The organism is Arthrobacter sp. Soil_C_49 (genome assembly GCF_057656635.1).
In genome coordinates this window covers 443,352-498,887 of the sequence record NZ_JBDGJZ010000001.1, presented here as the reverse complement: position 1 = coordinate 498,887, position 55,536 = coordinate 443,352, and the positions used below count along the sequence as shown (strand labels likewise).

Here is a 55,536-nt window from a genome sequence, read left to right as displayed (position 1 = left end):
CTTTTCCGGCACAGTAGGTGAGTGCCAGTCAGCAGAAGCCTCCCAGCCCCGGGTTCCGGCCTGCCCGAACGTGCTGACCGGCTGATCCCCGGCCTGGCCACGGCGGCCGTTGCACTGGCTGTTGCCTTCCTGGTCCACCGCCTCGTTCCCGTCCTCCCGGCGATGACCCTGGCCGTCGTTTTGGGCGTCCTGGCCGCCAATCTGCCCGCGGCAGGGGTCTGGACCGCGGGAAGGGCCCGGCCCGGGTTGGACTTTGCCGGGAAACACCTGATGCGCGGCGGGATCATCCTGCTGGGGCTGAAAGTGAGCATCATGGACGTGCTGGAACTGGGCTGGCTTGCCCTGGTCCTGATCGCCGCGGTGGTGGCAGCCAGCTTCGGCGGAACCTACCTGATCTCCCGGCTGTTCCGGCTGCCGCCGGTGACCGCGCTGCTGGTGGCGACAGGCTTTTCGATCTGCGGTGCGTCCGCGATCGGTGCCATGGCCGCAGTCCGGCGCATCCGGCACGTGGACACTGTCCTGCCGGTGGCGCTGGTGACCCTGTGCGGGACGCTTGCCATCGGCGTCCTGCCCTTGTTCGTCCATCCCCTGCAGCTTTCCGCGCCCGCGTTCGGCGCCTGGACAGGCGCCTCAGTGCACGACGTGGGGCAGGTGGTGGCCACGGCGCAGACCGCAGGAACCGCGGCGCTGGGCATCGCCGTCGTGGTTAAGCTCACCCGGGTGCTCCTGCTGGCGCCCGTCGCCGCCATAGCGGGCGCCCATATGCGGCTGGCCGTCCGCAACGGTGAAGGCGACGGCGAAGGCACCGATGGTTCCGGCGTGGCAGGCAATACCCGCGCCAAGCTCCCGCCGGTGGTGCCCTTGTTCGTGCTGGGCTTCATGGCCATGGTGGGCCTGCGGTCCACAGACTGGCTTAGCGCCGGATGGCTGGAGGCAGGGGCGGCGCTGCAGGACATCCTGCTCGGCGCGGCACTGTTCGGTCTGGGCTCGGCGGTACGGATCCGAACCCTGCTGCTCACAGGCGGGCGCGCGCTCCTGGCAGCCCTCGCATCCTGGCTCCTGATCGCCCTCCTGGGGCTGGCCGCCGCCCTGCTGATCACCGCGTGATTTTGGACACCAGCCCCGTGATTAGATAGCTGGGTGTCACATGAGAATCTGCAGCGCAATGAAGCTGCCGCCCGGTCAGCCCTGATCAGTACCACCAGCTACGACGTTTCGCTGGACGTGCGGCAGGCGCCGGACCCGGACGTGGCCGGCTACCCCACCCGCAGCGTGATCAACTTCACCGCCCGGCCGGGCGCCTCAACCTTCCTTGATTTCATCGGCAGCGCGGTGCACAGCGTGCTGCTGAACGGCAACCGGCTTCGCGTGGAGGACGTGGTGGACGGTGCCAGGATCAGGCTGGACAACCTCGAGGCGGAGAACCAGGTGACCGTAACCGGAACGGCCCTCTACAGCCGCTCCGGCGAGGGAATGCACCGGTTCGTGGATCCTGCGGACGGGCGCTGCTACCTCTACACGCAGTACGAGCCGGCAGACGCCCGACGGGTCTTCGCCAATTTTGAGCAACCGGACTTGAAAGCCACCTACACCTTCCAGGTCACGGCACCCAGGGACTGGCATGTCGCCTCCAACGGGGCGGAGGTCACCCGCACCCTGTTGAGCGGCGATCCCGCCGCGGCCCGCTGGGACTTCGCCACCACCGAGCCCATGTCCACGTACATCACCACCGTGCTTGCCGGGCCCTACTTCAAGGCGCAGGACCGCTGGCAGGCAACGCTCGACGACGGAACTTCCCTGGATGTCCCGCTCGCGCTGTACTGCCGCGCTTCTATGGCTGATTCCTTCGACGCGGACGAATTGTTCCGGCTCACCAAAAAGGGCCTGGACTTCTTCAACCGGCTCTTCGATTACCCCTACCCCTGGGGCAAATACGACCAGGCCTTTGTGCCCGAATACAACCTCGGCGCCATGGAGAACCCGGGCCTGGTGACGTTCACCGAAAGCTATGTCTTCACCTCCCGCGCCACGGATGCCCAGTACCAGGCGCGGGCCAATACCCTGATGCACGAGATGGCCCACATGTGGTTCGGCGACCTGGTGACCATGCAGTGGTGGGACGACTTGTGGCTCAAGGAATCCTTCGCCGACTACATGGGCACCCTGGGTGTGGACCGCGCCACGGACTGGGACACCGCCTGGGTCAACTTCGCCAACAAGCGCAAGGCCTGGGCCTACGTCCAGGACCAGCTGCCCACCACCCATCCCATCGTGGCGGACATCCCGGACCTGGAAGCCGCCAAGCAGAACTTCGACGGCATCACCTACGCCAAGGGCGCCTCCGTGCTGAAGCAGCTGGTGGCCTACGTGGGGTTCGAAGCCTTCATCGCCGGCTCCCGCTCATACTTCCGCAAGCACGCGTACGGGAACACGTCCCTGGCGGACCTGCTGGCAGCCCTCAGTACCGCGTCCGGGCGGGACCTCGCCGGCTGGGCGCAGCAGTGGCTCCAGACCTCCGGCATCTCCACCCTGTCACTGGACTTCGAGGCAATGGACGATGACGGCGCCCCGGGCCGGGTGGCCATCGTCCAGGAGGCCACGGACCCGGTGACGGGACGGGAAGAGCTGCGGCCTCACCGGCTTCGAGTGGGCTCCTACGACTTCGACGGCGGCGGCGCGCTGGTCCGTACCGGGAGCTTCGAAACGGACGTGTCCGGTGCACGGACGGAACTCCCCCAGCTCGCCGGCCTGCCCCGCCCCGCGCTCCTGCTCGTTAACGACGACGATCTCACCTACGCCAAGGTCCGGCTGGATCCGGCTTCCGAGGCAACAGTGCGTGCATCGCTGGACCGGATAGCCGATCCCATGGCCCGGGCCCTCTGCTGGACGGCGCTGTGGAACTCCGCCCGGGACGGAGTGGGCCCCGCTTCCCGGTACGTGGACGCTGTTGCCGCGTTCGGTCCGGCTGAAACCGGGATCGGGGTGCTGCTGAACATCCTCGAAAACGCAGGCACCGCCGTCGACCGCTACACTCCGGCCCGGGAGCGCGCTGCCGTTCGGTCCGCCTTCCTGGCCAAGGCCGCCGCTGAACTGGAGCAGGCAAAGCCGGGCTCCGACCAGCAGCTGGCCTGGGCGCGGACCCTTGCCACCCTCAGCAGGCACAACCCCGCCATGCTGCCCAGGCTCAAGGGCCTGCTGGACGGGGCCGGGCCGGTGGAAGGCCTCGCAGTAGACGCCGAGCTGCGCTGGCACATCTGGCATGCCCTCGCGGCGAACGGCGAGGCGACGGTTGCCGAGCTGGACGCCGAGCTGGCACGCGACAATACGGCCTCAGGACGCGCCGGCCACGCCACTGCCGTTGCCGCCCGGCCCGATCCGGACGTCAAAGCCGCGGCATGGAAGGCGGCAGTGCACGGGAACGAACTCTCCAACCAGCTGCTGACCGCCACCATCAGCGGGTTTATGACTGCCCCTGCCGACCTGCTGAAACCCTATGTGGAGCCGTACTTTGAGTGCCTGCGCAGCGCCTGGGACTCGCGGAGCATCGAGATTGCGAGCCGGATAGTTCGTGGCCTCTACCCGCTGGCGCAGGACCTCGCGGATGGCGCGGTCCCGGCGGAGCATCCGGTCATTCAGCGGACGGACCAGTGGCTGGAATCCCAGGCCGACGCTCCCCGGGCATTGCGCAGGATCATCATCGAGCAGCGCAGCCACTTGCTGCGGGCACTCAAGGCGCAGGCCGCCGGTTTACCTGCCCGGTAAGCTCACGGCACCCGGCGCAGCCACTCCTCGGTGCCGAACTTCGTAGCGACGCGTTCGCGGGCCGTGGCCAGCTCAGCCTGGGTCAGCTCCGAGGGCGTGGCGCCGTACCGTTCGGCGAAGACTTCCATCATGGCCGCGATAATGTCCGCGCGGGCCAGGCCGGTCTGGCGGCGGAGCGGGTCCACCCTCTTCTTGGCGCTGCGGGTGCCCTTGTCCGAGAGCTTTTCCTTGCCGATGCGGAGCACTTCCACCATCTTGTCGGCGTCGATGTCGTAGCTCATGGTGACGTGGTGCAGCATGCCGCCGTTGGCCAGGCGTTTCTGCGCAGCCCCGCCGATCTTGCCCTGGTCCGTGGCGATGTCGTTCAGCGGCACGTAGAACGCGGTGATGCCCAGTTTCTCCAGCGCGGCCATCACCCACGCGTCCAGGAACGGGTAGGAGTCGGCGAAGCTGAGGCCGTCCACCAGGGTCTGCGGCAGGTACAGCGAGTAGGTGATGCAGTTGCCTGCCTCCATAAACATCGCTCCCCCGCCGCTGATCCGGCGGACCACCTTGATCCCGTGTTTCGCCACTCCGTCCGGGTCCACCTCATTGCGGTAGGACTGGAAGCTGCCGATCACCGTGGACGGTTCCTGCCAGTCCCAGAACCGGAGCGTCGGATTGCGGCGGCCGGCACCTACTTCCTCGGTCAGTACCTCGTCCAGGGCGACGTTGATTTCCGTGGGCAGGACTGTGGGCGCGATGAGGTTCCAGTGATGGTCGGCCCAGGAGGTGGCCTTCGCCAGGGCGCGGCGGACCGCGATGGCGACGGCGTCGGCAGAGAAGCCGAACAGGGCGGCGCCGGGAGGCAGCGAAGCGGTGACGACGGCGGAAAGCTCGGACGCCGTCGCACCTTCCGGCAGTCCCGTGAGTCCGCGGTTAATGTCCAGGAGTGCCGCGTCCGGCTCCAGGAAAAAATCACCGCTGACGGAGACGTTGGCGAGCAGGCCGTCCGCGACGTCCAGGTCCACCACCACCAGCTTGCCGCCGGGGACTTTGTACTCGCCATGCCGGCGGGAAGCGGAATCAGCTGCTGGAGATGGCGTAGCGGTCATGGCTTCCATCCTGCCCCACAAGCGCGCCCCGGCGCCAAGCGGCCGCAGCTCACGCGTTTGGGCCCTTCAGACGGCGTCGCGCCGTTAACGCGAAAAGCCCGCACCGTTGCCGGTGCGGGCTTCCCTGGAAAGCTTGGGCGAAGTGAATTTACTTCTTGCCGCCGAAGCCCTTGAAGCGAGCGTTGAAGCGCTCGACGCGGCCTGCGGAGTCCATAATGCGCTGCTTGCCCGTGTAGAACGGGTGGGACTCGGAGGAGATTTCGACGTCGATGACCGGGTAGGTGTTGCCGTCTTCCCACTCGATGGTCTTCGAGGAAGACACAGTGGACTTGGTCAGGAACTTGACGCCGGAAGCCAGGTCGTTGAAAACAACAGCTTCGTACTTCGGGTGGATATCAGACTTCATAATGGGACCTTTGTTCACACAACTGGATTTTGCCAGTTGTCAGGTATGAATGGGATGGCCGCGTTCCGCGCCGAAAGACTCGGGACGGCCAGCTATCAATAATAGCGGATAAGCACGGTGCCAGCGAACCGCGCCGGTGCTTAGTTCCGGCGCCCGTCGCGGGGGCGCAGCTCCCAGAACGCCACGGCTGAGGCGGCAGCTACGTTAAGCGAATCCACCCCGTTGCGCATGGGGATTTTGACGGCGAGGTCGACGGCGGCAAGCGTCTCTGCGCTCATGCCGGCGCCTTCGGTGCCAAGCACCAGGGCCAGTTTCTCCGGGTTCTGAGCGGCGACCTTGTCCACGTCCTGCGCATCATCGGTCAGCTCCAGGGCCGCGACGGTAAAGCCGTGGTCCTTGAGCAGGTGCAGGTCCTGCGGCCAGCTGTTGAGCCGTGCCCACGGCACCTGGAAGACGGTGCCCATGCTCACGCGGACACTTCTGCGGTAGAGCGGGTCTCCGCAGCGGGGCGAAACCAGGACTGCGTCGATATCCAGGGCGGCGGCCGACCGGAAGATGGCCCCCACATTGGTGTGGTCCACGATGTCCTCCAGCACGGCCACGCGGCGCGCGCCGGCGAGGAGTTCGGGCAGCGGCACCGGGGCGGGACGCTGCATGGCCGCCATGGCGCCGCGGTGAAGATGGAAGCCGGTAATCTCCTCCAGCAGGGCGGCGCTGCCGATAAAGGCGGGTACATCCGGGTGGGCCCCGAGGACGTCCTGGAGATCGTCGAGCCACTTTTCCGCCAGGAAGAACGAGCGCGGCTGGTGCCCGGCAGCCAGCGCACGGCGCAGCACCCGGGAGGACTCTGCGATGTACATGCCCTCGGCGGGTTCCCGGAGCTTGCGCAGGTGCACGTCCGTGAGCTGGGTGTAGTCGGTCACGCGGGGATCGGCGGCGGACTGGAGATAGTGGATTGTCACCGGGAGATTATTTCAGCAGATTGGCGATCATGAAGCCGAGGGCCACCAGCCCCAGGACGAAGATCACCCCGCGCAGCACTGTGGGGGAAAGCCTGCGGCCCACTTTGGCGCCCAGGAGACCGCCGATGCTTGAGCTGACGGCGATCAGCAGCACCACGAGCCAGTTGATCCGGTCGAACGCGAACAGCAGGTAGGAGATGGCAGCCACCAGGTTCACGCCGAGCACCAGGATGTTTTTCATGGCGTTCGCGTTCTGGATGGTGCCCGTGAGGAAGACGCCCAGGATGCCCACCAGCAGGATCCCCTGCGCAGCCACGAAGTAGCCTCCGTAAACACCGGCAAGGTAGACCAGCACCACCAGGAGGACAGCGTGCCGTTTGTCCCGCACCGCGTGCTCCGGGTTCTCCTCGCGGTTGCGCACCCAGGCCTGCATACGCGGCTGGAATACCACCATCAGCAGGGCCAGTACCAGCAGGACCGGGGCCACGTAGTGGAAGACCTTTTCCGGCAGGTGCAGGAGAAGCCAGGCGCCGGAGATGCCGCCGAGCAGGGACGCCGGCAGCAGCCGCATCAGTTGGCGGCCGCGGCCTTTGAGCTCCCGGCGGTAGCCGAACGCCCCTGCGGCCGTCCCGAAAACGAGGCCCATCGCATTGCTCATCGAGGCAACAACGGGTGTGACTCCCAGGGCGATCAGGACGGGGAACGTCACCAGGGTGCCGGAGCCCACCACGGCGTTGATAGTGCCGGCCCAGAGGCCGGCGATGGACACTAAGATGCTGCTGAGGAGATCCAAGGTGCTGCGGTGGCGCCGTTAGCGGCGGGCGACGGCGGTGTACCGGCCGGCGTTCTCGGTCACATCGAGGTCCAGGCCGAAGGTTTCACTCAGGTTTTCGGCGGTCAGCACCTCAGTGATGGGGCCCGCGGCCACCACGCCGCCGTCGCGCAGCAGCATGGCATGCGTGAAGCCCGGCGGAACTTCCTCAAGGTGGTGGGTCACCAGCACCATGGCGGGCGCGGCCTCGTCACGGGCCAGTTCCCCCAGCTTGTGGACGAGTTCCTCGCGGCCGCCGAGGTCCAGGCCGGCGGCCGGTTCATCCAGCAGCAGCAGTTCAGGATCGGTCATCAGGGCGCGGGCGATCTGGACGCGCTTGCGCTCCCCCTCGGACAACGTTGCGAAGGTGCGGTTCAGGAGGGGGCCCATCCCCCAGTCGTTGAGGAGGCGGAAAGCCCGCCGTTCGTCGTCGCGCTCGTACCCCTCGCGCCAGCGGCCCGTCACGCCATAGGCGGCGGTCACCACCACGTTGAGGACGTTCTCGTGCTCAGGAATCTGGGTGGCGAGGGCGGCTGAGGAAAGCCCGATGCGGGGGCGGAGCTCAAAGACGTCAACCCGGCCCAGGATCTCGTCAAGGATCCCTGCCGTGCCGCTGCTGGGGTGCATCCGGGCGGCAGCAATCTGGAGGAGTGTGGTCTTGCCGGCACCGTTCGGGCCGAGGATCACCCAGCGTTCGCCGTCGTTGACCTGCCAGTCGACTTTGTCCAGCAGGGTCTTTTTGCCTCGGACAACGCTGACGGAGTCCAGTTCCAGAACATCACTCATAGGAGTAGACACTAGGACAAAAAACATGGCGACTGATAACTGGTGTGACCAGCCCGACACCGCAAATTCAGGCCGCCGAAACCGTTGGCCGATCGCGCAGCCGCACTTAGAGTGTTGGCCATGGCTATCGCACGCTTTCCCGTGGTTGTTCTCGATTGTCCTGACCCGAAAATACTGGCGGAATTTTATGCCGCCCTGCTCGACTGGAAGATCGAGGAGGGGGAGGACTGGTGGTCCATTAAGGCCGATCACGGCGATGCCCTGAGCTTCCAGAAGGTGGACTCCTACGCGCCGCCGCAGTGGCCCGGCCAGGATGTACCGCAGCAGATGCACCTCGACGTTGAGGTGGACGACCTCGACACCGCCGAAACAGAGGTGCTCAAACTGGGTGCCACCAAGCACGAATACCAGCCGGGAACAACCTTCCGGGTGTTCCTTGACCCGGCCGGCCACCCGTTCTGCCTCTGCCTGAGCTAGCGTCTTCACTGGCCGGCAGGACGCAATGAATTCAAGGGACCGCACCCCCGCTCGCTAAGATTGCAGGCATGACTTCGAACGTGACTGCGGTCAGCTACGGCCTGAATGTGACCCCTACCGGGCTGGAGCAGCTGCGTTCCGTCCTCACCACCAGCGGCGCCAAGGTGCTCTCGGAAAACAGCCTCGGTGACGAGCGCTACCAGGTCAGCGTGGCCGAACTCGAGCTTTCCGACGCAACGGCGGCCGGCCTGGCCGGGCTGCGCCGTGCGGTGGCCGAGGCCTCGATCGGCGGATTCGATACCGCCCTGGTTCCGAACGGCCTCCGCTCAGCCGGACGCAAGCTCCTGATCATGGACGTCGATTCCACCCTGATCCAGCAGGAGGTCATCGAACTCCTCGCCGCCTACGCCGGCAAGCGCGAGGAGGTGGCCGCTGTGACCGAAGCCGCCATGCGCGGGGAACTGGACTTCACCCAAAGCCTCCACGCACGGGTGCAGGTGCTCGCCGGGCTGCCGGCCGACGTCGTCCATTCCGTCCGCAAGGAAGTGAAACTCAGCGAGGGTGCGGCCGTGCTCGTGGCCGCCTTCAAGGCGGCAGGTCATGTGGTGGCCGTGGTGTCCGGCGGGTTCAACCAGATCCTGGAGCCCATTGCCGGTGAGCTGGGCCTGGACTACTGGCAGGCGAACGAGCTGGAGATCGTGGACGGCGCCCTGACAGGCAAGGTGCTCGGTGCGGTGGTGGACCGCGCGGCGAAGGAGAAGTACCTGCGCGAGTGGGCGGCGGCCGAAGGCATCGCCCTGGAGCACACGGTGGCCGTGGGCGATGGCGCCAACGACCTGGACATGCTCGGCGCGGCCGGGATCGGCGTCGCTTTTAACGCCAAACCTGCCGTGCGCGCCGTGGCCGATGCCGCCGTCAACATGCCATACCTGGACGCCGTCCGCCACGTCGCCGGAGTCTAGCGACTCTTAACTCTTAATAGGGAAAGGGCCCACGTTCGCAGGAATTCCTTGCGGCGTGGGCCCTTCTCGTGTGCGTGGGAAGCCTAGCTGGCGGGCTGGGCGCCCTTGCCGAAGTAGTCGGCGCCGCCGGCATATTCTGTGTGGCCGGACTCGACGTCGGCCGTGACCATGCTTGCCACTACCTCCGCGAACTCCTCCACGGAGTACAGCTTGCCGGCCTCGGCCCGCCGCGCCTCAATGGCACCCGGCGTGGAGCGGTCCAGGAGCGTGGCCGTGACGGTGCCCTCGATCATGTCGCCGGACACCACCACCAGGCTGATGCCCTTTTCGGCCAGGTTAGGGATGAGATCGCGCAGGGCGTCCTCTCCGGCGCGCTTGCTGCGGGCCACGGGCTCGTAGGCCTCCATGGTGGGCACCGTGTTGATGAAGTGGGCCTGGTGGCTGGTGACGAACACCACGCGGGAGCCTTCCTTCATGAGCGGCACGGCTGCGTTGAGCATGTTGACCTGCGCATCGCGGTTCAGCTTGAGCGCGTAGTCCTCCCCCATGCCGGTTTCCATGCCGCCGGACGCGTTGAGGACCAGGATGTCCAACGACCCGAAGTTCTCCATGGCGGCGGAGGCCAGGGCCTGTACGCCTTCCTGGGTGGTGAGGTCAGCACCTACGGCGACGGCGCGGCCGCCGGCGGCTTCGATCCCCTGCACCACCTTGTTGGCGCGCGGAGCCTTCTGGCGGTAGTTGACCACCACCGCGGCACCCTGTCCGGCGAGGATCTTGGCTACGTCAGCGCCGATGCCGCGTGATGATCCGGTGACGATAGCGGTCTTGTTGTCGAGCAGTCCCATACGAGCTCCCTTTGTTCGAAACGTCTAAATCCCTGATGGTCTGCTGTCCATCATGCCAGTGCGTCCTGATGATTCGCTTGTGCAACCCCCACAAAGAAGCACCCTGCACCTAGTGTGCTGAGGGGTCAGTGCCCCATGCCCAGGCCGCCGTCAACAGGGATGACGGCGCCGGAGATGTAACCCGCCTCGTCGCTGGAAATCCAGCGGACCACGTTGGCCACTTCGCTGGCCTCGGCAAAGCGGCCGGCGGGAATGCTGGACAGGTAGTCCTTCTGGGTGGCTTCGGGGAGCTCTGCCGTCATGTCCGTGTTGATGAATCCCGGCGCCACCACGTTGGCGGTGATGCCGCGCGAGCCCAGCTCGCGGGTCAGGGAACGGGCAATACCCACCAGGCCCGCCTTCGAAGCGGAGTAGTTGATCTGCCCGGGCGCGCCGTACAGGCCCGATACGGAGGAGATCAGGACCACGCGGCCCTTGCGGAGGCGGATCATGCCCTTGGAGGCACGCTTGATGACGCGGAAGGCACCAGTGAGGTTGGTGTCGATGACTGACGTGAAGTCATCTTCGCTCATGCGCAGCAGCAGGGTGTCCTTGGTGATGCCGGCGTTGGCCACCAGCACCTCCACGGGACCATGGGCAGCTTCCACCTCCTTGAAGGCAGCATCCACGGAGGCCTCGTCGGTGACGTCGGCCCGGACGCCCAGGATCCCCTCCGGAAGTTTCGATTCGCTGCGGTAGGTCACCGCCACCTTGTCGCCATTGGCCAGAAAAGCTTCAGCAATGGCGAGCCCGATGCCGCGGTTTCCGCCGGTGATCAGGACGCTGCGGGGGGCGGTGGCTGCTTCAGTCATGTAGGGGCTCCGGATTTCTGCGGCATGATGCACCGCGGTAGATGAGGGTGGTTTGGCTGACTTTGATCTTAGCGTCCCGTCCCGGGCAGGGTTTGGGCGCCACTGCCGATGGTGAGAGAATTGATGCAAGCCTTTGGAGCGTGATCAGCCACCGTGACCCTTGAAAACCATGCGGGACAAGCCGCGGCCGGAGAACCAGGGCGGTTCTCCGGCGATTCGGAAGTCCACAGCATCACGGAAGCTGCTGGCGCGCACTCGGAGGACATGCACCAGCGCATGGTCAAGTACGCGCTGGCCATGGGCATCCGCATGGTGTGCCTGATCATGATTTTCGTGGTGGATGGCTGGTTTAAGATCGTGATGGTTGCCGGTGCGGTCTTCCTGCCGTGGATAGCAGTAGTCATCGCAAACGGCAACGACAAGGCCGAGGGGCACAGCGACCTCCTGCTCGATTCCGCGCCGCTCGCGGAAATTGAAAGTCCGCCTCCGCCGTCGGCCGAGGACGGGCATGGCAGCGAGGTCCTGCAGGGCGAGCTGATCACCGACGACGACGAAACACCAACTGAGCAGGAGCGGAGGGCATCATGAGTATTTTCGACTTCGCTGCGGGAACGGATCCCGTGATGGGCGAATCTGCTGCCGTGTGCTCCCGCAAGGCGTGCCGGTCGCAGGCTTCATGGCAGCTGCTGTGGAACAACCCCAAGATCCATACCCCGGAGCGCCGCAAGACGTGGCTTGCCTGTGGCGACCACCGCGAGTGGCTTGAGGACTACCTTCAAACACGTGGCCTGTGGAAGGAAACTGTGCCGCTCGAGGACGGCCGGGTATCCGGTGCCTTGGAGCAGGACAGCTGAATGTACCGGTTCCTCTTTTCCAGCAAATGGCTGGGTTATCTCCTGCTGGCCGGGATCTTCGCCTCCGCCTGTGTTTTCCTTGGCCGCTGGCAGATGGACCGGCGGGCCGAGACCCTGGCTGAGATCAACCGTGTGGTCACCAACTACTCGGCGGCCCCTGTCCCTTTCGCCGATGTCAGGGACGAGTTTGCTCAGCTGGACCCGGCCAGAGAGTGGACGCAGGTTGAGCTGAAAGGCTCATATCTTGTTGACGGGCAGCGCATCGTCCGGAACCGGCCGCTGAACGGCCAGCCGGGTTACGAGGTGGTTGTCCCGTTCCGGCTGACGACCGGCGAAACCGTGGTCATCGACCGGGGATGGCTGCCTATCGGCAACAAGAATCCCGGCAGCCCCGATTCCGTGCCGGCTCCTCCCCCGGGTGAGGTGACCGCCGTCGTGCGTTTGAAGCATCCCGAGCCTGAACTGCAGCGGGGCGCGCCGGAGGGACAGCTGGCCTCCATTGACCTCGCGGCCTACTCCGCGCAGCTCGGCTACCCCCTGCTGACGGGTGCCTACGGGCAGCTCGCCTCAGAGACGCCGCCCGCCGCAGAGATGCCCCTGGCGTTCCCGAAGCCGTCCACCGAGGAGGGCACCCACCTGTCCTACTCACTCCAGTGGTTCGCCTTCGGCGTGCTGATGTTCGTCGGCTTCGGTTATGCCGCCCGCCAGCAGGCCCGTAACGCCGCCATAGATGCCGAGGACGACGACGAGTCCGCCGAAGGTGCGCTGCATTCGGCTGCCGCGGCAGCCCGCCGTCGTCCGCCTGCTACTCGCAAGCGGAAGCACCCAACCGCCGAGGAAGAAGAAGACGCCCTCCTCGACGCCCAGGGTTTCTGAACAATGGCGGAGTACGACGGCGGCCCCGTTGCCTTGGTGCGTTCGGCGTTGGTGCGATCAGGCGTCGGCGACACTGTGCGGACCTTCCCGGCCGGTGTCCCGACCGCACTCGCGGCGGCCGGGGCATTGGAATGTGACCTCGCGGCAATCACCAACAGTCTGGTCTTTGACCTTAACGGGGAGCCCCTGCTGATTCTGGCCAGTGGTGCCGCACGGGTGGACACAAAGCTGGTGGCCGGACAGTTGGGCGAAGGACGGATCCGCCGGGCCTCCCCCGAGTTCGTGCTGCAGCACACCGGCCAGCACGTAGGTGGAGTCGCCCCCGTGGGCCACCCCGAAAAGATCAGGACCCTCCTGGACGAGTCGCTCCAAAAGCACGATGTACTCTGGGCCGGAGCGGGCGACCACAACTCAATGTTCAGCATCACCTACCGGCAACTTCAAGAAATTACCGAAGCCCTGGAACTGAAGGTGCGCTGAGAACTGAACCACGCTGACCGGTGACCAACCCACAAGCGAGGTAGTGCGGGTGATTTATGCAGCGTGCGTCTAAGCGAGGAACGAGCTAGCACGCGGGAAATCACCTACGGCGCGTAGCGGAGCCACCTAGGGAAGACGACTTAAGCCAGGGTAATCAGGTCCAGGTAGTCTTCGTTCCAGTGGTCTTCGACGCCGTCGGGCAGCAGGACGACGCGCTCCGGGTTGAGGGCTTCGACTGCACCTTCGTCGTGGCTGACCAGGACGACGGCGCCGCTGTAGTTCTTGAGGGCGCCCAGGATTTCGGCGCGGCTGGCGGGGTCGAGGTTGTTGGTGGGCTCGTCCAGGAGCAGGACGTTGGCGCTCGAGGCGACGATGGTGGCGAGGGCGAGGCGGGTCTTCTCGCCGCCGGAAAGGACCCCGGCGGGCTTGTCCACGTCGTCACCCGAGAACAGGAACGAGCCCAGGATGCCGCGGACTTCGGCGTCCTTCATGTCGGGAGCAGCGGAGCGCATGTTTTCCAGCACGGTGCGGTCAACGTCGAGGGTCTCGTGTTCCTGCGCGTAATAGCCCACTTTGAGTCCGTGCCCGGCGATGACGTCACCGGTATCGGGCTTGTCCACGCCTGCCAGCATGCGCAGCAGGGTGGTCTTGCCGGCGCCGTTGAGGCCCAGGATGACAACCTTGGAGCCGCGGTCGATGGCAAGGTCCACGTCCGTGAAGATCTCGAGGGAACCGTAGGACTTGCTGAGGCCCTCTGCGGTGAGCGGGGTCTTGCCGCAGGGCGACGGATCCGGGAACCGCAGCGCTGCCACGCGGTCCTGCTCCCGGACAGCCTCCAGTCCGCTCAACAGGCGTTCGGCACGCTTGGCCATGTTCTGGGCGGCCACAGCCTTCGTGGCCTTGGCACGCATCTTGTTGGCCTGGTCCATCAGGACCTGAGCCTTCTTTTCGGCGTTGGCGCGTTCCCGCTTGCGGGCACGCTCATCGGTCTCGCGCTGGGTGAGGTAGCGCTTCCAGTCCATGTTGTAGAAGTCGATCTGCGCACGGTTGGCGTCGAGCAGGAACACCTTGTTGACGGTGGCTTCGAGCAGTTCGGTGTCGTGGCTGATGACAATCAGTCCACCCTGGTGGTTTCTCAGGAAGTCACGCAGCCAGGCGATCGAATCGGCGTCGAGGTGGTTGGTGGGTTCGTCAAGGAGCATGGTCTCGGCGTCCGAGTACAGGATCCGGGCCAGCTCAACGCGGCGGCGCTGGCCGCCGGAGAGGGTCTTGAGCGGCTGGTTCAGGAGGCGGTCCGGCAGCGCGAGGTTCGAGCAGATTGCGGCGGCCTCCGCTTCGGCGGCGTAACCACCGGCCGCCAGGAACTCGGACTCAAGCCGGTCATAGCGGTTCATGGCCTTGCGCTGGACCGCGGCGTCGTCGCTGGCCATCTCGTCATGGGCCACGCGCAGCTTGCCAAGGGCGATGTCCAGGCCTCGTACGGACAGGATCCTGTCCCGGGCCAACTGTTCCATGTCCGGCGTGCGCGGGTCCTGCGGCAGGTAACCGATCTCGCCGCTGCGGGTCACCTTCCCGGCTGCGGGAAGTCCTTCTCCCGCCAGGACGCGGGTCAGCGTGGTCTTGCCGGCACCGTTGCGGCCCACCAGGCCAATCTTGTCTCCCTTGTCGATGCGGAAGCTCACCTGGTCCATCAGGAGCCGGGCGCCGGCTCGCAGTTCAAGATCCTGGACAGTAATCACAGCAGGTAAAGCCTTTCACAGCAGGGATAAGCCGCAGCCCGAAGCATCTGTGGTGGGCGTGGGCGGCAATGGCCGACAGAACGGCCCGTTCAAGTCTACCGTTGAACGGCCCTGGTGCCGGCACTTCGAGACTGGACTCACGAAAGGAACACCCGGACAGAGGCCGTCGCGGGTGCCGTGCCAAGGATTTCCCAAGAGGCACAAGCCAAGCTTTGGGGACACCAGGGCCAGCAAGCGAAGAGTCCGCATCGACAGCGGGAGGGTTTATGGATTCCCACAACAACCAGACCAGTGATCGCAGTTTAAGCCGCCGTCAATTTGGCATGGTCCTGGGCGGCGGCGCTTTCCTGCTGCTGGCCGGGAGCGCCTATGGCGTCGTCGGGCGGAGCCCGGAGAACGCAACCACAAGTGCTGCCACCGCTTTTGGATCACTGGCCATTCTTCGCGCTGGGCGCCTTGCCCGCCTCGATGCCCGGGGCCGACCGGCCTTCAAGACCCTCGCAGCCGCTGCTTCCTACATGGACGCGGGCAGTGGCCGCGGCAGCCGCTCGGAGATCCGGCACGTCAGCAGCATCGCGGATCTCGGCGTCGACGGCCACGGCCACGACGGGGAGGCGTTGGGACGCCCAGAGTGGCCGGAACCGGTGAACCGCACCTGGGCCGACGTCGTGCTGCTGGAAGTGCAGCTGAGTAATGCCTCAGCTGCACCCGTGCTATTCAGCTCGGGGCAGCTTCGGCTAAGGCTTAGCCGATCAGCTACAACAATTACTCCCATGGATTCCGACCGCGCTCCCGGCCCCCTGGCACCTCGCGGGTCCGAACACATACTCATCAGTTACCTGGCGCCGCATGACCCCCAGGAACTGGAGCTTGACTACTCGGACGGGCAGGAGGACAAAGCCTACCGCCTGGCACTTCCACCCCTTACCGCAAGCGAGGTACGGCCATGAACACTTTGGATTTCCACATCAATGAGGGTTACGTAGCAATGGTGGACGGCTCGTTGGTCTACCACCGGGGCTTCGGCGAGCGCCCGGGCAACGTGTCCGATGTCAACCCGCCGCTGTGGATGAGCCCGCGGGTCTTCACTGCGGCCGGAAACGTGGTGGTGAGCCGGATATATCCCCTTGCCGCCCCGCCGCCTCCCATTGGCAGGCCTGGCCCGCTGCGGGATGACCCGGAAAACCCGGGGCAGTACCTGGCGAGGAAGGAGTACTGGGCCAGCTATTTCCCGGACCGGACTCTTATCGCCGAGTCGGGCAGCACCATCAGGATCAGGGTGCACAATCATCTTTCTCAACATCACGAACTCCGTTTCCATGGCGCCCGCCCGTCCGGCGGCGACGTCAGCACTGGCCCTGTAGCTCCGGGATCATCCTCTCTTCTCGAATTCGCAGCGCCGCCACCTGGGACGTATCTGTTTTCGGACCCCGGCAATGAGCCTGTGGAACGGACTCTTGGCCTTTACGGCGGGCTAGTGGTCATAGACCCGTCGAGCCCCTGGCAGCTCTATCCCGGCGGACCCGAGTTCGAGCGCCAGTGGCTGTGGTTGTGCCACGACGTCGATCCTGTCTGGGCGCAAATCGCCGCCCGGGGCCGCCCGGTCAACCCCGTCTCCACACAGGCCGTGCCCCGGTACTTCACCATCAATGGGTACTCGGGCTACCAGTCACTGGCAGTAACCGCCGATGAAGGATTCAACGAACGCCGGGAGCAGGACACGCTGCCCTCGGGCTACCCCCGGGAAACAGACGTCCGGAACTTCAGCGCCTCACCGGCTGGCGGCGCCGTCCGCACCGGCCAGCTGATGAGGATGATCAACGCCGGCGTCGTGGACCACCAGCTTCACTACCACGGGAACCATGTGTGGACCGTACGGGCCAACGGGCTTGATTTCCTGCGTCAGGACGGACGGGTCAGCCCCGATGGCGACGTCATCCTGCAGCACTGGGAGGACACCGTCCAGTTGACTCCGCTGGACCGAAAGGAATCACTGCTTCCGGTTCGCCGTCCACCGGATGTGGTTGCCCCGGTGTGGGATGCCCGCTCGGCCGACTGGAGGTATCCGATGCACTGCCACGCGGAGCCTTCCCAGACGGCGGCAGGCGGACTCTATCCGGGCGGCCTTGTGGCTGACTGGGTACTGGCCGCGGGCACCAGCCCCGATCCGGGTCTTCCGGGCACTGTGGCCGAAGGCCATCACCAGTACCGGAGCCAGGTGGAGTTCGCGTCGGATCAACCCCACGAAGGCAGCCCGGAGACTGAATTCCTCCAGCGCCCGGACGTAAGAATGGAGTTCGACTTCTTCAACAGGAAGTTGAGGTTGCCGAACGGCCCCGAAATTGAATTCTGGAGTTTTGAAAGCGGCAATTCAGGCCGTGGACTTCCTGCACCCTTATTGCGGCTGACGGAGGGACAGGTGTTCCACGGCACCATCAAACCCAGCAAGAGGGTCCACACCATCCATTGGCACGGCATCGAACCGGACCCCCGGAACGACGGTGTGGGCCACACCTCCTACGAAGTCTCCGGGCACTACACCTATCAATGGAGGCCAGACGTGGGCGAGGCCGGAAACCCCAACCGAGGCTCCGCGGGAACGTATTTTTATCACTGCCACGTCAACACACCGCTGCACGTGCAAATGGGCATGTTCGGACCAATCATCATTGATCCCCCGGTGAGTACCCCTCCACCCCCGCGGGGAACACGCCGCCATTCCGTGGAGGGCCCGCTCTACGACATCGCCACCGAGACATTGATCGCTCCCTATTCCATTGACCCGCGCTGGCACGAACTGAACCATGCAGCGGGTTTGTCGGGGGACGATGCGGGGCTCAACCGCTTCGAACCCAAACACTTCGTGCTCCTCGGCGGAGCGGTAGCCAACCGGCCAACTGGAGACAGAGTCTGGGCGATCAGCGCGATGCGCGCCAATGTCATCAGGGCCGGCATCGCGCCCACACTGGTCCGCATGGTGAACGTCGACTATTTTCCCACCCGAACCCGCTTCCTTGATGCTGCGGGCAGGCCGGCCGAAATCGCTGAGCTGATCGCCCACGATGGGCGCCCCTTCTGGAACACGCCCAATCCGGCTGGACCGGCGGTTCAGCCCTCGGCGGCCGGCCAGCCGCTGGTCACCAGCATCCTCAAATCGGGTGCGGCCGAGAAGTTTGACTTCCTGCTGCGTCCACCGGTGGCGGGAAAGTACACCATCGCCATCGATTTCCTGCATTGGGTGACGGGTGAGGTGCAGGCGACACGTGCCGTGACCGTTACGGCTTCTTGAATGGTCCAGATTCGTGCGACGCTGGTTGCATGGATCTGGAGGTGTTGCCGGGGTTTACGATCCCGGCGTCGGAACTCCGCTGGCGGTTTTCGCGGTCGTCGGGACCAGGCGGCCAGCATGTCAACACCTCGGACAGCCGTGCGGAACTTTCGTGGAAGGTCAAAGACTCGCTGGCGATTTCAGACAGCCAGCGACTGATCCTGCTATCGCGCCTCGGGCCGCGTCTGACGGCGGGAGTGGTCACGGTGACGGCCTCTGAGCAGCGGTCCCAGCTGCGCAACCGGGAGATTGCCCTGGCCAAGCTCGCTGACCTCGTGGCAGGAGCGCTTGCTGCGGCTCCTCCTGACCGCCGGGCGACGAAACCCACCCGTGGCTCCACCCGCCGTCGCCTGGTGGCGAAGAAGCAGCGGTCAACAACGAAACAGCAACGCAGGCGGCCCGCCGAGGAGTAGGTGCGGCCTGCCGATTATGATGCTCAAATGGGGGAAAGTTCAGGCAGGGGAAAGTCCGGCGCGCGGCGGCAGATTTATGTTGAGGTCCGCATTCAGGCTCCCTTGGAACGCGTCTGGAAGCTGAGCCAGGATACATCCTTGCACTCCGCTTGGGATTTGCGGTTTTCCCGCATAGTTCCTCTTTCGGAGAACGGGCGAGGGCTTCAGCATTTCCGCTATGAGTTCCGTCTTCCATTCCACACCATCCACGGAACCGGGACATCCTTAGGGCATCGGTTCCGGCCGGACGGCCAAGCGACGTCGGTACTGAAATTCGATACCGCTGACCTTTTCTCGCCGATTGGCCAGGGTTCAGGATATTGGCGGTATATCCCCACCGGGGACGGGCTTCGCTTCATCACGGGCTACAACTATTCGCCGGGCATGGGAGCACCCGGAAAGGCAATGGATTCGTGGTTGGTCCGGCCGGCATTAGGTTGGGCGACAGCCATAAGTTTTGACCGGTTGAGGCTGTGGGCGGAGCGGGACCTTGATCCGAAAGGCTCCCGGAACCGGTGGTTCCTCGACGCCGCCGCCAGGGCGGGGGGCGCCCTGACCGCGTGTATGTTGCTACGCGAGGCGGTGGATAAACGAAGTGCGGCCGCCGCACTCACCGGCCTGGCACTGGCCGGTGCCTCCTGGTTTTTACCGCCGCACCGGACGGTGCCCAGGGCGGGTCGATGTTTGCGCATTCCACCGGACCTGCGGTCCGGGCGCGCCCCTTCGGCCCTCGCCCGCCTGGATGCGCCGTTCGCTGGCGTCACCCCTTCCGGAGAGGATGGCCATGGCGTCGATTTTTGAGCTGGGACTGGGTGAGGACTTCCAAAAGCTGCACCCGATGCTGCAGCAGCGTTTCGGCGTTGATGCTGCCGCCGGCTACGCCTGCGTGGGGCGCGGCGTGTTTTCGGAAGTGCGCCGCGGGGCATGGTGGACTGTTCCCTTCCTGCGGCTGGGCGCCTACCGCAACATCCTCTTCCCCGACCGCGGCAAGGACATCCCGTTCACGATCGAGAACTACCCATACGTTGATGGGTTTGGCCGCCCCACGGTGACATTCGTCAGGACACTCGAACTGCCCGGGGCCACACGTCGCCGGTTCGACGCCACCATGGTGCACAGCCCGCAAAGGGGCAGAGTTATTGACTACCTTGGCACCCACCAGCACCTGGCAACCGATGTCGCCCTGGAGGTTCTGGCCGACGGCTCCCTCCACCTGCAAACCGGGGCACAGCGGTTCTACGAGGGCTTCGCCGCATTCGAGTTTCCAGCCGCCCTCACCGGCACAGCCGACTTGTATGAGAACTTCGACGACGATCGAGGGGTCTACACAATCCAGATGCAGGTGCGGAACCCGTTCCTCGGTTTCCTCTTCGGATACCGGGGCGAGTTCACCTGCACGTTTCCCGCCCTTTCCGCCGGAGGAGTCCCCGGGCACCTGAAACCGGTGCGGGAAGAAATCCGCGAATAGGCCGTGGGCTTAACCGTCAGGGACGACTTTGGCCGCTTGGGAGAATGTTCCTATGGAATTCAACCGGCTGCTGCAGATCCGGCGGATCTATGCGCAGCCCGCCGCGCTGGAGCTTCCCCGAGGCAAGGAGATCGTTGATCGCTGGCCGGAGGCCGAGGTGAGGCTGGTTGAGAACCACTGGAACATCCCGGAGGTGCATGGGGATGAAACAAATGTGCCACGGTGGTCCCGGATCAAGACTGAGGCCCTGGTCCTTGGGGTCAAAAAGGCGCTCACCGTCAAACCAAATGGCAGGTCGGCGGACTTCATTGCGCCCTCCACCGCGAACGGGTGCGCCATGGCCTGCGCCTACTGCTATGTGCCCCGGCACAAGGGCTACAGCAACCCCGTGACGGTGTTTGCGAACATCGACCAGATTGCAGGCGCCCTTGAACGGCATGCCACCCGCCAAGGGATGAAGCTCGAGCCGAACCAGTGCGACCCGGAGCTCTGGGTCTATGACATCGGTGAAAACAGCGACTGCTCCGTCGATGCCCTCATCAGCGACAACGTGGAGGACCTCGTCGCGCTCTTCCGCGACCTGCCCACCGCCAAGCTCTCCTTTGCCACCAAGTACGTGAACCCCGCAATGCTGGACTGGGACCACGGCGGCCACACCAGGATCCGCTTTTCGCTGATGCCCGCCGACATGGCGAAATCGATCGACGTCCGGACCTCGCCGGTAGCCGAACGCCTGGCCGCAATCAACGACTTCGTGGATGCGGGGTACGAGGTGCACGTGAACTTCTCCCCCGTCATCATTACCGACACCTGGCTCGTGGATTGGGAGGAGTTGCTGCGCCAGCTCGACGCCACCCTGTCGCCCGCCGCCAAGGTCCAGCTCGCGGCAGAGGTGATCTTCCTGACCCACAACGAGCGCCTCCACGAGGTTAATCTGGGGTGGCACCCGCAGGCCGAGCAGGTGCTGTGGCGTCCGGACCTGCAGGAATCAAAAGTCTCATCCAACGGCTTCAGCAATGTCCGTTACCGGTCAGGCACCAAGGGCCGCTACGTGCGGCAACTGACCGCGCTTATTGAGGACATCGCCCCCTACTGCCGCATCCGCTACGCCTTCTGACACCTTGAAGACGGTCCCCTTCAGGCCCTATCCTGCACGAGAGGCGGCAGGGTGGCCGGCCCTGCCCTGAGGAGGGCGCGGGATGAATCTACTGAGCCAGATTTTCGCCGGGACAACAGCTTTGGCCCTGATTGCCGTCGGCCTGGTGGAGATTTTCCTTCACGGTGATCGCCGTTTCTACCGGCTTTTTCTGATCAAACCTGAAGATGTCGCGGCCGTGCGCATGTGGGCGATGAACATTGGCGCCTACAACATCACCTTCGGGCTGGGCATCCTTGCAGGACTGTGGGTGTTGAACACCGCTGGCAACACTGCCGGCGGGTCAGCCGTAGTGATCTTCTGCTGCGCGGGCCAAATGCTCCTGGGGATTTGGCTATGGATCACGGAGAAGCGGCTGTTGTTCAGTGCTATCGGGCAGTCCCTCGGACCCGGCCTGGCTTTGCTCTTTTACGCCATGTTCCGGTAGGCACCGTTACCGGCCGGGGCTTTGCATAGGTTCGGCCCGGGGCTTTCCCGGCGGTCCGCGCTAGACTGGACCGATCATGAACGGTGCCCGCACCCGCCTTCTGGCCTGGCTCATTGTCCTGGCGGGTTTCATCACGGGCTGCACACAGACCGTCGGCCTTGACGCGGCACCCACTGAGCAGCCGCCGTCGACTGCCTCTGCGACGACGGCCGCGACCGAAGCCGCCATCGCCCCTCAGCAGGCGCCTGCAGCCGAGACCCCGCCACCGGTTCCCACCCCGGCCAGTGTCCCCCAGCCGTTCGCCCTCAACCTTTACCAGGAGGGGGACTTTGTTCCGCAGTACACCTTCGACTGGTGTGTTGCAGCGAGCATCCAGATCGCACATAACCTGATCGACGACACAGGGGGCGGCAGCTGGACCGATCCCGGCCAGCAGGGCGAGTTGTGGGAGAGGGCGCGCGCACATTCATCCAATTCGTTCAACGGCGCCAACCCGTTCGGCTGGGCGCAGGTCCTCACCGAGGCCGGGATGGGGCCCTACGCTGTGGTCAGCATTCCCGATTACGAGGATGCACTCCAGACGGCGGCACGTGCCATGGCTAGCACTGGCCGGCCCGTTGGGCTCGTTATGTGGAGCGGCCGCCACGCGTGGGTGATGAGCGGGTTTGAATCGGTCGGCGATCCAGGCGAGTTCCCGGACTTCACGGTAACGGGCATCCGCGTACAGGATCCGCTCTACCCCTACGGCAGCGGGCAGTGGGGTCCTTCCCCCGAACCTAACAGCCTCCTCACTCCGGAACAGCTGGCCACCCAGTTCGTGGCCCGCGAGCCGCGACGCTGGAGCAGCGAACTGCCCACCGGCTACCTGCTGGTGCTGCCAGGGGCGTAGAGCCCGGTTCACTCGCGGTGGTGAGCGTCAGCGAGGGCCGGTCGATATTTAGAGGATTAGCTGATACATGCGGTGGTCCTGCCACAGGCCGGCTATGCGGAGGTAGGCACGCGCCGTCCCATAGGCCTCGAAGCCGTTCTTGTCGAGCACCCTCTGGGATGCGCTGTTGTGCAGCAGGGTCGCGGCTTCGAGACGATGCAGGCCGAGGTCGTCCCTGGCGACCTTAAGGCCTGTGCCCACAGCCGCAGTCACAGTGCCATCAGGAAGTTCACGGGAGAAGTCCACCCCCTCACACTACCCAGCAGGCCGAAGCGGTCGATGCAGATGCTCATTGCGTCCCCAAGGACATTGGTTGACCCAGCGCTGGGAGTAGCTGCAATACTCTGACCATGGCGGTCTTCTTCGAATGCATAACGCGGACAAACAGGCAGCAATCCGAGTTGTTTGATCTTGCCCGGAGCATCGATATTCACAAAAGCTCAATGGCAAAGTCTCGCGAAGAAGCCGTAGCCGGTGTGACAACAGGGCTGATCTCCTTGAATGAGGAAGTGACGTGGCGGGCATGGCATTTCGGCATCCCGCTGCGGATGACCAGCCGGATTACCGAAATGCACGCACCTGACTATTTTGTTGATGAGCAGGTCAAAGGTCCGTTTCGCCGGTTCCGGCACGTCCATGGGTTCCGGCAGGATGCCGAAGGAACAACCATGGTGGATCGTGTCGAGTTCGCGGCACCGTTCGGAATCGTTGGACGGCTGGTCGAGAAGCTGGTGCTGGCCCGTTACCTCCAAAAACTGATCGAGACGAGAAATCAGCACCTCGCAGGTGTTCTGCAGCGGCCCTAGATCAAGATGCAGCCGGCCGATTGATTTCCTGCTGGAGCGGCAGTTCACGACACGCTACTGTGGGGGCACCCAGAGAAGAGGAGAGCCCGTGGGCAAGGTGGTCATGTATGGCTCGGTGTCGGTGGACGGCTTCATCGCGGACGTGAATGACCAGCCCGGACCGCTGTTCGACTGGTTGACCAGCGGAGATGTCCCGTTGGACGGGAGCGGCGTATTGAAGGTGTCGCAGGCGTCCTACGATTACACCCGGCCGTACTGGGACCGGATCGGGGTGACGGTTGCGGGCCGCCATGTCTTCGACCTGACCGACGGCTGGGATGGTACGCCTCCGAGCGGGATCGACCACGTGGTTGTGGTGACGCACCGGCCGCAGCCCGAGGCCTGGGATCCCGAGGCTCCGTTTTACTTCGTCGACGGCGTCGAGGCAGCCATGGCCAAGGCGCAAGAGCTTGCGGGTGGCCGCATCGTCGAGGTCGCCGCCGGTGACGTTGGTGGCCAGATGCTTGCCGCGGGCCTGGTGGACGAGGTGCGTATGGACGTCGTACCCGTCGTGTTCGGGTCCGGCAAGCGCTACTTCGGGTCGGTCCACGCACAGCACCTGTTGGAGGACCCCGACGTGGTTCTCCAGGGCAACCGGGTGCTGCACCTGAACTACCGGGTGCGCCGGTGACCGATCCGGGCGGGCACATGAAGACGGCGAAGTTGTGCCCAGCCGTCAGCCGCTGCTCCCGGCTTTAGTAGGCCCCCTACAAAATAGGGGCAGTCGCGCGGCGGTAACGTCGGCAGTACATTAGATTCCGCTTGTACAACCCCGACAGGACTCCCATGAGCAGCACCGACACCGCCGTCACGAACGCCCCCAAATCCAGGCGCCGCTGGAACGCCACCGACCTCGGCCTGATCGCCGTCTTCGCCGCCCTCGTGGCCGGCGCAGCCCTGGTGCCCGGCCTCGCCGTCAACGGGTTCGGCGTGCCCATCACCTTCCAGACCCTCGCGGTGATGCTCACCGGACTGGTCCTCGGCCCCGGAAGGGGCTTCGCCGCCGTCGGCCTGTACACCCTGCTGGGCCTCGCCGGCCTGCCCATCTTCAGCCAGGGCCGCAGCGGCCTGGGCATCCTCGCCGGCCCTTCAGCCGGGTACATCATCGCCTTCCCCATCGCCGCGCTGGTGGTGGGATGGCTCGCCACTGTAGTGATCCGCCGTGCCACCAAAGCCCGCACCCTCTGGCTCTTCCTGTCCGCCACGGTCACCAGCATCGTAGTGGTGCACTCACTCGGCGTCGCAGGCATCGCCCTGAACACCAAGGCCACTCTGGGCCAGGCCTTCCTGAGCGACCTGGTGTTCTACCCCGGCGACATCATTAAGAACATCCTTGCTGCGGTCATCGCCGTCGCCCTGCACCGCGCATTCCCGGACATCCTGGTACGCCGCGTCCGCCGCACCCCCGCCAATACCGCCGCCGCCACGCAGACCACCAAGGCCTAGGATTTCCCGCATGCCCGCAGTGACCTTTGACCAGGTAACGGTCGCCGTCGAGACAGATAACTCTCCGCACCCCAAAGTCCTCCTTGACGCCGTCGACCTCCGGCTCACGGAACGGCGCGTGGGCGTCATCGGTGCCAACGGCTCCGGGAAATCCACCCTCCTGCGCCTGGTCAACGGCCTCATCCAGCCAACAAGGGGCACGGTGGAGGTCGACGGCGACAATACAGTCAGTGCCGTCCGCAGGGTCCGCAGGAACGTCGGCTTCGTCTTCACCGATCCCCTCTCCCAGCTGGTGATGCCCACCGGCCGGGAAGACGTGGAACTCTCCCTCCGGCGCTCGGTAAAGAACGGCACCGAGCGCCGGAACCAGGCGGACGCAGCGCTGCAGCGCCTCGGGCTCCTGCACCTTGCAGACCAGAGCATCTACGAGCTCTCCGGCGGCGAACGGCAGCTGATGGCCCTCGCCGCCGTTCTCGCGGTGGACCCCAAAGTCCTGGTGCTCGACGAGCCCTCCACCCTCCTGGACCTCCGCAACCGCGAGCTCCTCTGCAGGACCCTGGCCGGACTGGACCAGCAGATCATCATGTCCACCCACGACCTTGACCTGGCCCTCGAAATGGACCGTGTGCTGGTGATCGAAAACGGCCAGGTCGCCTTCGACGGTGCGCCCGCCGCCGCCGTGGCCGCCTACCGCACCCTCTGCATGGACGGCCTGCACACCACAGAACCGAGCCCGCGATGAGGGGCCACGGCTTCCTCCTGGCCAACTACGTCCCTGGGAATTCCCTGGTCCACCGCGCACCGCTGGCCCTGAAGTTCCTCCTGGTGTTCGGCTGCGGCCTCGCCTCCTTCATCATCCAGGACTGGCGCATTTCGACGGCGGTCCTCGCCGTACTCTGCGGCCTCTTCCTGGTTACCGGCGCCGGCCTGAAACGGCTCTGGGGTGCCGTCCGGCCGCTGGCCGCAGTCCTGCTGGTGATCGGGCTCTTCCAGTGGTGGCAGCTCGGCGCACCCACGGCTGCGCGGATCGTCCTGAACATCCTGATCTGCGTAGTGGCTGCATCGCTGCTCACAGCCACCACACCGGTGCAAAAGCTCCTGGACGGCGTGGTCAAGGCAGCGACGCCCTTCAAAAGACTCGGCGCCGACCCCGAGCGCTTCGCCCTCACCATCGGCATCATGCTGCGCAGCATCCCCTACATCGCCGGCACCTTCGCGGATGTCCGCGACTCCGCCCGGGCACGGGGACTCGAGCGCAATCCACGGGCACTGATCCTGCCCGTGTTTATTACCTCCGTGGCCTTCGCCCGGCAGACGGGCGAGGCGCTCGCTGCCCGCGGCCTGGGCGAGGCGGAGGACTAAAGCGCCGATAGAGGCGGTTGGAAGCGTTCATACTGAAGCAACCCGGCGGTCCCCATGCCGCCGGCGATGCTGATCATGGCCAGCGCCAGGCTTCCCGGCGTGCCATTCCTGCGCGCCTGTGCGAGCAGCCGGGTCACCAGGACAGCCCCGGATGCACCGTACGCGTGCCCCAGGGCCAGCGCACCGCCGTCGAGGTTTACCCGTCCGGCGTCAATGCCCAGCTCGTCCAGGCAGGCCAGCGTCTGCGAGGCAAACGCCTCGTTGAACTCCACCAAATCCAGCTCTTCAGCGGTCACCCCCGCCGCAGCCAGCACATCCCGTGCCGCGGAGGCCGCACCAATGCCGAGCACCTCCGGTTCCACCCCGGCGGTGCCGGTGCCCAGCACCAGCAGCCCGTCGGGCATGCCCAGGTCCCGCGCGCGCTGCAGTGAAGTGATCACGACGGCGGAGGCGGCGTCCGCGTCGAAGCAGGAGTTTCCAGCGGTGACGGTCCCTCCGTCCACGAAAGCCGCAGGGAACCGGGCCATCACAGCGGAACTCAGCCCGCGGCGCGGTCCATCGTCCGCCGCAACCGTGCGGGTTCCAGCACTCAGCGGCACCAGTTCGCCGTCGAAGTATCCCGCCTCTGCCGCCGCCAGGGCCCTCTGGTGGCTGCACAGGGCGAAGGCGTCCTGCCGGTCCCTGCCGATGCCATACTTCCGGGCCACAGTCTCGGCCGCCACACCCATGTCCGGGTCGCCGAACTTCTCCGGCACAAACTGGGCCCGCGGGTAAAACTCGGGCCCGCCGTCGTCATTCCGGTGCGCCCGCAAAGGCGCCGTGCTGGTGCTTTCCACTCCCCCGGCCAGAAACAAGGGGTTGCCGCCTGCTGCCACCAGCCCGGCAGCAAGGACAATGGCGTCCAGGCCGGAACCGCACTGGCGGTCCACTGTGAGGCCGGGGACGCTGACCGGCAAACCGGCTTCGAGCAGTGCAAGCCGGGCCACATTTCCGCCGCCGCCCACGGCGTTGCCGATCACCACATCGGTTACGGCAGCAGGCTCCAGCCCTGCCACGATCTCACGCAGGACGGGCGCGAGGAGCTCGTGGGCGCGGAGTTTCCGCAATGCACCGTTGGTCCGGCAGACGGGCGTGCGCCGCGCAGCGATGATGACAGGCTGGCGGTTGGGCGGGAGGAGCTCAGGCGCCAAGGCTGTGGATCCTCGGGTCTCCCGCGCTGATCCAGTCCAGCAGCAGGTTCCGGCTGACTTTCCCGCGGTCGGTGGTCGGCAGTTCGGTGACCGAATAGTACTGGAGCGGCCACTTGTCGCGCGCCAGGATGCTCTCCAGCCCGGCCTTCAGCTGGGTGGCAGTGACACTACCGGCGGACGGTACAACCCCGGCCACAACGCGCTGGCCGCGCAGGTCGTCCGGCATCCCGGCGGCGATGGCGGCGGCCACCCCGGGCACGGCTGCGAGGGCAAGTTCCACCTCGTGCGGATAGACGTTCTTGCCGGCCGTAAGGATCATGTCCGCGCGGCGGCCCAGGATATGCAGCTCCCCCGCTTCGAGGTAGCCCTGGTCCCCTACGGTGAACCAGCCGTCGAAAGACCTGAGGGCCTGGCCGTCATCACCCCACAGGTAGCCATTGCTGACCATCCCGCTGCGCACACAAATGTTGCCGGCAGCACCGTCCGGCAGGAGTTCGCCCGAGTCGTCGAGGATCCTGACGTCCACACGGGGGAAGGGCCTGCCGATCCCGGTCCCGCCAACTTCGGCAGCTTCCCCTGCTGCCAGGCCTGCACCGGACACAAAGCTCAGCTCGGATGCGCCGTAGTACTCGTATATCGTGGCGTTGGGCGCCCAACGGCGGGCGGCCTCCAAAGTCCGCGCATCCAGCTTGGACCCCGCGCAAATGATGGTGCGGACGCCGGATGCATCCACGCATCCGGTCAGTCCACGTTCGCTCAGCATGCGCAGCATGGTGGGCACCAGCACCAGCCTGGTGACCCGGTCGTAGGTGATGGCCGCGTGGACGTCGCCGACGTCGAACGTTTCAAGGGTTTGGAATTCCGAACCTGCGTAGAGGCATTCGGACAGTGCGTACAGGTTCAGGCTTGCCGCCAGCGGGCCCGGCGCAAGCGTCACGTCGTCCTGGCCCAGCCCGAAGAACTCGATCGAAGCCTTGAACGACTCCTGCCAGGACCGCCGCGACCGCGTGAACGCCTTGGGGACGGAGGTGGTGCCCGACGTGAGGCCGATCAGGAAAGTGGCCTCCGGCCCGCCGTCGGCCAGCTCATCCTCCTCCGCGGACACGGCCGCCGGCCGGGCGGACGACTGGACCCGGCGGACAATGTCCTCCTGCAGGGTTTCGGGCCAGGCGGGATCGAGGACGGCGCATTGGCGCCCGCCGGCTACTGCGGCGGCGAACTTTACGGCGAAATCGACCGAGTTTGCTTCGCACAGGGACGTCACCGCTTTGGTGCCGGGAACCAGGGCGGCAGCGGCATCGCGGAGCTCCGCCCAGGTAAGACGGCGACCGGCGACCACGACGGCGGTGTCGTGCGGGCGCTCTTCGGCCCAGCGCTGGATGTGGTTGAGGAAAGGCATCGGATCAACTTTACCGGCGGGCACCGGTTGAAGTCCGGGCCCGCGGGTATTGTGACTTTATGAGCTTCAACGACAATGTGCAGCTGGATCCGTCACAGGTCCAGGACAGGCGCGGCATGGGCCGCGGAGTGAAGGTGGGCGGCGGCATCGGCGGCGGGCTCATCCTGCTGATCGCCACGCTCTTGGGTGTGAATCCGCAGCTGCTTGAAGGGCTGGCCGGGGCCGGGCAGGAGCCTCAAAGCCAGGGCACGGCACCGGCCTGCGAAACAGGCGCCGACGCCGACGCCCGGGTGGACTGCCGCATCACGGGCACGGTCAACAGCCTCAACGCCTTCTGGCCGGCATACCTGCAGCAGTACAACGTGCAGTACCCGCAGCCGGAGACAGTGATTTTCGAACAGGGGGTCAGCACCGGCTGCGGCACGGCCTCCAGCGCCGTGGGACCGTTCTATTGCCCCACGGATACCACCGCCTACTTCGACCCCGGCTTCTTCCAGGAGCTGGTGGACCGGTTCGGATCCTCGGGCGGCCCGCTCGCGCAGGAGTACGTTGTGGCCCACGAGTTCGGGCACCACATCCAGAACGTGCTGGGGAACCTGGACCGGGCACAGCAGGATCCGCAGGGCCCGGAATCAGGTGCGGTCCGCGTTGAACTCCAGGCTGACTGCTACGCCGGGCTGTGGGCAAGGCACGCCTCAACCCAGCCGGGCCCGGACGGCCAGCCGTTCCTTGAACAGCTCACCCAGCAGGACCTCAACGACGCCCTGTCCGCTGCCTCAGCGGTCGGCGATGACCGGATCCAGGAAGCCGCAACCGGCCGCGTCTCCCCCGAAGCCTGGACGCATGGATCCAGTGAGCAGCGCCAGCGGTGGTTCTACCAGGGCTACCAGACGGGCGACATCAACCAGTGCGACACGTTCTCCGCGCCTAACCTCTAGGGCGGGAGAGAGCGGGGAACGACGACGGCGGGCCACCTTTCCTCTGAAAGGTGACCCGCCGTCGTCGTACTTATCTAGATGTTGAAGCCGAGGGCCCGCATCTGGTCCTTGCCGTCGTCGGTGATCCGTTCCGGACCCCATGGCGGCATCCAGACCCAGTTCAGGCGCCAGTCGTCAACCACGCCGTCCAGGGCCTTGCCAACCTGCTCCTCGAGGACATCGGTGAGCGGGCACGCGGCGGTGGTCAGGGTCATGTCGATCAGCAGCGCGCCGTCCTCGTCGGAGTACTTCAGGCCGTACAGCAGGCCGAGGTCCACCACGTTGACGCCGAGCTCAGGATCGATCACATCCTTGAGCGCTTCCTCAACGTCCTCCAGGCTGGTGCGGGACGCGTTGATTTCGGTCATGGCGAAGTCCTTACTAGGCCTGGACCGCGGCGGGTGCAGCGGCGGCGCCGGCACCCTTGGCGTAACGGTCGTAGCCTTCTTCTTCCAGGCGGTCGGCGAGCTCGGGGCCGCCTTCCTCAACAACCTGTCCGTCCACGAACACGTGGACGAAGTCAGGCTTGATGTAGCGCAGGATGCGGGTGTAGTGGGTGATGAGCAGCGTGCCCATGTTGCCTTCGGCGTGCGCGCGGTTGACGCCTTCGGAGACAACCTTCAGCGCGTCGACGTCCAGGCCGGAGTCAGTCTCGTCCAGGACGGCGAACTTGGGCTTGAAGAGTTCGAGCTGCAGGATCTCCACACGCTTCTTTTCGCCGCCGGAGAAGCCTTCGTTGACGTTGCGCTGGGCGAAGTCGGCGTCGATGCGCAGCTGCTCCATGGCAGCCTTGACGTCCTTGGTCCAGGTGCGCAGGGCCGGTGCCTGGCCGTCGATGGCGGTCTTGGCGGTGCGCAGGAAGTTGGTCATGCTGACACCGGGGACCTCCACGGGGTACTGCATGGCCAGGAAGACGCCGGCGCGGGCGCGCTCGTCAACGCTCATTTCCAGGACGTCTTCGCCGTCCAGGGTGATGGAGCCGCTGGTCACGTTGTAGCGCGGGTGGCCTGCGATGGTGGAGGCCAGCGTGGACTTGCCGGAGCCGTTGGGGCCCATGATGGCGTGGGTTTCGCCGGTCCGGATGGTCAGGCTGACGCCCTTCAGGATTTCCTTGGTGCCCTGCTCCGTCTCAATGCTGACGTGCAGGTCCTTGATCTCAAGAGTAGACATATGTCTTGTTCTCCTCTGCACCGTGCCTGGCGGCTCCGGTGCGGTCTCTGTCTGGAAGTTGGTTCGTAAATCTGTGGTGCTAGCTGAAGTTTGGGGCTTCGGCGCCGTTGAGGATGTTGGTGAAGTCCACATAGACCTCATCGCCCCGCACCTCAACGGCGAACACGGGCACGGGATCGTAGGCCGGCAGCTGCAGCGGCTCGCCGGTGCGCAGATCGAACTGGGAACCGTGGCCCCAGCATTCGATGGCGCAGCCCTCCACTTCGCCCTCGGACAGTGAAATGTCCGCGTGCGAGCAGGTATCGCCAATTGCGTGGATCTCCCCCATGGAGTCCTTGACGATGGCCACCGGGTAGTCGTCGATCAGGATCCGCAGCGCCTGCTTCAGCTGGATTTCATCCACCTTGCAGACAAGCTCGCCCTTTGGCTGGTCAGTCATCTGTAAACCCGTGCTCCGTGCCTTCTAGTTGTCCGTCAGTGCGAGTTCGCGCTCAACAGCGTCGGTCAGCCGCTCCTCGATGGAGGGGACCTTGATCTGCTGGATGATCTCGTTCAGGAAGCCGCGGACCACCAGGCGGCGGGCAACATCTTCGGGGATGCCGCGTGCCATCAGGTAGAACAGGTGCTCGTCGTCCATCCGGCCGGTGGCGCTGGCGTGGCCTGCACCCTCGATCAGCCCGGTCTCGATTTCGAGGTTGGGCACGGAGTCGGCGCGGGCGCCCTCAGTCAGCAGCAGGTTGCGGTTGGCCTCGTAGGTATCGGTGCCTTCGGCTTCCTTGCGGATGAGGACGTCGCCAACCCAGACGGCGTGGGCGTTGCGGCCCTGCAGTGCGCCCTTGTAGAGCACGTTGGACTTGCAGTTGGCTACGGCGTGGTCGACGAAGAGGCGCTGCTCGAGGTGCTGGCCGGCGTCGGCGAAGTACAGGCCGAACATTTCAGCCTCGCCGCCGGGGGCGGTGAATCGGGCCGACGGCGTGACGCGGACCAGGTCGCCGCCGAGGCTCACCATGACGTGCTTGAGCTTGGCGTCGCGGCCGATCTTCGCCTGCTGGGAGGAGGCGTGGACGGCGTCGTCGTTCCATTCCTGAAGGGAGATGACCGTCAGGCTGGCGCCGTCTTCGACGATGATCTCCACGTTTTCCGAAACCACGGCGGAGCCCTTGTGGTTCAGGACTACAACCGACTTGGAGAATTTCCCGGCGACGATCACGAGGTGCTGGGCGGCGGCCTCGAGGGAGGTGCCTTCGATGTCGACGCTGATCTCCGTTGTCGCCTCGAACTCTGACGGGATGGTCAGCACGGTTGCGCCCGCGAAGTTCTCCCAGGCGTTGGCGGACACGCGGTCCTCGGGGATGCCGGCGGTACCGATGCGCTGGTCCTCGCGGCCGACACTTTCAACAGTGACCTGCTCGGGACCGTTGACCACCACGGTGGGTGCGGCGCCGGACAGGACCTCGGAGTGCAGCCCGCGGAGGCGCTTGAGCGGGGTGAAGCGCCAGTCTTCCTCCATGCCGGTGAGCGGCTTGAAGTCGGCCAGCTTGTAGGACGTGAGGCGCCCGGCGCGTGAGCTGTCCGGGATGCCGACGCCGCCGCCGTGGGAGTGGCTCTTGGCCGAATCCCCGGCGAGCGGTGCCTTGTTGCCCGCGTTGATGGGCGAAAGGCTCTCGCCTTCCTCGGTGAAGCCGTCGATGAACGGCTGGGCTGAGGGCGCGCCGATGCGTGCCTTTTCAGTAGTGATTTCAGTCATCGTTATCCGACGGACCCTTCCATCTGCAGTTCGATCAGGCGGTTCAGCTCAAGTGCGTACTCCATGGGGAGCTCGCGGGCAATCGGCTCGATGAAGCCGCGGACGATCATCGCCATGGCTTCGTCTTCGCGCATGCCGCGGGACATCAGGTAGAAGAGCTGCTCTTCGCTGACCCGGGAAACAGTTGCCTCGTGGCCCATTACAACGTCGTCCTCGCGGATGTCGATGTACGGGTAGGTGTCCGAGCGGCTGATGGTGTCAACCAGCAGTGCATCACAGCGGACGGTGTTGGCGGAGTGCTTGGCGCCTTCACGGACCTGGACCAGGCCGCGGTAGGCTGCACGGCCGCCGCCGCGGGCCACCGACTTGGAGATGATGGAGCTCTTGGTGTTCGGCGCGATGTGGACCATCTTGGAGCCGGTGTCCTGGTGCTGGCCTTCGCCGGCGAACGCGATGGACAGGGTCTCGCCCTTGGCGTGCTCGCCCACGAGGTACACGGCCGGGTACTTCATGGTGACCTTGGAACCGATGTTGCCATCGACCCATTCCATGGTGGCGCCCTCTTCGCAGATGGCACGCTTGGTCACCAGGTTGTACACGTTGTTGGACCAGTTCTGGATGGTCGTGTAGCGGACGCGGGCGCCCTTCTTCACGATGATTTCCACCACGGCGGAGTGCAGGGAGTCCGAGGTGTAGATCGGCGCGGTGCAGCCTTCGATGTAGTGGACGTAGGAGTCCTCATCGGCGATGATCAGCGTGCGCTCGAACTGGCCCATGTTTTCCGTGTTGATGCGGAAGTATGCCTGCAGCGGGATGTCCACGTGGACGCCCTTGGGGACGTATACAAAGGAGCCGCCGGACCAGACGGAGGTGTTCAGCGACGCGAACTTGTTGTCGCCCACCGGGATGACGGTGCCGAAGTACTCCTGGAAGATCTCCGGGTGTTCTTTCAGGGCAGTGTCGGTGTCGAGGAAGATGACACCCTGGCGCTCAAGGTCCTCACGCAGCTGGTGGTAGACAACCTCGGACTCGTACTGGGCGGCGACACCGGAAACCAGGCGCTGCTTTTCGGCTTCGGGGATACCCAGCTTGTCGTAGGTGTTCTTGATGTCCTCGGGAAGGTCTTCCCAGGTGGCTGCCTGCTTCTCGGTGGAGCGGACAAAGTACTTGATGTTGTCGAAGTCGATGCCGGACAGGTCCGCGCCCCAGGTGGGCATGGGCTTGCGGTCGAAGTACTTCAGGCCCTTGAGTCGAAGGTCGAGCATCCATTCCGGTTCGCTCTTCTTCGCCGAAATGTCCCGGACTACCTCTTCGTTGAGCCCACGGCGTGCGTTGGCGCCGGCGTCGTTCTTGTCGGCCCATCCGTACTCGTAGGTGCCGATGCCGTGGAGCTCGGGATTCTTTTCCAGAATCTCCGAGATCACAGTGTTTTCGGCTACCGCTTTCTCTGATAGTTGGTCCGTCATCACGGCCTTTCTTGCTGCTGGTTGGTTACTTCATTCAGGCTGGCGGGGGCTGCCGGGAGCTTTGTGGGCGCCTGGGCAGACAGCCGGCCTGTAGGAATATGGGTGGTGCAGACGTGCCCGCCGCGCGCCAGGGTGGAAAGCCGGCGCACGTCCACGCCCACCAGCCTCGAGAACACCTCGGTCTCCACGTCGCAGAAAACGGGGAACCGGGCGGCGAGCTGCTGGATGGGGCAGTGGCCCTGGCACAGCTGGACGCTGGAGAGGGCCGCCGGGAGCGGAGCCTTGGCCTCGATGGAGGCTGCCGACGCGACGAAATTATCACGGCTCAGCGCCTGGGCCAGCGCCCTGGCGCGGTCGGTGACGTTCGGGCCGGCCTTTTCGATTTCGGGCGCGTAGCGGCGCTCCATCTCGGAGAAGCGTTCGACGGCGAAAGCCCGGACGGCGTCCGGGCCCGCCATTTTCTGGAGCTGCTGGAGAGCCAGAGCGGCGATATCAAGGTAGTCGTTGCCGAGGCTGGACTGGCCCTGCGAGCTGAGGACGTAGCGGCGGGCGGGACGTCCCGCGCCCGCACCCGACCTGGCCACGCGCTTGACTTCGATGACGCCTGCGCGGGACAAATGGTCCAGGTGCCGCCGTACGGCCGCCGGGGTGAAGCCCAGCAGGTCGCCGAGCTCGGCGGCGCTGACAGGTCCGTGTTCCAGGACGGCGGACAGGACCCGGTCCCGGGTGCGCTCGTCGGCGTCGGCCACCGGACCGGCGGCCGGGCGGCCGCGGTCTGCGGGAGCCTCAAGGGCCCCGTGCCCGGCAACGGGCACAGCAGTAGCGTGGGTCATGGAATACACAACACAATAGTGTCGTAATTTAGTCCCGCGTTCCAGTAAGGGCAGGCTGACCTGTGCTGCGCTTTCCCCGTTCCCGAAGGACCGGGGAAAATACTACATCCCGTAGAATACTGGGGTGCGATCCCCCCAATCCCCGGTTCTGTCCATCAGCGGGCTAGTTAAGGATGTTGGCCCGCTTGCCAGCCTGGACGGAAAAATGCTCCGGGTGGTGAGCGGCGTCTCTTTCATTGCCGAGCGCGGCCAGGTGACCGCGCTGCTGGGTGCCAACGGCGCTGGAAAAACCACCACCCTCGAGTGCGCCCAGGGCCTCCAAAAGCGCAGCGGAGGCACTATCTCGCTGCTGGGCCAGGACCCCGCGACGGCCGGGGCGGACCTGCGCTCCCGCGTCGGTGTGATGCTCCAGGACGGCGGGCTGCCGCCGTCGTCCAGGCCCGTTCCGCTGCTGCGGCACATCGCCGGGCTGTACGAACGGCCGTGGCCCGTGGACGACCTGATCCGGCGGCTGGGCATCGATACCTTCAGCCGGACCACTGTCCGCCGGCTCTCCGGCGGGCAGAAGCAGCGGCTCGCCCTGGCCGCGGCGCTGATCGGCAGGCCGGAAGTCCTGTTCCTGGACGAGCCCAGCGCCGGATTGGATCCGCAGTCCCGCCAGCTTGTGTTCGATCTGATCACCGAGCTTCGGGATGCGGGGATGGGGATCGTCCTCACCACGCACCTGATGGACGACGCCCAGCGCCTGGCTGACTACGTTTACATCATCGACGGCGGCCGGAACGTTGCCGAGGGAACCGTGCAGGAACTGCTCCAGCGCAATCCCGGCGTGGAGGCCGGCGCCGAACACGTCCGGACACTTGAGTTTGAAGCTGCTGCGGGATTGGATTTCGACGGCGTCCTGCCGGACGGCATCACCATCTCCGAGACCCGCGCCGGCAGCTATTCAATGACCGGCAGCCTGACTCCCGCCCACCTCGCGGCCCTCGCCCGGTGGTGGGAGGCACACAACATCATGCCTGCTTCCATGAGCCTGCAGGCGCGTAGCCTTGAAGACGTCTTTCTGGATATCTCGGGAAAGGACATCCGATGAATGCGACAGCCTCCGGCGCCGCTTCCGCTGATGCCGGCAGCGCACCCATGGCCGCGCTGGGCGGAGTGTCCGGGGCACAGCGGCCCGCCTCCCTGCTGCGCCGCGTGCTGCTGCAGGGCAAATACGAGGCCCTGGCCATGCTCCGCAACGGCGAGCAGCTGATCCTGGCGGTGGTGCTGCCGCTCCTGGCCCTCGTAGGCCTGACCGTGACGCCGTTCCTTGACGGAATGGGCGGCAGCCGCGTGGACGTGGCGGTCCCCGGGATCCTTGCGCTGTGCGCGATGTCCACGGCATTCACCGGCCAGGGCATCGCCACCGGCTTCGACCGCCGTTACGGCGTGCTCCGCTTCCTTTCCACCACCCCGCTGGGGCGCGGCGGCCTGATCGCCGGCAAGGCACTCTCGGTTATGGCGGTGCTCTGCCTGCAGGTCGCCGTCGTCAGCACAGTGGCATTTGCCTTGGGCTGGCGGCCTGCCGCGGCCGGGTGGGCCCCCGGGCTGTTTCTCCTGGTCCTTGGCGCGGCCGCCTTCACCGCGCTGGGCCTGCTGGTGGCCGGGACAGTCCGGCCGGAAGCGACACTGGCCATCACCAACCTCCTGTGGATCCTGCTGGGTGCCTTGGGCGGGATTGTCATCCCCGCCGAACGGTTGCCCGCCGGCCCCCAGTCGCTGGTGCATTTCCTGCCCTCCGGCGCCCTCGGTGAATCCCTGCGCGAAGCTTTCCTTGGCGGTGCGCTCGACGGCGGCGCCGCCCTTATCCTGCTGCTTTGGACGGTCATCGCCGGGGCAGCAGCCATCCGTTGGTTCAAGTGGAATTGAGATATCCGTGAGCACGGCGTCACGCCTCCCCCAGTTCGTAAACCGCCTGTCGTCCCGGCTGCCGCGCAGCGTGGATGTCCGGGTGCGGCGCCTTGCCGTAGCTTCGCTGATCGGGCAAACCCTCCTGGTGGTGACCGGCGGAGCGGTCCGTCTGACGGCCTCCGGCCTGGGCTGCCCCACGTGGCCCCGCTGTACCGACAACTCCCTGGTGAACACCCCGGAAATGGGAATCCACGGGTTCATCGAATTTGGGAACCGGCTCCTGACCTTCGCCCTGGCGGCAGTGGCGGCTCTGATGCTGGTGTACTTGTGGAACCTCCGCAAGGAGCGCCGCGACCTCTTCCTGCTGGCCCTTGGCCTGCTGGCCAGCATTCCGGCCCAGGCCGTGATCGGCGGCATTACGGTACTGACCAACCTCAACCCCTGGGTGGTGGGACTGCACTTCCTCGTGTCCATGGCCCTGGTGGTGTTTGCCACGCTGCTGGTGAACCGCGCCTTCGGCCGGACCGGCCGGTTCCAGGCTGCCCGGCACCCAGCCCTGCCGGGGATCATGCGACCGGTGACGGCCGCCGTCGCGCTTTTTTCCGCCATTGCCGTGATGCTCGGCGTGGTGGTCACCGGCGCCGGCCCGCACGCCGGCGACGCCGATGCTCCGCGCAATGGGCTGGACTGGGACCTGTTCTCCCACATCCACGCCGTGCCGGCCTACCTGATTACGGCCGGGACCGTTGTCGCGCTGGCGCTCGTGGTCATGCGGCGGATTAGCGGGCCCTTCCGAACGGCAGTCCTGGGACTGCTGGGAGTCACCGTCCTGCAGGCCATCATCGGCTTCACCCAGTACTACAACGGTATTCCGGCCCTCCTGGTGGCAGCCCACATGCTCGGGGCTGCGCTGCTGATGGTGGCGTCGACCAACGCCTGGGATCTCGCCAAAGCGAGCCCGGTGGAGTAGCTCTCCGCCGCTCTTTAACGACGCGCCCCCGGTTCGTTTCGAACCGGGGGCGCTCCTATTCCACCGCTGATGCACTAACCGCAGGCGTGTTCCTCGCCTGTCAGCGGGCGAACGCCGGGGCAGCGGATTGTGCGGCAGCCTGGGCAGGATCCAGGAACTGGATGCCGTCCGGCTCCACCAGCAGCACGCGGGCCGTGGCGATGTCGTAAAACAGGCCGGTAGCCTGCACCCTGCCCGCGGCGAGTTCAGGGCCGACCACCGGATGGCGCTCCAATTTGCGCAACTGGACGGCGACATTCACCATGGCCAACTGGTCCACCCGGTTGTAACCGGCAGCCTCAGCGGCCACCGCCACGGGATGGTCCGCGAGTTCCCGGTAGCTGGGGCGCGAGTGGTTCAGCCAGGCATCGAAGCCGGCGCCGAGCGAGGCGTTGCCGTTTCCCTCGGCATCCGCGATCAGCGCCTTCATCGCACCGCAGTTTGAGTGGCCGCCGATGACGATTGAATCCACATCGAGGGCCTTCACCGCGAAGGACAGAGCCGAATCGATCGACGCGTCCTGGCCGTCGTGGCACACCACGTTGCCGATGTTCCGCAAGGTGAGGAGATCGCCGGGCCCGCTGCTGGTGATCAGGTTCGGGTTCACCCGGGAGTCAACGCAGGCAACAAACAGGGTGTCCGGGTTCTGGCCTTCCACCAGGTCCTGGACGAGGGGTTTGACCTGGTCGGCGAAGCGGCGGTGGTATTTGTTGATCCCGTCAAGGAGGGATCCGAGCGGCCTGGCTTCCCTGCCCGCCGGGCCCGCGGTTCCGTCCACGGCGGACCCGGCGGACTGCCAGGAGTTCCTGGGCGGAAGCGGAAGCTCCCGGGCTTCCTGCCGCTGCGGTGTCCGGTGTGCGGCGTCCTGGAAGAGGGTGTTTCCGTGTTCCTCAAGGAGGACAGTCCCGCCCGCCGCTTCGTGCTGCTTCTGCCAGGCGATCAGGGCCTCGCGGAAGGCATGGTCCACGTAGTCCGCATTCAGCTCCACCACCGCGTCGGTTCCTGCCGGAACCGAGTGCAGCACCCGGTTCAGCCGCGGCAGGGCGAAAAAGCTGCATGAGCCGCCGATGGTGACGCGCCAGGGGGCCGACGCCGAAACGGGCTGGTGTGCGTGGACTGCGGCCCGGAGCACACGCCACAGCACGCTGGCCGCGGCAAGGGCCAGGCCGATCATGACGCCTTCGAGCAGGTTCAGGAATACCACGCAAAGGAGGGTCGCCACGTAGATCAGGAGGTCGCCGGTGCGCAGGCTGGTGCGGATGTCGGCAACCTTGATGAGGCGGGCGCCGATGATCACCAGCAGCCCGGCCAGGACGGACAACGGAATCAGCTGGATCAGTCCGGCAAAAATGGCGGAGAACGCCAGGACCCACACGCCATGCAGGACGGCGGAGGCGCGGGTGGCTGCTCCTGCCTCCACGTTCGTGGCACTGCGGACAATCACGCCGGTGACCGGCAGGCCGCCCAGGGACCCGGACAGTATGTTGGCGGCCCCCTGGCCCACGAGCTCCCGGTTAAGGTTGGTGCGCGCCCCGGTATGCATTTTGTCCACGGCCACCGCGGACAGCAGGGATTCGATGCTGGCGATCAGGGCCATGGAGATGATGGCGAAGGCGACGGCACGCCAGTTGCCCTCGGGCAGTTGCGGCAGCGCGACGGCGTCGAAAATTGACCCGTCGAAGGAGATGCGCTGGACGCCCGGGGCGAACGCAACAGAGAGGGCGGTGCCGGCAACGACGGCGGCCAGCGGCCCGGGAACGCGGCGAACCGCTGCCGGGAGGTACTTCCAGCCCAGCAGGATGCCGACGACGGTGAGCCCCAGCAGGGCCGCGTGCAATTCGACGTTGGTAATGGCCGCAGGCAGTGCGCCGAGGTTCTCCAGGGCGGATCCGGCCGGCTGGGAACCCAGCAGGACGTGGATCTGCTGCAGGATGATGGTGATGCCGATGCCGGCGAGCATCGCCTTCACCACCACGGGCGAGACGGCCAGCGCGGCGCGCCCCACCCGGCTGATGCCCAGAAGCAGTTGGACGACGCCGGCCGCAGCGGTGATCGCGCAGGTCACCTGCCAGCCGAACTCCTGGACCAGGCCGGCCACCACAACGGTGAGCCCCGCCGCGGGCCCGCTCACTTGGAGCGGGGACCCGCCAAGGCTGCCGGCCACGATGCCGCCGATGGCGGCGGCGATGAGTCCGGCCATGATAGGCGCCCCGGACGCTGCCGCTATGCCGAGGGAAAGCGGGAGGGCTACCAGGAACACCACGAGGGACGCCGGGACGTCGGCGCCGAGGTGCTTCAGGAAGCCGGGCCGAACGAACTTCCGGGCGTTCTTTCCTGGTGTGGGCGGACTGTGGACCGTGGTAGGGACGGTGGAGGGATCGGGCGCCTGTGCCATGGATTTTCCTTTGCTCGCGGGCAGGATCCATTCCACAGTAACCAGATCATCACGGTGTCTGACATGAAACGTGACGGATATGACAAACTTGTCAATCTCTTGAAGAGAGTACGACCCTTCGGGGAACTTCACGGGAGTGCTGGTCGTTGCGGTCCGACAAAACAGCGCGCCACCTGGAGGAGGCGGCGCGAGTGAGCGCACGTCTGTGATGAGGCGGCCACGAGTGAGCGCTCGTTGGTGATGAGGCGGCCACGAGTGAGCGCGCGTTGGTGGCCGGGTGGTTAAAAAACTCCGGTGGTTGAGCCTGTCGAAATCAGCGTTTCGACAGGCTCAACCACCGGAGTGCGGACCTTGTACTGTCAGCCGGCCATCACCGCGGGGCCGACGAACGGATCCACCGCGAGGGCAATAAAGAGCAGTGTGAGGTAGCTGATGGATCCGTGGAAGACCTTCATGGCGCGCTTGTCCGAGATGTCCTCGCGCTGGGCCCGGTTGTAGAGCGAGTGCGATTCGTACAGGAACCAGGCGCCGGCCAGGACGGCCGTGGCGGTGTAGACCCAGCCAGCCCCGCCGGCGGGAATCATGAGCAGCGAGCAGGCCACCATGGCCCAGGCGTAGAGGACCACCTGGACTGAAACCACCTTGGCGCCGGCGATGGCTCCGAGCATGGGGACGTTGGCGTTGCGGTAGTCCTCGCCGTAGCGCATGGACAGCGGCCAATAGTGCGGCGGCGTCCAGAGGAAAATCACCATAAAGAGAATGACGGCGGGCCACTCCACCGAGTTGGTGACGGCGGCCCACGCGATCAGGACCGGAAAGCAGCCCGCGGCGCCGCCCCATACGATGTTCTGCGCTGTGCGCCGCTTGAGGATGATCGTGTAGATCACGACGTAGAAGAAGATGGCGCCCAGTCCCAGCCAGGCGGACAGCGGGTTGGCTCCGAACCACAGGATGGCGATGGCTGCCGCGCCGAGGAGCCAGGAAAAGATGAGGGCTTCACGCGGCGTGACTTCGCCGGTGACCAGCGGACGGTTCTCGGTGCGGTGCATCAGCTTGTCGATGTCGCGGTCGATGTAGCAGTTGAAGGCTCCCGCGCTGCCGGCGGCAAAGGCGCCGCCCACCAAAGTGGCCAGGATCAGCCCGATGGAGGGAAAGCCGCGTTCGGCGTAGATCATGGTGGGCAGGGTGCTGACCAGCAGCAGCTCAATCACGCGGGGCTTGGTGAGGGCGAGATACGCCTTTGCCTTACGGGCAATCCCGGCACTCGACCGGGATGCGTTCAGCGGCGTATCTGTTGTGCTCACGGTGGCAGTCACCCGTTCTGTTGGCAGTTCTGTCTGGTTGTCCAGCTTTGTCATGAGGCCTTGCCCTTGCGGGCACCGGCGGAAGCATCATTAACGTGATCCGCGCGCCGGCCGGGAGTTCCGGCGGCCGGAAAGGTCCGCAACCCGGCGCTGGCCTCCAAATATCATACCGTGCTGCTCCCCTCCCAACGGCCCGTTATGTCCCCGCGGCAATCGGCCTCCATTTGGTGCTGGTGATTGCTCGCGCACTGATTCGAGCAGATTAACTCAACCTCACTTCAGGGGGATTCATATAAGGGGACATTGCGTCCACAACGTGAGATTTGGGCCGCCCGGAGAATGGAATAGAGCTAAGCTGTCAAACAGATCAGCACGCAGCAAGGAAGCGGTGGAAAACGCATTCCCAGGCTGGCCAGTGGCTGAGTGAAAGATCAACGTTTCGATGGTGAACGGCTGGTACACACCGCAGCGGGCGCCACACAGCGTGCCTTCAAACGGAACCCGTGTGCCGCCTGGCATCAGCACAGAGAGGGGCCCGGTTTTCGTGCCACATTTGGAAGAGCAAGAACTGTCTTGGACCAACCTGGATCAGCGCGCGGTGGACACTATCCGCGTCCTGGCTGCGGACGCCGTGGAGAAGGTGGGCAACGGCCACCCCGGAACGGCCATGAGCCTCGCGCCGGCCGCATACCTTCTCTTCCAGAAGCTGATGCGCCACGATCCCCGCAACCCCGAGTGGCTGGGACGGGACCGCTTCGTCCTTTCCCCGGGCCACACTTCACTGACGCTTTACATCCAGCTGTTCCTCTCCGGCTACGGCCTGGAACTGAAGGACCTTGAGGCACTCCGCACCTGGGGTTCGCTGACTCCGGGCCACCCCGAGTACAAGCACACCGCCGGCGTGGAAATCACCACCGGCCCGCTGGGCCAGGGCCTGGCTTCCTCGGTCGGCTTCGCGTACTCCCAGCGCCGCCAGCGCGGCCTGTTCGACGCCGACGCCGCCCCGGGGACCAGCCCGTTCGACCACACCATCTGGGTGATCGCTTCCGACGGCGACCTGCAGGAAGGCGTCACGTCCGAGGCTTCCTCGCTGGCCGGTCACCAGGAACTGGGCAACCTCGTTGTTGTCTACGACGAGAACCACATCTCCATCGAGGACGACACCGACATCGCCTTCACCGAAGATGTCCTGAAGCGCTACGAGGCCTACGGCTGGCACGTCCAGCGCGTGGACTGGACCAAGACCGGCGAATACAAGGAAGACGTGCAGGAGCTCTACTCGGCACTCCTCGCCGCCAAGGCTGAAACCTCCAAGCCCTCCATCGTTTCGCTGCGCACCATCATCGGCTACCCGGCACCCAAGAAGCAGAACACCGGCAAGATCCACGGCTCGGCCCTCGGTGCCGAGGAAGTCGCAGCGCTCAAGGAAGTCCTGGGCTTCGATCCCGCCAAGTCCTTCGACGTTGACCAGGAAGTCCTGGCCCACGCCCGCGCCGTGGTGGACCGCGGTGCGGCCGCCAAGAAGGAATGGGAAGAGTCCTTCAACGCCTGGCAGGCAGCCAACCCCGAAGGCGCAGCCCTGCTCCAGCGCATCGAGGCCAAGGAACTTCCCGAAGGCCTGGACGCGGCCCTTCCGGTCTTCCCGGCCGGCAAGGACGTCTCCACCCGCGCCGCTTCAGGCAAGGTCCTGAACGCACTGGGCCCGGTCCTGCCCGAACTGTGGGGCGGTTCCGCGGACCTCGCCGAGTCGAACAACACCACCATCGAAGGCTCGCCGTCGTTCGTTCCCGCCTCCAAGCAGACGGACGCCTGGAAGGGCAACCCCTACGGCCGCGTCCTTCACTTCGGCATCCGCGAACACGCCGCGGCCTCGATCGTGAACGGCATCAGCCTCCACGGCCGCACCCGCGCGTTCTCTGGAACGTTCCTGATCTTCAGCGACTACCAGCGCCCCGCGATCCGCCTCGGCGCCCTTATGGGTGTGCCGTCCCTGTACGTCTGGACGCACGACTCCATTGGCCTCGGTGAAGACGGCCCCACCCACCAGCCGGTTGAACAGCTCGCCTCACTGCGCGCCATCGTTGGCCTGGACGTGGTCCGCCCCGGCGACGCCAACGAAGTGGCTGTTGCCTGGAAGACCATGCTGGAGAACCACAGCAACCCCGCCGGCATCGTGCTGACCCGCCAGAACATCCCCACCTGGGAGCGCGGCGAAGGCCGGGCCGACGGCGACACGTTCGGTTCCGTGGCCGGCGTCGCCAAGGGCGGGTACGTCCTGGCCGAAGCGTCCAAGGACGGCGCCACCGTTCCGGCTGACGTGCTCCTGATCGCCACCGGCTCCGAGGTCCAGCTGGCCGTCCAGGCCCGCGAAACCCTGCAGGCCGAAGGCATCGCCGCCCGCGTCGTCTCCATGCCGTGCGTTGAATGGTTCAACAAGCAGGACGCCGCGTACCGCGAGTCCGTGCTGCCCGCGGCCGTCAAGGCCCGCGTGTCCGTTGAAGCAGGACTTGCCCTGGGCTGGAAGGAATTCGTCGGCGACGCCGGCCGTTCCGTCAGCCTCGAGCACTACGGCGCTTCCGCCGACTACAAGCGCCTCTTCCAGGAGTTCGGCATCACTGCGGAAGCAGTAGCCGCCGCTGCCAAAGACTCCCTCGCCGCCGCCCAGGCCTAATAACCAATTTCTGAGGAGATAAACACCATGACTACTCCCACCCAGCAGCTTTCCGAGGCCGGAGTTTCCATCTGGCTCGATGACCTTTCCCGCGGACGCCTCGACACCGGCACCCTGCGTAAGCTCATCGAAGAAAAGAACGTGGTTGGCGTGACCACCAACCCGTCCATCTTCCACGCCGCGATCACCTCCGGCACGGACTACGACGCCACCATCGCCGCCCAGGCAGCAGCCGGGGCCAGCGTTGAGGACACCATCTTCGAGATCACCACCACCGACGTCGCCGACGCCTGCGACCTGTTCGCTCCCGTGGCAGCAGCCACCAAGGGTGTCGACGGCCGCGTGTCCATCGAAGTTGACCCGCGCCTGGCGTGGGACACTGCCGGCACCATTGCCGAAGCCAAGCACCTGTACAAGAAGGTCAACAAGGACAACGTCCTGATCAAGATCCCGGCCACCCTTGAGGGCCTCGAAGCGATCACCGCAACCCTGGCCGAAGGCATCAGCGTCAACGTGACCCTGATCTTCTCCCTGGAGCGCTACCGCGCCGTCATCAACGCCTTCCAGGCCGGCCTGGAACAGGCCAAGGAAAACGGCCACGACCTCTCCAAGATCCACTCCGTGGCATCCTTCTTCGTCTCCCGCGTGGACACCGAGATCGACAAGCGCCTGGACGCCATCGGCACCGACGAAGCCAAGGCCCTCAAGGGCAAGGCAGGCGTCGCGAACGCCCGCCTGGCCTACCAGGTCTACGAAGAGCTCTTCGCCACGGAGCGCTGGGCCCTGCTGGCAGAAGCCGGCGCACTCCCCCAGCGCCCGCTGTGGGCCTCCACGGGCGTGAAGGACCCGGCCTACCCGGACACCCTCTACGTCACCGAGCTCGTTGCACCCGGCGTGGTGAACACCATGCCGGAGAAGACGCTGGACGCCACTTTCGACCACGGCGTGGTCACCGGTGACACCATCACCGGCACCTACGCGGAAGCCAACGCCACCCTCGACGCGCTCGAGAAGCTCGGCATCTCCTACAACGACGTCGTCGCCATCCTCGAATCCGAAGGCCTGGACAAGTTCGTGGCCAGCTGGAAGGAGCTGCTCGGCGACGTCGAGGGCGCCCTGGCCTCTGCACGGAAGGCTTCCTAACCAACGATGAGCACACTCAGCTACGAAGCCACCGGTGCCGCACAGCAGGCACTTGAACAGCACCTTCCCACTCTGGTGGAGGACCGGATCGCCACCCGGATCTTCGCGAAGGACCACACACTGTGGGGTCCCGACGCCGAATCCGAGTCCGCGATCCGCCTCGGCTGGGTTGAGGCGGCCACCGTCTCGCAGCCGCTGGTAAAGGAGATCCTCGAACTCCGTGACGCCCTCCGGGCCGAAGGTGTGACCCGCATCGTGCTTTGCGGCATGGGCGGATCCTCGCTGGCTCCGGAGGTCATCGCCGGTACCGCCGGCGTCGAGCTGACTGTGCTGGACAGCACGGACCCTGACCAGGTCCGTGCTGCCCTGGCGGACCGGCTGGCGGAGACCGCCATTGTGGTCTCCTCCAAGTCCGGTTCCACCGTTGAGACTGATTCCCAGCGGAGGGTCTTCGAAAAGGCGTTCAACGACGCCGGGATCGATGCCGCGAGCCGGATCATCATCGTCACCGATCCGGGCTCCCCGCTGGACAAGGCTTCCCGCGAGGCCGGCTACCGGGCCGTTTTCAACGCTGACCCCAACGTCGGCGGCCGCTTCTCGGCGCTGACCGCGTTCGGCCTGGTGCCTTCGGGCCTGGCCGGCGTGGACATCCAGGCCTTCCTGGATGAGGCTGAGGAAGCTGCAGAGGTCCTCAATGAGGATGCACCCGAGAACATCGGCCTGGCACTGGGAACCGCGCTGGGCGGGACCAGCCCGCTGCGCAACAAGATCGTCATCGCCGAGGACGGTTCGGGCATTGTGGGCTTCGCCGACTGGGCTGAGCAGCTGATCGCGGAGTCCACGGGCAAGCTGGGCACCGGCGTCCTGCCGGTGGTGGCGGGCCCTTCTTCACCTGAGGTGACTTCCGGCGCGCCGGATGTCCTGGTGGTGCGGCTGGTAGCCGCGGATGCCGACGTCGAACTCGGTGAGAACCAGGTGGCCATCGCCGGGGGCCTGGCCGCGCAGATGATGGTCTGGGAGTTTGCCACGGCCGTGGCCGGCCGCCTGCTGGGCATCAACCCGTTCGACCAGCCGGACGTGGAGGCTGCCAAGGTGGCCGCCCGCGGCCTGCTGGACGCGCAGCCCGAGCCCACGCCGGCAGCTTTCGTTGACGGTGCCGTCGAGGTCCGCGGCGGCGACTGGCTGGGCGATGCTTCCACTGCGGAGGGCGCCGTCAAGGCGCTGCTGGACACGCTCGAGGCGGACAGCTACCTGAGTGTCCAGGCGTACTTTGACCGGCTGGCGTTCGCGCAGCTGGAAGGCGTCCGCGACGAGCTCGCGGCTGTCACGGGCCGTCCGGTGACTTTCGGCTGGGGCCCCCGGTTCCTGCACTCCACCGGCCAGTTCCACAAGGGCGGCCCCGCGATTGGCGTGTTCCTTCAGGTAACCGCTGCTGCGGCGGAAGACCTTGCCATCCCGGAGCGTCCCTTCACCTTCGGGGAACTGATTGCCGCGCAGGCCGCGGGCGATGCCCAGGTCCTCAGCGAGCACGGACGCCCAGTGCTTCGCCTGCACCTGACGAACCGTGCCGCCGGTGTGGCACAGTTGCAGGACATCATTGCTGCGCTGTCCGCCAGGTCAGCCTCCGTCACCGAAAGCTAAGGCACAAAGCAACATGCCAGAAACTGAATACGGCAGGTCGCCCGGGACGCGTCCCGGCAAAACGCTGCGTAATCCGCTGCGGGATCCCCGTGACCGCCGTTTGAACCGGATTGCCGGTCCGTCCTCGCTGGTGCTCTTCGGAGTCACTGGCGACCTTGCCCGCAAGAAGCTCATGCCGGCTGTGTATGACCTGGCCAACCGCGGGCTGCTGCCGCCGAGCTTCGCGCTGGTGGGTTTTGGGCGCCGGGAGTGGACTGATGAGGATTTCGCCGGTCAGGTGAAGGCCTCGGTGCAGGCCTACGCGCGCACGCCTTTTGATGAGGCGGTGTGGAACCAGCTGTCCGAGGGCATCCGTTTTGTCCAGGGCGAGTTCGACGACGACGGCGCTTTTGAGCGTCTTGGCGAGACGATCAAGGAACTCGACGACGTCCGCGGCACCCGCGGAAATCATGCGTTCTATTTGTCGATCCCGCCGAAGGCGTTCGAACAGGTCTGCCGGCAGCTGTCCAAGCACGGCCTGGCGCAGGCCGAGGGCGACAAGTGGCGGCGTGTGGTCATCGAGAAGCCATTCGGGCACGACCTCGAGTCGGCCCGGAAGCTGAACGACATCGTTGAGTCGGTGTTCCCGCAGGATGCCGTGTTCCGGATCGATCACTACCTGGGCAAGGAGACGGTCCAGAACATCCTGGCGCTGCGCTTCGCGAACCAGCTGTTCGAGCCGTTGTGGAACGCCAACTACGTGGACCACGTCCAGATCACCATGGCCGAGGACATCGGCACCGGCGGCCGGGCAGGCTATTACGACGGCGTGGGCGCCGCGAGGGACGTGATCCAGAACCACCTGCTCCAGCTGCTGGCCCTGACAGCGATGGAGGAACCGATCTCCTTCAACGCCGATGACCTGCGCGCCGAAAAGGAAAAGGTCCTCGCCGCCGTCAAGCTCCCCGATGATCTGTCCACGCACTCAGCCCGGGGGCAGTTCACCGGCGGCTGGCAGGGCGGCGAGCAGGTCCAGGGCTACCTGGAGGAAGAAGGCATCCCCGCCAACTCCACCACCGAAACGTTCGCCGCGATCCGGGTGGACATCCACACCCGCCGCTGGTCCGGGGTGCCGTTCTACCTTCGCGCCGGCAAGCGCCTGGGCCGGCGCGTGACGGAGATCGCGGTGGTGTTCAAGCGTGCACCGAACCTGTTGTTCCGTGACCACGGGGAGGATGACTTTGGCCAGAACGCCGTGGTGATCCGGGTCCAGCCCGATGAGGGCGTGACCATCCGGTTCGGTTCCAAGGTCCCGGGCACGCAGATGGAAGTCCGCGACGTGACTATGGACTTCGGCTACGGCCACTCCTTCACCGAGTCGTCCCCGGAAGCGTATGAGCGTTTGATCCTGGATGTGCTGCTGGGTGAGCCGCCGTTGTTCCCGCGGCATGAGGAAGTGGAGCTGTCCTGGAAGATCCTTGACCCGTTCGAGGACTACTGGGCCACCCTGGACGAGCAGCCCGAACCCTACGCCCCCGGTTCCTGGGGGCCGGCCAGCGCCGATGAGCTGCTGGCCCGCGACGGACGAACCTGGAGAAGGCCATGATTGTAGACCTGCCGGACACCACCACCTCCAACGTTTCCAAGAAGCTCATGGCCCTGCGCGAGCAGGGCGGCGTGATCGCACTGGGCCGGGTACTCACCCTCGTGGTGGTCACAAAATCCGGACTTGAAGAAGAAGCGATCGAGGCCGCCAACGATGCCAGCCGGGAACACCCCTGCCGGATCATCGTCCTGGCCGACGCCGGAGCCGACGCAGCGGACCGGCTCGACGCCCAAATCCGGGTGGGCGGTGACGCCGGCGCCTCCGAGGTGATCGTGCTGCGCGGCTACGGAGAACTGTCCCATGAGTCCGAGTCCCTCGTCGCTGCTTTGCTGCTCCCGGACGCACCGATCGTGGCCTGGTGGCCGCACGGCGCCCCGGAAAACGCCTGCGAGACCTCCATCGGCCGGATCGCCCACCGCCGGATCACCGACTCCGCCAACGAACCCGACCCGCAGGCGGCACTGGCGCGGATCCACAAAACCTACCGGGCCGGCGACACGGACCTGGCCTGGACCCGCCTGACCAACTGGCGGATCCAGCTCGCGGCGGCCCTGGACGAAGTGGACTCCTCGCCGGTGACTGCCGTCGCCGTCGAGGGTGCCTCGGACTCCCCGTCCACCATCCTCCTCGCGGCCTGGCTCACCCTGGCCCTGGAAGCACCGGTGACCATCGTGGCTGACCCCGCCGGGACCGGCATCCGGCGCGTACGGCTCACGCGTCCAGGCGGCGACGTCCAGCTCTTCCGCCCGGGACTGTCCGTGGCCGAGCTGACCCAGCCGGGGCAGCCCGCCCAGCGGATCACACTGCCCCGCCGCAGCCTCCGCGACTGCCTGGCCGAGGAGCTGCGGCGCCTGGACCCGGACGAAGTCTTCGGCGAAGTGATTACTATGGGACTGCCACGTACCAATCTAAGGAGCGTCCGACCCAGTGAGCGTTGAGCCAAGAGTAAGCATCCATCCTGATTCGTCGGTGCTGATGGCAGCCATTGCGGCGCGCCTGATTACCAAGCTTGTTGATGTGCAGGACAAGTACGGTGAAGCTACCGTGGTGCTGACCGGCGGCACGGTGGGCATCGGGACGCTTAAGGCTGTTGCTGACTCTCCGGCTGCTCCCGCAGTCAACTGGTCGAAGGTCAATTTCTGGTGGGGTGATGAGCGGTTCGTCGCGACCGGCGATGATGACCGGAACACCAGGCAGGCGTACGAGGCGTTGCTCTCGCACATCCCGGTGGACCCGGACCGTGTCCATGAGCCCGGCTCATCGGACCAGTTCGGCAGCCCGGAGGAGGCAGCGGAGGACTATGCGCGCCGGTTGCGGGAGGCCGCAGCTGAGGAACATGCAGCCGACATGTCTGATGACCGGCCGGAGGAACCTTCGGCGCTCCCCCGCCTGGACGTTGTCCTGCTGGGTGTGGGACCGGACGCACACATCGCGTCACTCTTCCCCGAGCAGGCCGGCATCCGGGAGAAAACCCGCACCGTGGTGGGCGTCCGCAATTCGCCCAAGCCCCCTCCCCTGCGGGTCTCGCTGACACTGCCGGCTATCAATACCGCCACGGAAGTCTGGATGGTAGTGGCTGGCGAAGACAAAGCCGGCGCTGTGGGCTTGGCACTGGCCGGCGCCAACCCGGTCCAGGTTCCTGCTGCGGGTCCCCGCGGTACATCACGGACCTTGTGGCTTATTGATGAAAATGCGGCGTCACGTGTCCCGCAGCAACTCGTCCGGAAGGACGCTGCGGGCGCGTAGCTTTTCCAGCGCTCCAGCCAGGAGGTCTTCGGCATCCTGGCTGGAGCGCCGCTCTTTAACGTATTCCAGGTGGCTCTTGTAGCCGTCATCGAGGATGTCAGCATCAGCGGGCGCCGCGCCGTCCCTTGCCGCCACCGCACCGCACCGCCGGCAATCCCACACCGCCGGAATCTGGTCCTCGGGAAGTTTGACGAACACCAACTGCGTTTCGTGTCCCTTGGCGCACCAGTACGAGATCCGGATGCGCGGAAGGCTGTTCCCGTGCTCCCCCGATTCGAGGCTCGTTCCTGTACCTGCCGTTGCACCCGCACGGGTGCCCCGGAAACCTGATGTTGGATGGATCATCGGGGCTCCTGCCTGTTAAACAGAACTGTGGCTGCCGGGGAACCGACAGCCACAGTTTAGTTCGCGGACCGGCGCGGCGGCAGTGCCCGCGCGGAACCTTTTATCCGGAGGTCAGGAGTCTCCGCCGCCGGTGAAACGCATAATAAGTCCCAGGGCGATGATGACGATGCCCCAGGTGACGCCGAGGATGATGGTGAACCGGTTCAGGTTCCGCTCAGCAACCCCTGAGGAGCTCAGGCCCGAGCTCATGCCGCCACCGAACATGTCGGACAGTCCGCCGCCCCGTCCTTTATGGAGGAGGATCAGCAACGTCAGCAGGAGGCTGGTGATGCCAAGGAGGATCTGCAGAATGACATGAAGAACGTCCACGACGGCCTTTCAGAAAGTTGGAATGACGGGAGTGTGCGCGGCGGGACGGACTAGTCCGTCACCAGGTGACTCTCGAACCTGACAATATTAGCAAACTCGGCCGGATCGAGGCTTGCGCCACCCACCAGCAGGCCGTCCACGTCGCGTTCCTTCAGGATGGCTGCGGCGTTATTGGCCTTGACCGAACCACCGTACAGGAGCCGGGTCTTGGCAGCCGTTGCGGCATCGAAAAGGGACTCAAGCTCAGTGCGGATGGCGGCGCACATTTCCTGTGCGTCTGCCGGTCCCGCAACCTCGCCCGTTCCGATGGCCCAGACGGGCTCGTAGGCCACAACAAGCTCAGCGGCCTGCTCCGGGCTTAGCCCGGCGACAGCGGCACGGAGCTGGGCGAGGGTGTGCTCGACGTGCGTGCCCGCCTGGCGGATCTCAAGGCCTTCACCCACGCAGAGCACGGGAACGAGGTTGTGCTTGAAGGCAGCCTTGACCTTGGCATTCAGAACGTCGTCGGACTCGTTGTGGATGGTCCGCCGCTCGCTGTGGCCCACCAGCACGTACTTGCAGCCCAGCTTGTTCAGGAACTGGCCGGAGATGTCACCGGTGTAGGCGCCGGAATCGAACTGGGAGAGGTCCTGGCCGCCGTAGGCGATATCCAGGTCGTCGCCCTGGACCAGGGTCTGCACGCCGCGCAGATCGGTGAACGGCGGGAAGACGGCGACCTCCACCCGGCTGTAGTCGTGCTTGGCATCTGAAAGGGTCCAGGCAAGTTTCTGCAGGAGGGTGATGGCCTGGACGTGGTCCATGTTCATTTTCCAGTTGCCCGCGATGAAAGGCTTGCGGTCAAAAGCGCCGTTCGTTGACGATGTCACGTATTCTCCAAAAGTCTTTGATATGTATGCGGCCGGCAGGCTGCCGCGGGGCAACCTGCCGGCCGGACGTCCGGTACGGCTACCGGACGCTATTACTACCGGTCCAGGACGCTAAGCCCCGGGAGTTCCTTGCCTTCGAGGTATTCCAGGCTGGCGCCGCCACCGGTGGAAATGTGCCCGAACTGGTCATCCGCGAACCCGAGGGTGCGGACTGCGGCAGCTGAGTCGCCGCCACCCACGACGGTGAACGCGCCGGTTTCGGTGAGGGCCTGGGCGATGGAACGCGTCCCGGCGGAGAACGCCTCGAATTCGAAGACGCCCATGGGGCCGTTCCAGAAGACGGTCTTGGCACCCTTGATCCGTTCGGCGAAAGCAGCCGCCGAGTCAGGTCCGATGTCCAGTCCGATACCCTGCGCACCGAAGCTGCTGCTTTCGATGGCGTCAGCGGCGACGGTCTCGTGGGCGGCGTCGGCGGCGAACTTCTCCGCCACCACCACGTCCGTAGGCACCACGAATTCGGTGCCGGCGTCCGCTGCGCGCTTCAGGTAGTCCTGGACCACGGGGATCTGGTCTTCTTCCAGCAGGCTGGAGCCCACCTTATGGCCGGCCGCGGCGAGGAAGGTGAACAGCATGCCGCCGCCCACCAGGATGGTGTCCGCCTTGCCGAGCAGGTTGTCGATGACCGCCAGCTTGTCCGAGACCTTGGAGCCGCCGAGCACCACCACGTAGGGGCGCTGGGTGTCCGCCGTAAGCTTGCGGAGAACTTCCACCTCGGTGTGCACGAGGTCGCCCAGGTAAGACGGCAGCCGGGTGGCGACGTCATACACGCTGGCGTGCTTGCGGTGCACGGCGCCGAAGGCGTCATCCACATAGGCGCCGTTGTCGCCCGTCAGGGCCACCAGCTCGTCAGCGAAGGCGCCGCGCTCGGCGTCGTCCTTGCTGGTTTCGCGGGCGTCGAAGCGGACGTTCTCCAGGACCAGCACTTCACCGTCCTGGAGGGATGCTGCGGCGTCTTTTGCGGAGCTGCCCACGGTGTCAGCGGCCAGTGTGACTGTGAAGTCCGCCAGCTCAGCCAGGCGGGCAACCGCAGGCTTGAGGGAGTACTTTTCCTCCGGGGCACCCTTGGGGCGTCCGAGGTGGGCTGTTACCAGCACGCGGGCACCGGCGTCCGTGAGCTTTCGCAGCACTGGCAGGGAGGCCTTGATCCGGCCGTCGTCAGTCACTGTAGAGCCGTCGAGCGGCACATTCAGGTCACTTCGAACCAGAATGTACCGCCCGCGGACACCTTCAGCGATCAGTTCGTTGAGGGTGTGAGATGTCATGTGTCTAACCCTAGCCCAGCTTGGACGCCACAAGCTCCGTAAGGTCAACGAGTCGGTTGGAGTAACCCCATTCGTTGTCGTACCACGAAACAACCTTGACCTGGTTGCCAATCACCTTGGTCAGGCCGGAGTCGAAGATGGACGAGGCGGGGTCGCCGACGATGTCGGAGGAGACGATGGGCTCGTCCGTGTAGGTCAGGAAGCCCTGCAGTTCCTCGGATTCGGCAGCGCGCTTGAGGGCGGCGTTGACTTCCTCCACGGTGGTCTCGCGGGAGACGGTGACGGTGAGGTCGGTGGCGGAGCCGGTGGGGACGGGAACGCGGATGGCGTAGCCGTCCAGCTTGCCCTTGAGCTCGGGCAGGACCAGGCCAATGGCCTTGGCTGCACCGGTGGAGGTGGGGACCATGTTGATGGCTGCAGCGCGTGCGCGGCGCAGGTCCTTGTGCGGGCCGTCCTGCAGGTTCTGGTCTGCGGTGTAGGCGTGGACGGTGGTCATCAGGCCACGCTCGATGCCGAATTCGTCGTTAACCACCTTGGCCAGCGGACCGAGGCAGTTGGTGGTGCAGGAAGCGTTGGAGATGATGTGGTGCGTCGCATTGTCGTAGAGGTTGTGGTTGACACCCATCACGATGGTGATGTCCTCATCCGAAGCGGGGGCGGAGATCAGGACCTTCTTGGCGCCGGCGTCAATGTGCTTCTGCGCATCGGCGGCCTTGGTGAAGAAACCGGTGGATTCGATCACGATGTCCACGCCCAGCTCGCCCCAGGGGAGGTTGGCGGGATCGCGCTCAGCCAGGACCTTGACGACGTTGCCGTTGACGACGATATTGCCGTCCTTGACCTCGATGGTTTCCTTCAGGCGGCCGCCCACGGAGTCGTACTTGAACAGGTGGGCGAGGGCCTCCGGGCTGGTGAGGTCGTTGACTGCAACGATCTCCAGGTCCGCGCCCTGTGCCAGGGCCGCGCGGAAGTAGTTGCGGCCAATACGGCCAAAGCCGTTGATACCAATACGGGTCGTCACTTTTTCAGTCTCCTTGGTGCTTTGAGAAGCACAACTAGTTGAGCGGGCTATCAAGCCAACTAACAGATCCCGCACGCCATTGGGCAGAGATGATTTACATGCGGAGGGCGACCAGCCTCATTGCTGAAGGCTAACCGCCTTCCGTGACCTATCTTACGTTTAACTGGGTCCGCCCCCGCAAGTGCGGGGGCGGACGGTCCACATTGCGGTTGGTTTAAGTCCGAATGTGAAGTTTGTTACAGGCGCGTGTAGCGCATGTCACTACCGGAGGGTGATGAGTCCGGTGGCGTTGGTGCGGGCAGCCTCGAAGCGCTTGGCGACGTCGGCCCAGTTCACGATGTTCCAGAACGCCTTGACGTAGTCGGCCTTGACGTTGACGTAGTCCAGGTAGAAGGCGTGCTCCCACATGTCCAGCATCAGCAGCGGGGTGGTGCCCAGCGCCGTGTTGCCCTGCTGGTCGTACAGCTGCTCGATGACCAGGTTCCCACCGATGGGCTCGTAGGCCAGGAAGCCCCAGCCGGAACCCTGCAGGCCGAGTGCGGCTGCGGAGAACTGGGCGCGGAACGCGTCGAAGGAACCGAAAGCGTCATCGATGGCCGCTGCCAGCTCGCCCTCGGGCTTGTCGCCGCCGTCCGGGGAGAGGTTGTTCCAGAACACGGAGTGGTTGATGTGCCCGCCGGTGTGGAACGCGAGGTCCTTCGACAGCCGGTTGATGTTGGCGAAGTCGCCCTTCTCGCGGGCTTCGGCCAGCTGGGCCAGGGCGTTGTTGGCGCCGGCCACGTAGGCGGCGTGGTGCTTGCTGTGGTGCAGCTCCATGATGCGCGCAGAAATGTGCGGCTCCAGGGCAGCGTAGTCGTAGCTGAGTTCAGGCAGTACGTACTCGGTCACAAAATCCTCCAATATCGTGGACCCTTGGTCCGGTTGGTAACTCTCGGATTGTGCATCCGGGCGTCTGGCACCCGGAATCTTTTTGATTCTATGGGCCGGTTACTCGTCCAGCATTTCCGGCGTCACATTGGCGTCCGTTCCAGGGATGCCCAGGTCAAGGGCACGCTTGTCCGCCATGGCCAACAGCCTGCGGATCCGTCCGGCGATGGCGTCCTTGGTCATCACGGGATCGGCCAGCC

The 55,536-nt window shown here is 65.5% G+C and carries 57 protein-coding genes (1 of these 57 cut by a window edge); 31 read left to right on the top strand and 26 right to left on the bottom strand.

The genetic code is table 11. The features are described 5' to 3' along the window. Window positions 1-21: 21 nt before the first annotated feature. The gene (locus AC3A4Z_RS02295; protein WP_498709774.1) at window positions 22-1,107 is read left to right on the top strand and encodes a YeiH family protein; all 1,086 of its coding nucleotides are present in this window, start codon (window positions 22-24) and stop codon (window positions 1,105-1,107) included. A gap of 33 nt (window positions 1,108-1,140) precedes the next feature. After that, complete coding sequence (gene pepN, locus AC3A4Z_RS02290; RefSeq protein WP_498709773.1) at window positions 1,141-3,762, top strand: aminopeptidase N; 2,622 nt, start codon at window positions 1,141-1,143, stop codon at window positions 3,760-3,762. 2 nt (window positions 3,763-3,764) lie between these two features. Here the strand turns inward: pepN and lplAB are convergent, their stop codons facing one another. The 5 genes from lplAB to AC3A4Z_RS02265 all read right to left on the bottom strand — a co-directional run bounded on the left by lplAB (window position 3,765) and on the right by AC3A4Z_RS02265 (window position 7,821). After that, on the bottom strand, window positions 3,765-4,856 hold the full coding sequence (gene lplAB, locus AC3A4Z_RS02285; RefSeq protein WP_498709771.1) for a lipoate-protein ligase LplAB: 1,092 nt from the start codon (window positions 4,854-4,856) through the stop codon (window positions 3,765-3,767). Between the two features lie 148 nt (window positions 4,857-5,004). Continuing rightward, window positions 5,005-5,262, bottom strand: a complete 258-nt coding sequence (locus AC3A4Z_RS02280; protein ID WP_009358283.1) for a type B 50S ribosomal protein L31 — start codon at window positions 5,260-5,262, stop codon at window positions 5,005-5,007. Between the two features lie 140 nt (window positions 5,263-5,402). After that, window positions 5,403-6,224 carry a TrmH family RNA methyltransferase gene (locus tag AC3A4Z_RS02275; RefSeq protein WP_498709769.1) on the bottom strand — a complete coding sequence of 274 codons (822 nt, stop codon included), beginning with the start codon at window positions 6,222-6,224 and terminating at the stop codon, window positions 5,403-5,405. Window positions 6,225-6,231: 7 nt separating this feature from the next. Further along, window positions 6,232-7,017, bottom strand: coding sequence for a sulfite exporter TauE/SafE family protein (locus AC3A4Z_RS02270; protein ID WP_498709768.1), 786 nt, complete (start codon window positions 7,015-7,017; stop codon window positions 6,232-6,234). 18 nt (window positions 7,018-7,035) lie between these two features. Then, window positions 7,036-7,821, bottom strand: a complete 786-nt coding sequence (locus AC3A4Z_RS02265) for an ABC transporter ATP-binding protein (protein ID WP_050055299.1) — start codon at window positions 7,819-7,821, stop codon at window positions 7,036-7,038. Between the two features lie 120 nt (window positions 7,822-7,941). Here AC3A4Z_RS02265 and AC3A4Z_RS02260 point away from each other — a divergent pair, with 120 nt between their 5' ends. Further along, complete coding sequence (locus tag AC3A4Z_RS02260; RefSeq protein ID WP_498709767.1) at window positions 7,942-8,298, top strand: VOC family protein; 357 nt, start codon at window positions 7,942-7,944, stop codon at window positions 8,296-8,298. Between the two features lie 68 nt (window positions 8,299-8,366). After that, entirely contained in the window at window positions 8,367-9,260 is an 894-nt protein-coding gene (gene serB / locus AC3A4Z_RS02255; protein ID WP_498709766.1) for a phosphoserine phosphatase SerB, read from the top strand. A gap of 83 nt (window positions 9,261-9,343) precedes the next feature. Here the strand turns inward: serB and AC3A4Z_RS02250 are convergent, their stop codons facing one another. Continuing rightward, window positions 9,344-10,105 carry an SDR family oxidoreductase gene (locus AC3A4Z_RS02250; protein ID WP_493969085.1) on the bottom strand — a complete coding sequence of 254 codons (762 nt, stop codon included), beginning with the start codon at window positions 10,103-10,105 and terminating at the stop codon, window positions 9,344-9,346. Window positions 10,106-10,230: 125 nt separating this feature from the next. After that, on the bottom strand, window positions 10,231-10,956 hold the full coding sequence (locus AC3A4Z_RS02245; protein WP_498709764.1) for a beta-ketoacyl-ACP reductase: 726 nt from the start codon (window positions 10,954-10,956) through the stop codon (window positions 10,231-10,233). A gap of 153 nt (window positions 10,957-11,109) precedes the next feature. On the opposite strand from AC3A4Z_RS02245, the gene AC3A4Z_RS02240 reads away from it, so the two are divergent. From AC3A4Z_RS02240 to AC3A4Z_RS02225, 4 genes are read left to right on the top strand one after another with little or no spacing between them, the layout of a single operon-like run. Then, window positions 11,110-11,544: a DUF3099 domain-containing protein gene (locus AC3A4Z_RS02240; RefSeq protein ID WP_498709763.1), complete on the top strand. Its 435-nt coding sequence runs from the start codon at window positions 11,110-11,112 to the stop codon at window positions 11,542-11,544. Further along, a complete protein-coding gene (locus AC3A4Z_RS02235) occupies window positions 11,541-11,810 on the top strand; it encodes a hypothetical protein (RefSeq protein ID WP_455834441.1) in 270 nt (89 codons plus the stop codon). The genes AC3A4Z_RS02240 and AC3A4Z_RS02235 overlap by 4 nt, the downstream gene beginning before the upstream one ends. Beyond that, window positions 11,811-12,686 carry an SURF1 family cytochrome oxidase biogenesis protein gene (locus tag AC3A4Z_RS02230; RefSeq protein WP_498709761.1) on the top strand — a complete coding sequence of 292 codons (876 nt, stop codon included), beginning with the start codon at window positions 11,811-11,813 and terminating at the stop codon, window positions 12,684-12,686. It abuts the gene before it with no gap. A 3-nt stretch (window positions 12,687-12,689) separates the two neighbouring features. Next, window positions 12,690-13,166, top strand: a complete 477-nt coding sequence (locus AC3A4Z_RS02225; RefSeq protein WP_498709759.1) for a YbaK/EbsC family protein — start codon at window positions 12,690-12,692, stop codon at window positions 13,164-13,166. A 140-nt stretch (window positions 13,167-13,306) separates the two neighbouring features. On the opposite strand, the gene AC3A4Z_RS02220 is transcribed toward AC3A4Z_RS02225, so the two are convergent. Next, window positions 13,307-14,905 carry an ABC-F family ATP-binding cassette domain-containing protein gene (locus AC3A4Z_RS02220; protein ID WP_498709758.1) on the bottom strand — a complete coding sequence of 533 codons (1,599 nt, stop codon included), beginning with the start codon at window positions 14,903-14,905 and terminating at the stop codon, window positions 13,307-13,309. Between the two features lie 266 nt (window positions 14,906-15,171). On the opposite strand from AC3A4Z_RS02220, the gene AC3A4Z_RS02215 reads away from it, so the two are divergent. The 8 genes from AC3A4Z_RS02215 to AC3A4Z_RS02180 all read left to right on the top strand — a co-directional run bounded on the left by AC3A4Z_RS02215 (window position 15,172) and on the right by AC3A4Z_RS02180 (window position 22,625). After that, a complete protein-coding gene (locus AC3A4Z_RS02215) occupies window positions 15,172-15,855 on the top strand; it encodes a hypothetical protein (protein ID WP_498709757.1) in 684 nt (227 codons plus the stop codon). Further along, window positions 15,852-18,194, top strand: coding sequence for a multicopper oxidase domain-containing protein (locus tag AC3A4Z_RS02210; RefSeq protein WP_498709755.1), 2,343 nt, complete (start codon window positions 15,852-15,854; stop codon window positions 18,192-18,194). The genes AC3A4Z_RS02215 and AC3A4Z_RS02210 overlap by 4 nt, the downstream gene beginning before the upstream one ends. Window positions 18,195-18,223: 29 nt before the next feature. Next, on the top strand, window positions 18,224-18,646 hold the full coding sequence (gene arfB, locus AC3A4Z_RS02205; RefSeq protein WP_498709754.1) for an alternative ribosome rescue aminoacyl-tRNA hydrolase ArfB: 423 nt from the start codon (window positions 18,224-18,226) through the stop codon (window positions 18,644-18,646). A gap of 27 nt (window positions 18,647-18,673) precedes the next feature. After that, window positions 18,674-19,486, top strand: a complete 813-nt coding sequence (locus AC3A4Z_RS02200; RefSeq protein WP_498709753.1) for a hypothetical protein — start codon at window positions 18,674-18,676, stop codon at window positions 19,484-19,486. Continuing rightward, window positions 19,470-20,153 (top strand): DUF4166 domain-containing protein, encoded by a 684-nt coding sequence (locus AC3A4Z_RS02195; protein WP_498709752.1) that lies wholly within the window; start codon window positions 19,470-19,472, stop codon window positions 20,151-20,153. The genes AC3A4Z_RS02200 and AC3A4Z_RS02195 overlap by 17 nt, the downstream gene beginning before the upstream one ends. A 52-nt stretch (window positions 20,154-20,205) precedes the next feature. Next, complete coding sequence (locus AC3A4Z_RS02190; RefSeq protein ID WP_498709751.1) at window positions 20,206-21,270, top strand: spore photoproduct lyase family protein; 1,065 nt, start codon at window positions 20,206-20,208, stop codon at window positions 21,268-21,270. A gap of 82 nt (window positions 21,271-21,352) precedes the next feature. Further along, window positions 21,353-21,736: a DUF1304 family protein gene (locus tag AC3A4Z_RS02185; protein ID WP_498709750.1), complete on the top strand. Its 384-nt coding sequence runs from the start codon at window positions 21,353-21,355 to the stop codon at window positions 21,734-21,736. Between the two features lie 76 nt (window positions 21,737-21,812). Further along, a complete protein-coding gene (locus AC3A4Z_RS02180) occupies window positions 21,813-22,625 on the top strand; it encodes a hypothetical protein (protein ID WP_498709748.1) in 813 nt (270 codons plus the stop codon). Between the two features lie 48 nt (window positions 22,626-22,673). On the opposite strand, the gene AC3A4Z_RS02175 is transcribed toward AC3A4Z_RS02180, so the two are convergent. Further along, window positions 22,674-22,910 carry a GNAT family N-acetyltransferase gene (locus tag AC3A4Z_RS02175; protein ID WP_498709747.1) on the bottom strand — a complete coding sequence of 79 codons (237 nt, stop codon included), beginning with the start codon at window positions 22,908-22,910 and terminating at the stop codon, window positions 22,674-22,676. 104 nt (window positions 22,911-23,014) lie between these two features. Here AC3A4Z_RS02175 and AC3A4Z_RS02170 point away from each other — a divergent pair, with 104 nt between their 5' ends. The 5 genes from AC3A4Z_RS02170 (at window position 23,015) to AC3A4Z_RS02150 (ending at window position 26,317) form a co-directional block, all read left to right on the top strand. Then, window positions 23,015-23,470 (top strand): SRPBCC family protein, encoded by a 456-nt coding sequence (locus AC3A4Z_RS02170; RefSeq protein WP_498709746.1) that lies wholly within the window; start codon window positions 23,015-23,017, stop codon window positions 23,468-23,470. An 88-nt stretch (window positions 23,471-23,558) separates the two neighbouring features. Next, window positions 23,559-24,140 (top strand): dihydrofolate reductase family protein, encoded by a 582-nt coding sequence (locus AC3A4Z_RS02165; protein WP_498709745.1) that lies wholly within the window; start codon window positions 23,559-23,561, stop codon window positions 24,138-24,140. 155 nt (window positions 24,141-24,295) lie between these two features. After that, a complete protein-coding gene (locus AC3A4Z_RS02160) occupies window positions 24,296-24,955 on the top strand; it encodes a biotin transporter BioY (protein WP_498709743.1) in 660 nt (219 codons plus the stop codon). 10 nt (window positions 24,956-24,965) lie between these two features. Further along, window positions 24,966-25,697, top strand: a complete 732-nt coding sequence (locus AC3A4Z_RS02155; RefSeq protein WP_498709740.1) for an energy-coupling factor ABC transporter ATP-binding protein — start codon at window positions 24,966-24,968, stop codon at window positions 25,695-25,697. After that, window positions 25,694-26,317, top strand: a complete 624-nt coding sequence (locus AC3A4Z_RS02150) for an energy-coupling factor transporter transmembrane component T family protein (protein WP_498709738.1) — start codon at window positions 25,694-25,696, stop codon at window positions 26,315-26,317. The genes AC3A4Z_RS02155 and AC3A4Z_RS02150 overlap by 4 nt, the downstream gene beginning before the upstream one ends. Here the strand turns inward: AC3A4Z_RS02150 and AC3A4Z_RS02145 are convergent. Next, window positions 26,314-27,507 carry a thiolase family protein gene (locus tag AC3A4Z_RS02145; protein ID WP_498709736.1) on the bottom strand — a complete coding sequence of 398 codons (1,194 nt, stop codon included), beginning with the start codon at window positions 27,505-27,507 and terminating at the stop codon, window positions 26,314-26,316. The two genes, AC3A4Z_RS02150 and AC3A4Z_RS02145, sit on opposite strands and share 4 nt — an antisense overlap. Next, entirely contained in the window at window positions 27,497-28,906 is a 1,410-nt protein-coding gene (locus AC3A4Z_RS02140; RefSeq protein WP_498709735.1) for a class I adenylate-forming enzyme family protein, read from the bottom strand. The genes AC3A4Z_RS02145 and AC3A4Z_RS02140 overlap by 11 nt, the downstream gene beginning before the upstream one ends. A 59-nt stretch (window positions 28,907-28,965) precedes the next feature. Between AC3A4Z_RS02140 and ypfJ the strand changes: the two genes are divergently transcribed. After that, entirely contained in the window at window positions 28,966-29,844 is an 879-nt protein-coding gene (gene ypfJ / locus AC3A4Z_RS02135; protein ID WP_498709734.1) for a KPN_02809 family neutral zinc metallopeptidase, read from the top strand. Window positions 29,845-29,918: 74 nt separating this feature from the next. Here the strand turns inward: ypfJ and AC3A4Z_RS02130 are convergent, their stop codons facing one another. The 6 genes from AC3A4Z_RS02130 to AC3A4Z_RS02105 form a co-directional block, all read right to left on the bottom strand. Next, a complete protein-coding gene (locus AC3A4Z_RS02130; RefSeq protein ID WP_498709732.1) occupies window positions 29,919-30,251 on the bottom strand; it encodes a metal-sulfur cluster assembly factor in 333 nt (110 codons plus the stop codon). Window positions 30,252-30,264: 13 nt separating this feature from the next. Continuing rightward, window positions 30,265-31,053 (bottom strand): Fe-S cluster assembly ATPase SufC, encoded by a 789-nt coding sequence (sufC, locus tag AC3A4Z_RS02125; protein ID WP_050055328.1) that lies wholly within the window; start codon window positions 31,051-31,053, stop codon window positions 30,265-30,267. Between the two features lie 79 nt (window positions 31,054-31,132). Further along, entirely contained in the window at window positions 31,133-31,492 is a 360-nt protein-coding gene (locus AC3A4Z_RS02120; protein ID WP_050055329.1) for a non-heme iron oxygenase ferredoxin subunit, read from the bottom strand. Window positions 31,493-31,516: 24 nt separating this feature from the next. Then, complete coding sequence (sufD, locus tag AC3A4Z_RS02115) at window positions 31,517-32,800, bottom strand: Fe-S cluster assembly protein SufD (protein WP_498709730.1); 1,284 nt, start codon at window positions 32,798-32,800, stop codon at window positions 31,517-31,519. Between the two features lie 2 nt (window positions 32,801-32,802). Then, the gene (gene sufB / locus AC3A4Z_RS02110) at window positions 32,803-34,266 is read right to left on the bottom strand and encodes a Fe-S cluster assembly protein SufB (RefSeq protein WP_050055331.1); all 1,464 of its coding nucleotides are present in this window, start codon (window positions 34,264-34,266) and stop codon (window positions 32,803-32,805) included. Next, window positions 34,266-35,108 (bottom strand): helix-turn-helix transcriptional regulator, encoded by an 843-nt coding sequence (locus tag AC3A4Z_RS02105; RefSeq protein WP_498709728.1) that lies wholly within the window; start codon window positions 35,106-35,108, stop codon window positions 34,266-34,268. The genes sufB and AC3A4Z_RS02105 overlap by 1 nt, the downstream gene beginning before the upstream one ends. 115 nt (window positions 35,109-35,223) lie before the next feature. Between AC3A4Z_RS02105 and AC3A4Z_RS02100 the strand changes: the two genes are divergently transcribed. The 3 genes from AC3A4Z_RS02100 to AC3A4Z_RS02090 are packed head-to-tail and all read left to right on the top strand — an operon-like array spanning window position 35,224 to window position 37,962. After that, window positions 35,224-36,192, top strand: coding sequence for an ABC transporter ATP-binding protein (locus tag AC3A4Z_RS02100; protein ID WP_498709727.1), 969 nt, complete (start codon window positions 35,224-35,226; stop codon window positions 36,190-36,192). A gap of 47 nt (window positions 36,193-36,239) precedes the next feature. Next, the gene (locus tag AC3A4Z_RS02095) at window positions 36,240-37,010 is read left to right on the top strand and encodes an ABC transporter permease (protein ID WP_498710065.1); all 771 of its coding nucleotides are present in this window, start codon (window positions 36,240-36,242) and stop codon (window positions 37,008-37,010) included. A 7-nt stretch (window positions 37,011-37,017) separates the two neighbouring features. Continuing rightward, window positions 37,018-37,962, top strand: coding sequence for a COX15/CtaA family protein (locus AC3A4Z_RS02090; RefSeq protein ID WP_498709726.1), 945 nt, complete (start codon window positions 37,018-37,020; stop codon window positions 37,960-37,962). A gap of 100 nt (window positions 37,963-38,062) precedes the next feature. Here the strand turns inward: AC3A4Z_RS02090 and AC3A4Z_RS02085 are convergent, their stop codons facing one another. Further along, the gene (locus AC3A4Z_RS02085; protein WP_498709725.1) at window positions 38,063-40,396 is read right to left on the bottom strand and encodes a SulP family inorganic anion transporter; all 2,334 of its coding nucleotides are present in this window, start codon (window positions 40,394-40,396) and stop codon (window positions 38,063-38,065) included. Between the two features lie 359 nt (window positions 40,397-40,755). Then, window positions 40,756-41,712: a heme o synthase gene (locus AC3A4Z_RS02080; RefSeq protein WP_498710063.1), complete on the bottom strand. Its 957-nt coding sequence runs from the start codon at window positions 41,710-41,712 to the stop codon at window positions 40,756-40,758. Window positions 41,713-42,253: 541 nt separating this feature from the next. On the opposite strand from AC3A4Z_RS02080, the gene tkt reads away from it, so the two are divergent. From tkt to pgl, 6 genes are read left to right on the top strand one after another with little or no spacing between them, the layout of a single operon-like run. Further along, the gene (gene tkt, locus AC3A4Z_RS02075) at window positions 42,254-44,371 is read left to right on the top strand and encodes a transketolase (RefSeq protein WP_498710061.1); all 2,118 of its coding nucleotides are present in this window, start codon (window positions 42,254-42,256) and stop codon (window positions 44,369-44,371) included. 27 nt (window positions 44,372-44,398) lie between these two features. After that, a complete protein-coding gene (gene tal / locus AC3A4Z_RS02070; RefSeq protein ID WP_498709724.1) occupies window positions 44,399-45,514 on the top strand; it encodes a transaldolase in 1,116 nt (371 codons plus the stop codon). A gap of 6 nt (window positions 45,515-45,520) precedes the next feature. Next, window positions 45,521-47,155, top strand: coding sequence for a phosphoglucose isomerase-related protein (locus AC3A4Z_RS02065; protein ID WP_498709723.1), 1,635 nt, complete (start codon window positions 45,521-45,523; stop codon window positions 47,153-47,155). Window positions 47,156-47,168: 13 nt separating this feature from the next. After that, complete coding sequence (gene zwf / locus AC3A4Z_RS02060; RefSeq protein WP_498709721.1) at window positions 47,169-48,740, top strand: glucose-6-phosphate dehydrogenase; 1,572 nt, start codon at window positions 47,169-47,171, stop codon at window positions 48,738-48,740. Then, a complete protein-coding gene (locus AC3A4Z_RS02055) occupies window positions 48,737-49,678 on the top strand; it encodes a glucose-6-phosphate dehydrogenase assembly protein OpcA (protein WP_498709719.1) in 942 nt (313 codons plus the stop codon). Before zwf ends, AC3A4Z_RS02055 begins: the two co-directional genes overlap by 4 nt. Next, window positions 49,668-50,486, top strand: coding sequence for a 6-phosphogluconolactonase (pgl, locus tag AC3A4Z_RS02050; protein WP_498709717.1), 819 nt, complete (start codon window positions 49,668-49,670; stop codon window positions 50,484-50,486). Before AC3A4Z_RS02055 ends, pgl begins: the two co-directional genes overlap by 11 nt. Here the strand turns inward: pgl and AC3A4Z_RS02045 are convergent. From AC3A4Z_RS02045 to whiA, 7 genes are all read right to left on the bottom strand, one after another. Beyond that, complete coding sequence (locus tag AC3A4Z_RS02045) at window positions 50,439-50,831, bottom strand: RNA polymerase-binding protein RbpA (RefSeq protein ID WP_498709714.1); 393 nt, start codon at window positions 50,829-50,831, stop codon at window positions 50,439-50,441. The genes pgl and AC3A4Z_RS02045 overlap by 48 nt on opposite strands. Before the next feature lie 111 nt (window positions 50,832-50,942). After that, window positions 50,943-51,200, bottom strand: coding sequence for a preprotein translocase subunit SecG (gene secG / locus AC3A4Z_RS02040; protein ID WP_493969125.1), 258 nt, complete (start codon window positions 51,198-51,200; stop codon window positions 50,943-50,945). 50 nt (window positions 51,201-51,250) lie between these two features. Continuing rightward, window positions 51,251-52,066 carry a triose-phosphate isomerase gene (tpiA, locus tag AC3A4Z_RS02035; RefSeq protein ID WP_498709712.1) on the bottom strand — a complete coding sequence of 272 codons (816 nt, stop codon included), beginning with the start codon at window positions 52,064-52,066 and terminating at the stop codon, window positions 51,251-51,253. A gap of 95 nt (window positions 52,067-52,161) precedes the next feature. Continuing rightward, window positions 52,162-53,388: a phosphoglycerate kinase gene (locus tag AC3A4Z_RS02030; protein WP_498709710.1), complete on the bottom strand. Its 1,227-nt coding sequence runs from the start codon at window positions 53,386-53,388 to the stop codon at window positions 52,162-52,164. A 10-nt stretch (window positions 53,389-53,398) separates the two neighbouring features. Continuing rightward, entirely contained in the window at window positions 53,399-54,409 is a 1,011-nt protein-coding gene (gene gap, locus AC3A4Z_RS02025; protein ID WP_493969128.1) for a type I glyceraldehyde-3-phosphate dehydrogenase, read from the bottom strand. 261 nt (window positions 54,410-54,670) lie between these two features. Continuing rightward, complete coding sequence (locus AC3A4Z_RS02020; protein WP_050055345.1) at window positions 54,671-55,297, bottom strand: superoxide dismutase; 627 nt, start codon at window positions 55,295-55,297, stop codon at window positions 54,671-54,673. A gap of 99 nt (window positions 55,298-55,396) precedes the next feature. Continuing rightward, window positions 55,397-55,536, bottom strand: partial view of a DNA-binding protein WhiA gene (gene whiA / locus AC3A4Z_RS02015; protein WP_050055346.1) — the 3' portion only. It continues 841 nt past the right edge of the window; 140 of the gene's 981 nt are visible here — the last part of the coding sequence; its start codon lies off the right edge, out of view — the gene reads right to left on this strand; it ends in the stop codon at window positions 55,397-55,399.

Coding starts and splice junctions, on each gene's coding strand:
- AC3A4Z_RS02085 (WP_498709725.1), bottom strand. CDS start 40,396: ATGGCACAGGCGCCCGATCCCTCCACCGTCCCTACCACGGTCCACAGT.
- AC3A4Z_RS02140 (WP_498709735.1), bottom strand. CDS start 28,906: ATGCCTTTCCTCAACCACATCCAGCGCTGGGCCGAAGAGCGCCCGCAC.
- AC3A4Z_RS02180 (WP_498709748.1), top strand. CDS start 21,813: ATGAACGGTGCCCGCACCCGCCTTCTGGCCTGGCTCATTGTCCTGGCG.
- AC3A4Z_RS02190 (WP_498709751.1), top strand. CDS start 20,206: ATGGAATTCAACCGGCTGCTGCAGATCCGGCGGATCTATGCGCAGCCC.
- AC3A4Z_RS02170 (WP_498709746.1), top strand. CDS start 23,015: ATGGCGGTCTTCTTCGAATGCATAACGCGGACAAACAGGCAGCAATCC.
- AC3A4Z_RS02155 (WP_498709740.1), top strand. CDS start 24,966: ATGCCCGCAGTGACCTTTGACCAGGTAACGGTCGCCGTCGAGACAGAT.
- AC3A4Z_RS02265 (WP_050055299.1), bottom strand. CDS start 7,821: ATGAGTGATGTTCTGGAACTGGACTCCGTCAGCGTTGTCCGAGGCAAA.
- AC3A4Z_RS02215 (WP_498709757.1), top strand. CDS start 15,172: ATGGATTCCCACAACAACCAGACCAGTGATCGCAGTTTAAGCCGCCGT.
- AC3A4Z_RS02210 (WP_498709755.1), top strand. CDS start 15,852: ATGAACACTTTGGATTTCCACATCAATGAGGGTTACGTAGCAATGGTG.
- AC3A4Z_RS02235 (WP_455834441.1), top strand. CDS start 11,541: ATGAGTATTTTCGACTTCGCTGCGGGAACGGATCCCGTGATGGGCGAA.
- sufB (WP_050055331.1), bottom strand. CDS start 34,266: ATGACGGACCAACTATCAGAGAAAGCGGTAGCCGAAAACACTGTGATC.
- arfB (WP_498709754.1), top strand. CDS start 18,224: ATGGATCTGGAGGTGTTGCCGGGGTTTACGATCCCGGCGTCGGAACTC.
- AC3A4Z_RS02195 (WP_498709752.1), top strand. CDS start 19,470: ATGGCGTCGATTTTTGAGCTGGGACTGGGTGAGGACTTCCAAAAGCTG.
- AC3A4Z_RS02230 (WP_498709761.1), top strand. CDS start 11,811: ATGTACCGGTTCCTCTTTTCCAGCAAATGGCTGGGTTATCTCCTGCTG.
- sufD (WP_498709730.1), bottom strand. CDS start 32,800: ATGACTGAAATCACTACTGAAAAGGCACGCATCGGCGCGCCCTCAGCC.
- AC3A4Z_RS02250 (WP_493969085.1), bottom strand. CDS start 10,105: ATGGGACTGCTCGACAACAAGACCGCTATCGTCACCGGATCATCACGC.
- AC3A4Z_RS02225 (WP_498709759.1), top strand. CDS start 12,690: ATGGCGGAGTACGACGGCGGCCCCGTTGCCTTGGTGCGTTCGGCGTTG.
- AC3A4Z_RS02260 (WP_498709767.1), top strand. CDS start 7,942: ATGGCTATCGCACGCTTTCCCGTGGTTGTTCTCGATTGTCCTGACCCG.
- AC3A4Z_RS02030 (WP_498709710.1), bottom strand. CDS start 53,388: ATGACATCTCACACCCTCAACGAACTGATCGCTGAAGGTGTCCGCGGG.
- AC3A4Z_RS02055 (WP_498709719.1), top strand. CDS start 48,737: ATGATTGTAGACCTGCCGGACACCACCACCTCCAACGTTTCCAAGAAG.
- AC3A4Z_RS02130 (WP_498709732.1), bottom strand. CDS start 30,251: ATGACCGAAATCAACGCGTCCCGCACCAGCCTGGAGGACGTTGAGGAA.
- ypfJ (WP_498709734.1), top strand. CDS start 28,966: ATGAGCTTCAACGACAATGTGCAGCTGGATCCGTCACAGGTCCAGGAC.
- AC3A4Z_RS02045 (WP_498709714.1), bottom strand. CDS start 50,831: ATGATCCATCCAACATCAGGTTTCCGGGGCACCCGTGCGGGTGCAACG.
- AC3A4Z_RS02065 (WP_498709723.1), top strand. CDS start 45,521: ATGAGCACACTCAGCTACGAAGCCACCGGTGCCGCACAGCAGGCACTT.
- AC3A4Z_RS02120 (WP_050055329.1), bottom strand. CDS start 31,492: ATGACTGACCAGCCAAAGGGCGAGCTTGTCTGCAAGGTGGATGAAATC.
- serB (WP_498709766.1), top strand. CDS start 8,367: ATGACTTCGAACGTGACTGCGGTCAGCTACGGCCTGAATGTGACCCCT.
- AC3A4Z_RS02095 (WP_498710065.1), top strand. CDS start 36,240: ATGGCCGCGCTGGGCGGAGTGTCCGGGGCACAGCGGCCCGCCTCCCTG.
- AC3A4Z_RS02185 (WP_498709750.1), top strand. CDS start 21,353: ATGAATCTACTGAGCCAGATTTTCGCCGGGACAACAGCTTTGGCCCTG.
- zwf (WP_498709721.1), top strand. CDS start 47,169: ATGCCAGAAACTGAATACGGCAGGTCGCCCGGGACGCGTCCCGGCAAA.
- AC3A4Z_RS02245 (WP_498709764.1), bottom strand. CDS start 10,956: ATGACTGAAGCAGCCACCGCCCCCCGCAGCGTCCTGATCACCGGCGGA.
- AC3A4Z_RS02150 (WP_498709738.1), top strand. CDS start 25,694: ATGAGGGGCCACGGCTTCCTCCTGGCCAACTACGTCCCTGGGAATTCC.
- sufC (WP_050055328.1), bottom strand. CDS start 31,053: ATGTCTACTCTTGAGATCAAGGACCTGCACGTCAGCATTGAGACGGAG.
- lplAB (WP_498709771.1), bottom strand. CDS start 4,856: ATGACCGCTACGCCATCTCCAGCAGCTGATTCCGCTTCCCGCCGGCAT.
- AC3A4Z_RS02280 (WP_009358283.1), bottom strand. CDS start 5,262: ATGAAGTCTGATATCCACCCGAAGTACGAAGCTGTTGTTTTCAACGAC.
- AC3A4Z_RS02160 (WP_498709743.1), top strand. CDS start 24,296: ATGAGCAGCACCGACACCGCCGTCACGAACGCCCCCAAATCCAGGCGC.
- tal (WP_498709724.1), top strand. CDS start 44,399: ATGACTACTCCCACCCAGCAGCTTTCCGAGGCCGGAGTTTCCATCTGG.
- AC3A4Z_RS02200 (WP_498709753.1), top strand. CDS start 18,674: ATGGGGGAAAGTTCAGGCAGGGGAAAGTCCGGCGCGCGGCGGCAGATT.